Consider the following 57,671-nt stretch of genomic DNA (forward strand, 5'->3'; position numbering starts at 1 on the left):
GCCCCTGTTGAGGGCCTTGCCGCGATCGGTCTCGTCATATCCGTCGCTGTCCGGAAACGCGGCGCGGATACGCTGCAGGATGCCTTGTGCGTCGAACGGCCGCGCGATCGTGTCGGTGGCGCCGAGGGCCCAGGCCTGCATCGATCCGTGGTGCAGCGCGTCCGCCAGCACGAACAGCCGCGGCATCTCGCGATAGGCCTCGGCCCGCAGCTTGTTGCGCACCAGTTGCACGCTCTCGGCGGAACGCAGGTTGATGTCGACCACGATGCCCGCCAGATCCCGTTCCGGGCTGTCGGGAATGTCGGAAGTCGCGATGGTGTCGACCTGACCGACGGATCGCAAAATGCTGGCGAGTTCGCTGCTCTGATCGCTCCGATCCGAAGCGAGCAACAGCCGGCGCCTGGTCGAAGTCTTGTTGGTTGCGGATGTCATGAAACCCCAGACCCCTAGCGATGATGACTTGCAACCGAGGCTAGCGGATAAGGGGTTCCCCGGGGCTTAAGAGGCATCGTGAATATAGGCTACTGTGAACGCTAAAATTTTAGCGATCTCGTTCGCGATGCGCCACACCGCGACGTCATCATCCGCGAAAGCGGATGTGTTGCAGAGCATTGGCTTGCGATTGCCCACGCCGGCGCGCGTGAGCCGCGCCGTTGGGTCTGGAGATGGCGCGTGAAGCGACTATACCGGCAGCCCCATTTGCTTACGAAGGCTCTTGTCGAACATGCGCTCAGGAACAAAACGGCGCAGCACGCTCACCTGGCCAGCCATTTTACCGCACGTATATCGGTGACGAGGCGATGCTGTGGTTGCGGCCTCAACCACTCTCTTGGCGACCACTTCGGGCCTATCCGCCGTCTTCATCACTTCCTGCAGAACTGCGACGGCGCGTTTTCGTGCCGAGACATACGCATCCAATGCCTGGTCGGGAAGCGCCATGTTCTGTTCGAAGGAAGTGCTGGTATAGGCCGGCTCCAGCAAGCAAACGCGGATACCGAAGCTCCGCACCTCGTGGTCGAGCGATTCCGAATAGCCTTCGAGAGCATGCTTCGTGGAGGCGTAAAGCGCCGAGAACGGCGCCGGTATCAGGCCAAGTACCGAACTTATGTTGATGATCCTTCCACCTTTCCGAGCTCGCATGTGCGGCAGGGCCGCATTGCTCATGCGCATGACTCCGAAAAAGGTTTACATCGAACAGCGCCTGGGCTTGACCGATTGATGATTCCTCAGCCCCACCCATCAGGCCCGTCCCGGCGTTGTTGACCAGAACGTCGATCCTGCCCGCCGTATCGAGCACCTTGTCGACGGCAAGCTTCACCGAACCGTCATCGGTCACATCGCAGGCGACCATCGCAATGCCGTCGGGGCCACTTGCGGCCATCCGTCGGCTGGTGCCGAACACGCGAAATCCGGCCTCGCGCAACGCCTTTGCTGACGCCAGCCCAATGCCCGTGGAAGCCCCGGTCACCATCGCCACTTTACCGCCTTGCTGCATGAGAAGCTCCATGGACGCATTGAACAGTCGTTTATATTAAGGTATGAATATCACATGATGGTCATAATGCAATAGGTTTTTGGCCGGAGGATCCACCATGCGCTACGCCAAGGGACAAAAGGAGACCTCGCACGAGCAGATCGTGAAGGCTGCAGCGAAAAGGTTCAGACGGGACGGCATCGCCGCCGCCGGAATGACCGGGATCATGGCGGAGGCAGGACTGACGAACGGCGGGTTCTACTCGCACTTCCGCTCGAAGAGCGACCTGATCAAGGAAGGCCTTGAGCGAGCGCTCGCCGACCAACTGCAAAGCCTGTCCGAACCCGACCCCAAGCCGGGCGCATTGGCTCACCTGATCCGTTCTTACTTGTCTCAGCATCATCGTGACCGGCCCGGCACCGGTTGTGCCTCCGCGGCCCTACTGCCCGAAATTGCCCGCCAGCCTCTCTCCGTCCGGAAGGCTTACACGGCTCGGTTACGCACGCTCATCGAGCAGATGGCGCGACGGTTGCCGCAGGAGAACTCCATCCCCGAAGCGCAGGATACAGCGATCGCGATCTTTGCCGTCTTCATCGGGACGCTTCAGCTTTCGCGCGCCGTCAATGACCCAAAGTTGTCAGACGCCATGCTTGCTGCGGGCATTCGTGCGGCAACTGCGCTTGCCGGCTTGGCCGATGGTTCTGTCGAGCATGAAGGCGTAAGAGGATGAAGTATTAAAGCGGCCGAGATCGCGAGCCGATGCGCGTCGCTGTTTTGCTCATCGTTCGCTGGAGTAATTCGGGCTGTCGCCAACAAGCGGTCATGGCCTTGTCAATACGCTGATATGCCCCTCGCTTTCCGCATTTCCCAATCGCGATCAGATCGGGCTAGGATGAGGCCGACAGTTGCATGGGAACTCCCAGGGAGCCGCAATGCCGACGATCGATCGCGACGGGGTTCGCATCTATTACGAGGTTCACGGCTCCGGCCCACCGTTGTTCTTGACCCACGGCTATTCATCGACCAGTGGGATGTGGCAGGGCCAGATCGCGGCCTTGTCGAAGCATCACAAGCTCGTGTTGTGGGACATGCGCGGCCACGGCCAGTCCGATTATCCCAGTGATCCCGCAGCCTATAGCGAAGCGCTGACGGTTGCCGACATGGCGGCGCTGCTTGACGCCGTCGGCGCCGACAAGGCGATCGTCGGTGGGCTCTCGCTGGGCGGCTACATGTCGCTGGCGTTCTACCGCGCTCATCCAAACCGCGTCCGCGCGCTGCTGATCATCGATACCGGTCCGGGCTTCAAGAAGGACGAGGCCCGCGAGGCCTGGAACAAGCGCGCGTACGATACCGGCGAGCGCTTCGAGCGCGAGGGCCTGGAGGTTTTGAAATCGGCCAGCCGCGAACGTTCTAGCGTCACCCATCGCGATGCCTCGGGACTGGCGCGCGCCGCGCGCGGCATGCTGACCCAGCGCGATGCCCGCGTGATCGAATCCCTACCCGATATCAAGGTGCCGTCGCTGATCGTGGTCGGCGCCGACGATACCCCGTTCCTCGCCGCCTCCGACTACATGGCGGCCAAGATTCCGGGCGCGCAGAAGGTAGTGATCCCGGCCGCCGGCCACGCCGTCAACATCGACCAGCCGCAGGCCTTCATCGACGCGGTGCTGCCGTTCCTCGACAGCCTTGATGCCAAGGCACCACGGAAGGCCGCGTCATGAAGGCAGCGGCGGTGGCCCTCGCCCTTATCGCAAGCAGCTTCACGCAAGCTGCCGCGCAGCACTTGCCGCCGATCGGCGGCCCCTACCCGCCACCGTTCACCGAGACGCTGTCGAACAACATCCCGCTGGCGTTCGGCCTGGAGGCCGATGAAGCCGCACGCGCGCTCGGCGTCCCGCTCAACTACATCAGGGGCCGTCCGGGCGATGAAATCTTTCTCGCGTTCCGCAACGTCGGCGGCAGCGGGCTGTTTTACAAAAAGGACCGGCTCTATCTGCAATTTCGCAAGGGCAGGCTGGCCGGCTGGAAGGGCGACTGGGGTCACAACTGGATGTGGCAGTAGCCGCCCCCCAGAACATCGATCTCGTGCAACTCAAACGCAAATGGATGATCCGTGGGACAAGATATCGAACTGACGGCTTCGGACGGTTTCAAACTGGGCGGCTATCGCGCCGATCCCGCAGGTCGGCCGGAAGCGGCGATCGTGGTGATCCAGGAGATTTTTGGCGTCAACCACCACATCCGCTCGGTGTGCGACCGATTGGCGGGCGAAGGCTATGTCGCGATTGCGCCGTCGATTTTCGATCGCACGCAACCGAACTTCCAATGCGGCTATTCGCCTGACGAGATTGCAAACGCACGAAAGTTCATCGCCAATCCGGATTGGGCCGCGATGCTGCGCGACACCCAGGCCGCGATCGACGCCGTGAAGGATGTCGGCCCGGTCGGCATCATCGGCTTCTGCCTCGGCGGCAGCATCGCCTACGCGGCGGCGACCAAATTGTCGGGGTTGTCTGCCGCGGTCGGCTATTACGGCGGCGCCGTTGTCCGCTTTGCCGACGACAAGCCGCAAGTGCCGACGCAATTGCATTTCGGCGAAAAGGACGCGGGCATTCCGCTAACCGACGTCGAAACCATCAAGGCCAGGCGGCCGGAGGTCGAAGTCCATATCTATCCCGGCGCGCAGCACGGCTTTCACTGCGACGAACGCGCCAGCTACAACAAGGCCAGCGCCGATATCGCCTGGCCGCGCAGCCTGGCGTTTTTCGCCAAGCATTTTTAGAAATAGGCGCGCAATCTCTCCGCCGTCATTCCGGGATGGTCCGAAGGACCAGACCCGGAATCTCGAGATTCTCAGGTGCGCAATTGCGCACCATAGTTCGTGCTATCGCACGCCCCGGAATGACAAGGTGGCTAGCCCCGCCTCACTCGCCCTTGACGCCGGTAGCCTTCACGACATCGGCCCATTTCGCGTGGTCGCGGAGCAGGACTTTCTCGAACGTTTCCGCCGATCCGCCCACCGGCACGAGGCTGAGCGTCTCGATCCCGGCGACGCCCTCGGGCGAGGCGATGATGCGGGCGAGTTCGTCCGAAAGCTTCTTCACGATCTCCTTGGGCGTCGCGGCGGGCACGAACACGCCAAGCCAGCCTTCGATCTCAAAACCGGGGTAACCGAGTTCGGCCATCGTCGGCACGTCAGGCAACGCTTTCCTGCGCTTCTCGCCGCCAACCGCCAGCGCCCTGAGCTTGCCCGCCTTGATTTGCGAGCTCGCCGTGGTCAGGTCCTGGAACGCCGAGGTAACCGTGTTAGCGAGCAAGTCGTTCGTGAGAGGAGCCGAGCCGCGATAGGGGACATGGGTCATGTCGATATTGGCGGTCTTCTTGAGCAATTCGCCGTAGAGGTGGGACGTCGTGGCGTTGCCGAAGGTGCCGTAAGGCTTGCCGGGGTTCGCCTTGGCATAGTCGATCAGCTCCTTGACGGACTTGATCGGCTGCTGCTCGGGGACCACCAGAACGATGGTCGACAGCGCGATCTGGGTGACCGGCGCGAGATCCTTGAAGACATCGTAGGGCAGCTTCGTAACGAGGCTCGGCGCCTGAATGATCTGCGTGATGCCGATCAGCACGGTGTAGCCATCGGGCTGCGCCTTGGCCACATAGTCGTTGCCGACCACGCCGCCGCCGCCCGACTTGTTCTCCACGAGGACGGTCTGCTTCCACGACTCCGACAGCTTGTTGGCAAGCAGACGGGCGAGCACGTCGGTGGCGCCGCCCGCAGGATAGGGCACCACGAAGGTGATGCGGCGGCTCGGATAGGGATCCGCCGCCGATGCTTGATGCGAAGAAGCGCACAAGGCGGTCACGGCGATGGACGCGAGCAACGCTGCCGCAGTCACCGCGCGCACCACGCGGACCGGCAAATGATAGTTCATGGTCACACTCCGGATTGCAGGCACTCTACCGACAAACCGGCGCGCCTAGATTTGAACGACGGCTTTCTACATCGCTGCAGCGCAAGATGGAACATGGTTTCGAACGCATTCAGTGCATAGCGCCAATTCATCGCACCGACCCGGTCCGACGCTGCTGCAGGGCGCCAGGGCACGTGCGGAACCGCATGACTGCTACCGCAAGTTAGATCGCTCTGTCGGATTGATCCCGCAACATGATGCAGTGCGCAGCGTCCTGCGCTGGCGCGAAACGGATGGTGAATTTTCTTGGTCAAATGCAAGGCATTTGCCTGACACAAATGCTCAAGAAGAGAGCCGGCTCAAAATGACCGTGTGATGAAAGGGTGCTGCGCTTTAGAACCAGCGCTCGCTGACCATCACGGTGTCGCCGGGGCTGATCGGGCTGCCGGGCGGGACCGTGAAACGTGACGTGCCGGACGCATCGGTGTGGGTGACCGTGACGCTGTCGCGGCGGGCGCGCGGCGAGAAGCCGCCGGCGATCGCCACCGCGCTCTCGACCGTCATGTTGGGGACGTAGGGATATTGCCCGGGTGCGGCGACCTCGCCGAGGATGAAGAATGGCCGATAGGCTTCGATCTCAACGGCGACCGATGGTTCCCTGATAAAGCCGGCGCGCAGTTTCGCTGAAATCTCCGCCGCCAGTCCCGCCGTGGTGCGGCCGCGCGCCCGCACTGAGCCGATCAGCGGCATCGTGATGGCGCCGCCGGCGTCGATCGCGTAGGTGTTGGTCAGGCCCTCCTGGCCATAGACGACGACGCGCAGTTTGTCGCCGGCATCGAGATGATAGGCCGCGTCGTATCGCGCGGGCGCGGGTTCGGCATAGGCGGCAGGCGCGGCAACAACGGCGGGTGCCGGCGCCGTGCGTGGCGCCGCGGCAAAGGCGGCGCGAAGCGCGCCAATGGCGCCACCACCGGAATCGACCGCGACCGTCCGCGGCGGCGGACTGTTGAGCTGGCCATAGGCCATCTGGTCGAGATCGCCTTGCGGCGCGACCGCAACCGGGCCGGTCGTGCGCAGGCAGCCCGACAGCGCGAGCGCGGTGATGATCGCAGTGATCGGTATTCGAAACGCGCGCACAACCCGCACCTAGGCCATCCCTCAAAGCGAGACAGCTCTAGTCTTGTACCGGGTATGGTTAATAAACGGTTTTTGGAAGGTGGAGTAACCAAAGGAGGGGATGACTCCCTCTCCCCGTTCTTCACGGGGAGAGGGAGAAAGAAACAATCAAGCACTCACGCCGACGCCGATTGGGCAGGACACGCCGGTGCCGCCTAGCCCGCAATAGCCCGCCGGATTCTTGGCGAGATATTGCTGATGATAGTCCTCGGCGAAATAGAATTCGCCCGCCGGCGTGATCTCGGTGGTGATGGCGCCAAGGCCCTTCGCCGCCAGCGCCTTCTGGTACGTAGTCTTCGACGCGTCGGCGGCTTGGCGCTGTGCGTCTCCAAACGTGTAGATCGCCGAGCGATACTGGGTACCGACATCGTTGCCCTGGCGCATGCCCTGCGTCGGGTCGTGACTTTCCCAGAACGTCTTCAGGAGCTGCTCGTAGGTGATCTTCTTCGGATCGAACACGACCAGCACCACTTCGGTGTGGCCGGTGCGGCCCGAGCAAACCTCTTCATAGGTCGGGTTGGGCGTATGCCCGCCAGCATAACCGACGGCGGTCGCATAGATGCCGTCGCCGAGTTCCCAGAACTTGCGCTCTGCGCCCCAGAAGCAGCCCAATCCAAAAACTGCCTGTTCGAGGCCCGCAGGATAGGGTGGCTGAAGCTTGCGGCCGTTGACGAAATGCGTGGTCGCGGTCGGTATCGGGGTGGCACGGCCCGGCAGCGCTTCGGCTGCGCTCGGCAACGCGGTGGTCTTGCGCATGAACAACATGGAGCACCTCCAGGCGGGACATCGGCGGACGCGACGGCATCGGCCGGTCGGACTTCTATATATGTCTTTGCGCCTGTTACCGCAGCCCTGTTACCCGACCCGGGGCGGGCACCGGCCGGGTCAGTCCCGCGAATAGCCTATCAACGGCTTGCGCGGCCGGAACAGGATCATGAGCAGAATGCCGACCACGCCCAGCACGGCGAAAACCGGCTGGTCCAGCAGGACCTTTACGACACTGTTCCAGAGCCAGGGTGCGTTACCCTCGATCCAGGTCCGGAACGCAAGCTGGCTGGACTGATGGACGTCGTTCCAAAACTGGCCGAACCGGGTAAATCGCAGGGTCTGGTCGGCAACGAAACGGGCCCCATCATAGACCATGAAGATGAATCCGCCGGCCAGAAGAAGCAGGCCTATAAGCCGGAAAAAACCGCGGATCATGCGTCACCTTATATCTGTCGCCCCCAAAAGGCCGTCAGCCAATACCGGGAGCACCCCGGAAATTCAACCTCGTCAGCACCTTACGCGCCCCGTTCCGCCGCCTTTTCCGGCCCTTCGGGAGGCCGGAAAGCGTTGACGGTGCAGGATGCGCCCTCTATAAGACCCCCAATGGCGGCGGGCGCAATCCCGCCGCCGCTGTTCTTTGAGCAGCGCCGCTTGCGGGAGCATTTGGCTTCCGTCCATGGCATCCTCAAGAACGGCTTACGTTACGAACACCCTGGAAAATACAACCAGCGATCACGCAATTTGAACGGCCGGCGCGCTCAAGGGCCGACCACCCGAGCGATGACAGCCGAAGGATAGTTGAGAACATGGCCAATACGACTTCCGCCAAAAAGGCGACCCGCAAGATTGCCCGCCGCACCATTGTCAACAAGTCGCGGCGCACCCAGATGCGCGGCGCGGTCCGCACCGTCGAGGAAGCGATCAAGAGCGGCGACCGCAATGCGGCACTGGAAGCGATGAAGCGCGCGGAACCAGAACTGATGCAGGCGGCGCAGCGCAACATCATTCACAAGAACAATGCGAGCCGGAAGGTGTCGCGCCTGACGCATGCGATCGCCAAGCTCGCGAAGTGAACTGACAGAAATAGATATTCGTCAAAAGCCCGGCGTCGCCGGGCTTTTCTTTTTCTGCCATGCCGGCGCATGAGCACGAGCCGAAATTCATTTTCGTTACAGACGTGCATCCTGTTGGATTTCGGACACACACCAAAGGCCGCGCGTCGGATCGACCGTGACAATTCAATTGCGTCGTTGCTGAGCGCCGGCTTGCGTGTCATATTTCGGGCACCCGTAGTTTTACGAGGTGCAACTTGTGCACCGGCGTCGTCATGCGCATTTGCGAGAAGCGCGATCGCGGCGGCTGACCTGATCAGACAACACCCGCCTCCTCCGCCGGCGGAGCTCGCGCGAGTTACCCTGCAAAAGCAATTCCGAAAAGCTTCGTCTCGCTAATCACTTATCCACATAGCGAGGACAAGCGTTTTGAAAATTGGTCCCGGTAACCAAGATTGTAACGGTTTCTTAAAAAATTTTGCGCGTGCGGCGAAAATTGTCACGCTCGTTCGCGCCGCGGGATTCTCTGCGCTGATTCAAAAACTTGGTGTGGAGTGTCGCATTTGCAGTGTTGCAACACAGCCGAAGAGTCACGCGACATCGTCGAATCACGGATTGTCAGAAATCACGCTTGGTGTATTTGTTACTCGTTCGCGACGCTCAAGGCTCTCCTGACCAGCGCGGTTTGAGACCCAAGAGCGACGTGCAAATCGGCGGCGGTGTGCGCGTTAGCGACGCTTTCCAAGCGAAGCTGAGTTGGTAACTCATAGCAATATGAGGGCGGTTGTTCTGTGTCTAAATTTCCCGGCGTGGCGCTAACGTTTGAAGCGCGTTCCGGACAAGGGGAATAAGATGCTTGCCGACCATGCAGCGATTGGGAACGCGAAGCTCGTGAACGTGTTGAAGACGACAGACTGAGGTACGCGGGCGGACGCAGCGGTCGAACAAGCGGATGTTCGGTAGCGGCAGACTGGCTTTGAAACACTGGTGATCTGGTTACTCGTCGCGCGTTCTCGCGGCGAGAGGGGGAGGTACTATGCTTTACGGAATCAACGCGACATTCAGCACGCCTATTTCCATCGAGACCGCTTCAGAATTCCTGAACAACGTTTTTGGCCGTCCACCTACGCGAGCTCCACACCGAGCGTCGAGTACGCGCTGACCTCGCGGCAGCCCTCCACTCCATCCAGCCTTTGATCTGTGCAACGGCGATTCCGCCGAACGTTAGATCTGTGCCTGGTGGTTGAAGCGCCGCGCCGAGGTCACCTCTGGCAGGAAACCCGCAAGGGTACCGTCAGCCGATTTCACAAAACACCATTACTCATTCAGAAAAGTTCTCAGGCAATGACAAATACGGAACAGGATCGCTGGTCGCGCGTGAAGGGGCGGTTGCGGACGACTGTGGGCGAGGACGTCTACACGAGTTGGTTTGCGCGCATGGACCTCGAAGGCGTGCAGGACGAAAGCGTCCATCTGTCGGTGCCGACCCGCTTCCTCAAGAGCTGGATCCAGGCGCACTACGCCGACCGTGTCCTGACCTGCTGGCAGGCCGAGATGCCGGAAGTGCACCGGATCGACCTCACCGTGCGCACCGCGATGCGATCCGCCGCGCCCGTCAAGGAACCGACCGCGCCGGCCGACCAACGCCGCATCGAGCAGACCAATGGCCGGCCCGCGCCTGAATTGCGCGCGACCGCCACTGCGCCGGTGTCCGCCAGCCATGATGCGCTCGGCGGCTCGCCGCTCGACCCGCGCCTGACGTTTGCAAGTTTTGTCATCGGTCGCTCGAATACCCTCGCCCATGCGGCGGCGCGCCAGGTTGCAGAAGGCCGCCGCGGCGATCCCGTGATGTTCAACCCGCTCTACATTCACGCCGGCGTCGGCCTCGGCAAAACCCATTTGCTGCAGGCCGTGACATGGGCCGGCAATTCGGGGAACGAGCGCAAGGTGCTCTATCTCACCGCTGAAAAATTCATGTACGGCTTTGTCGCTGCGTTGAAGACGCAGACGGCGCTGGCGTTCAAGGAGGCGCTGCGCGGCATCGACGTGCTCGTGATCGACGACCTGCAGTTCCTGCAGGGCAAGTCGACCCAGGCCGAGTTCTGCCATACGCTGAACGCGCTGATCGATGCCGGACGACAGGTGGTGATCGCCGCCGACCGCCCGCCGTCCGATCTCGAAAGCCTCGACGACCGCGTGCGCTCGCGGCTGGCCGGCGGTCTCGTTGTCGAGATGGGCTCGCTCGGCGAGGAGCTGCGGCTCGGCATCCTGAAATCGCGCGTGGCGGCAGCGCGCGCGCATCATGCGAGCTTCGATGTGCCGGAGGCGGTGTTGGATTATCTGGCGCGCACCATCACCCACAACGGCCGCGACCTCGAAGGCGCCATCAACCGCCTGCTCGCCCATTCCAAGCTCAACGCGCAGCCGGTGACGTTGGAAATGGCAGAGCGCGAAGTGCGCGACCTGATCCGTCCGCAGGAACCGAAGCGGATCAAGATCGAGGACATCCAGCGGGTTGTCGCCCGGCAATACAATGTCAGCCGTTCGGATCTCTTGTCGTCGCGGCGGACCGCGAACGTGGTTCGCCCGCGCCAGGTGGCGATGTATCTGGCAAAGACGCTGACACTGCGCTCGCTGCCCGAGATCGGCCGGCGGTTCGGCGGACGCGACCACACCACGGTGCTGCACGCCGTGCGCAAGATCGAGGCACTGGTGGCCCGGGACATTGCGCTGTCCGAAGAGGTCGAGTCGCTGAAGCGGCAATTGCAGGAGTAGCGGCAGCGGGACCCGCCACTTTAGGGCCTAGCTCCTCCCCGCCTCTCCCGCCCCTGGTCTCAGGAGCGGGAGAATTTTTTCTGCCGCCATTTTTCGCCCCAAAAGTGGGGGAACGGCGGCCTGCTCCCTTGCACCGGCGCCCCATCCGCGCCACCTTGCGGTCCCCCCGGGGGTTTGATCAAATCCGGTCGTGATCCGGCTTTTCGGGTTTCCAATGCCGCGGCGCTGCCTTGACGGGCCGCCCGGCTTTTCCATCTCTGGCGGATATTGCAATGAAGGTCACCGTCGAACGCGCGCAACTGCTGAAATCGCTGGGTCACGTCCATCGCGTGGTCGAGCGCCGCAACACCATCCCGATCCTCGGCAACGTGCTGGTCCGCGCCGAAAACGCCAGGCTGTCGCTGAAGGCGACGGACCTCGATCTGGAGGTGACCGAAACGCTGGCGGCGGAGACCGGAACCGCCGGCTCCACCACCGTGCCGGCACATATGTTCTATGACATCGTCCGCAAACTGCCCGACGGCGCGCAGATCGTGCTGGAGGCCGACGGCGACCGCTCGGTAATGGCCATCCGCGCCGGCCGCTCGCGCTTCACCCTACAGACCCTGCCCGAAAGTGATTTCCCCGATCTCGCCGCCGGCGACATGACGCATTCGTTCTCGCTCACGGCTGCCGACGTCAAGCGCCTGATCGACCGTACGCAGTTTGCGATCTCGACCGAAGAGACCCGCTATTACCTCAACGGCATCTACCTGCACACGGCCGGCAGCGCCAAGGCCGCGACGCTGCGCGGGGTTGCGACCGACGGACATCGGCTGGCGCAGATCGATCTGGCGCTGCCCTCCGGCGCCACCGGCATGCCCGGCGTGATCGTGCCGCGCAAGACGGTGGGCGAAGTGCTGCGGCTGATCGAGGACAATGAAGCCGAAGTCAAAATCGAGCTGTCGCAGGGCAAGATCCGCTTCACCCTCGGCAATGTCGTGCTGACTTCAAAGCTGATCGATGGAACCTTCCCGGATTATGGCCGCGTCATTCCGCAGAACAACGACAAGGAATTGATCGTCGACAAGAAGGATTTCGAGGCGGCGGTAGATCGCGTCTCGACCATTTCGAGCGAGCGCGGCCGCGCCGTAAAGCTGGCGCTGTCCGCCGGCAAACTCGTGCTGTCGGTGACCAATCCGGATTCCGGCAGCGCTACTGAAGAGCTCGAAGTCGAATACGCCTCCGACGCGCTCGATATCGGCTTCAACTCGCGCTACCTGCTCGACATCGCCGCCCAGATCGAAGGCGAAGTCGCGGTCCTCCGCCTCGCCGACCCTGGCTCGCCGACCCTGGTACAGGACAAGGATAACAAGGGCGCACTCTACGTGCTGATGCCGATGCGGGTTTAAGGCGCTTTCTGTTCGCTCGCACAGTCACTAGATTGCGTCATGGCCGGGCTTGTCCCGGCCATCCACGTCTTGGGACCAGCAAGGACGTGGATGCCCGGGACAAGCCCGGGCATGACGAAGGATAATGATGACCCCCTCGCGCATCCACCGCCTGTCGCTCACGCACTTCCGCAATTATCGCGCGGCGAGTGTGCGGGTGCGCGGCGATATGGTGGTGCTGGTGGGCCCGAACGGCGCCGGCAAGACCAATTGCCTGGAGGCGATCTCGTTTCTGTCGCCGGGACGCGGCCTGCGGCGCGCGACGCTGGAGGATGTCGCCGACAATCAGGGCGACGGCTCCTGGGCAGTGGCGGCCGAGGTCGAGGGCGCGCTGGGCCTGGCTACGCTCGGCACTGGCATCGATGCGCCGGCTGCGGACGCCGCTTCCAGCCGGCGCTGCCGGATCGACCGCGAGCCGGTAGGTTCGGCGGCCGCGTTTGGCGATCATTTGCGCATGGTGTGGCTGACGCCGGCGATGGACGGCCTGTTCCTTGGCTCTGCTTCGGAGCGGCGGCGCTTCTTCGACCGCCTGGTGCTGGCGATCGACAGCGAGCATTCCAGCCGCGTTTCCGCGCTGGAGCGCTCGCTGCGTTCGCGCAACCGCCTGCTCGAAGTGCGCAATTATGACGACCATTGGTGTGACGCGATCGAGCGCGAAACTGCCGAGCTGGCGGTTGCGGTTGCCGCCACGCGCGGCCAGACCGTGACTAGACTGGCGGCGATGCTGCGTGAACGTGGCGCGGCTTCGGCCTTTCCGTCGGCGCAGATCATGCTCGACGGCTGGATGGAGAATGCGCTGGTCAATGAATCCGCAACCGCCGTGGAGGATCGCTACCGCGAGATCCTGCGCGCCAGCCGCGCCCGCGACGCCGCCGCCGGCCGCACGCTGGACGGGCCCCATCTCACGGACTTGCAGGTGATCTACGCGCCAAAAAACATGCCGGCGCGCGACGCCTCCACCGGCGAGCAGAAGGCGCTGCTGATCGGACTGGTGCTGGCCCATGCCACGCTGGTCGCCGAGATGACCGGGATCGTGCCGCTGCTGCTGCTCGACGAAGTCGTCGCGCATCTTGATCCCGTGAGGCGCAAGGCGCTGTTCGATGAACTCGCAAAGCTCGGCGCGCAGGTCTGGATGACCGGCGCCGATCCGGCGGCTTTCGTCGATATCGGCGCGGCCGGCGAGATTTTTGACGTCGAGTCTGGCCAAGTGAGCCGCCGCGCCTGAGGCCTGCGAACCGGCCTTGCTTGAACCAAATCCTGCATCGCAACGACTAGCGTTCGGAAGCGGCGTGACCACGGCGCAGCCCTCGTGGCCGCGCGGCCGAAAACGGCCAATCAGTACCGGAGATGAAAATGCCCAACACCAAGCGCCGGATCATCCCGGCCCGAAAACACCTGTTGCCGCTGATCTTCGCGATCGCCGCCGCGGTGCCGCTTACAGCCAGAGCCGACAGCGGCATCGTCGACGTCCGCACGCTGCCGCGCCTGGAAGGCGGCGTCGAAGATCCCTCTCGTACCCAGTCCCATAGCCTCAGCTACAGCGTTGGCACCGCCGTCGCGATCACGACCGAAGCCACCAAGAAACTGCTCACCGACGACGACTGGTTGCAATTTTTGCGGCCGCTGGACGAGAAGAGCACCATCCTCACTTTCAAGAAGGCCGGGCAAGGGCTGAGCGTACGTTTCACCCAGGGCCTCGGCCGTCCCGATCAATCCGTCGTGCACTACAACTCTGACCGGATCACCTCGAACGTACCATTCCCGCCCGAGGCCACCGACATCGTGTTTGACCAGCACCGGCCCTATCTCGGCTGCATCGCGCCTGCCGCCGTCGACGCCCCGCTCGATTTCTTCCGCAAGGAGATGGCTGCGATCGGCTGGAAACAGCTCACCGCCGCCGATACCGCGGCACGATGGCCAAACGCAGAGTTCAGCGAGACCATCGAGAACGGCATCCGCGCCTACTACACCCATGATGATGGCGACGGCTTCTATCGGCAACGTCCGATCATGCTGACGCTGCAGCGGCGAAGCGACGGCCGGACCGGGGTTGAGATCCGGGTTGCGCCGTTCGCACTACCCCAGACACTGGAAGCCGATTCCGAAATGGCGGGCCTGCCCAAGCCGAAGCCGACCAAGTCCGCGAAGAGCTTAGGCGGTTCCGATTCCGTCCGCCGCCAGCTCGAGGTCGCGGTCATCGCCGAGCTTCCCGCAACGCTTGCCTTCTATCGCCGCGAACTCGCAAACCGTAACTGGAGCGAAGAGGCGAAGGGCGCGGTCGTTACGCCTGACAACGTCACGCTGAATTTCTCCTCCGCCGAGCAGACTGCAATGCTGACGCTCGGGCGCAAGTACGACCTGACCGTCGTCAGTCTCGTCACGCAGATGACGGAAGCGGCGATAGCCGCACGTGCGAGGGCGAAGAAGGAAGCCGACGAGAAGTTCATGAAGGACACCGCTGCTATGGCGAAGCAGGTGATCGCCGCCGACGAGGCGCGGCGGGTTACGCAAGCCGCCAATCTGTCGGATGCGCCGCTGCGTGCGCTTGCCGACAGTTCGACACCGGTGCCCTTGCCGGAGAATGCGGAGAACGTGAAATTCGACGGCGGCGACGGCAGGCTCGAATTCAATTCCGCTTCCAGCGTGAAGGCCGTCGCAGCCTTTTATCGCAGCTCCCTGCAGGCGCAGGGCTGGAAGGAGAAGCCCTCGGTCATCAACCAACCCAATATGGCGCTGATGGAATTTTCCAAAGGCCGCAAGGCGCTGTCGCTGACCGTCATGCAGATGGGCCCCAAGGTCCGCGTCAGCGCCAACGGATCGGCGCTCGTGATGGCAAACGTCGCATCGGAAGGCGCGAAGACGCCGGGCGGCCCGTCCGGCAAGGCCGTGGCAGAAGCGCTCGATCCCGATCCTAATTCCGCCTTGCCGGTGCCGAAGCAGCGCACCATGACTTCGATGGGTACCGGCAAAATGCCCGGCAGCGATGCCCCGTTCCGCAGGGAGCTGGAGGCCAGTATCCCAGCCGAACTCAACACGGTGCTCGCCTTCTACCGTAGCGAACTCGGCAGGCGCGGCTGGCAAGAGACCGAAGGTGCCATTGTGAAGCCGGACCATGCGCAACTGGCGTTCACCCTCTCCCGATGGTCCGGCCACCCTGAAGCTTGGCCGCAGGAACGGCGAGATTACGGTCAATCTCGCACAAAAATATCCGGCGGCAGCCGCCAAGGCCGACGTCGTGCCGAAGCCGGGCCAATCAAAGCTGATATTCGGCAATATCGGCAAGCACGACGCCACGGTTTCGATCAACAAGCAGACGATCAAGATCGCCGCCGGCGCCGGCGGACCGCAATCGGCAAGGCCGCCAATGATCGATCTGCTGCCGGGCAAATACCAGTATGCGCTGAAAATCGCGGGCGGGCCGGCGCGCAATAACCAGATCGAGATCGGGGCCGGCGACACCTGGGGCGTGATGATCGGGCCCGGCGGCGACGTGCTGCCGCTGCAGATGTACTGAGCGCGCTATCGCGGCTTGCTCGCAGACGCTTCGCTGCCGAGCAAGTGGTCGATGATCGATCCGATCAGGAACACCGACGCCTTTTCGGTCAGGTGGACCTGATCGCTCGCGGTCAAATCGCCTGCCGCATCGCCAATGCGCGTCAGGCATCCCTGCGCATTGCAAAGGACGTCTGATGCCGAGATGAATTCCGCACCGAGCGGCTCGAGCCTGGCGCGCATGATGGCATCGTAGGCGGTGGGCGGGATGCCGTTGGGCGAACGCTGCGGGATCAGCGTGCGATGGAGCATGAAATATCGGAGCACTTCGGACGGAAGCCCGCGCCGCCACATCGGCACCCCGCCGAGAACAACGACGCGGGCATCTGTCTCCCTCTTCAGCGCGGCCACCGTCTCGGCCACGTTATCGAGATGTTTTTCCCAGGTTCCGTGCAGCAATACGACGTCGGGCTTGATCTGCCGAACCAGCGACAAGACCTTGTCATTCATCGCCCGGCAATTGGGCATGCTCGCGATGTCGGCGTTCAGCGCCGGAATGCAGGAGCTCGAGGTGAGCTGCGCAATGCCGAAGCCTCGCTCCTCCTGCGCTTTGCGCAGGCCCGGTAACAGCGCGCCGGCGGTCGAATCGCCCCATATCAGAACCAGCGGCCGCCGATCGCGCTCGACGCAGGTGTCGGCAAACGTCATTTCGCGGCTGAGATCGAGCAGGCATTCGCGAAACCGCCATTTGAAGCTCTCGGTCGTCACATTGGCCATCGTGCGGATTTCCGGCGGCAGCCGGAAGTCGAAGCCGCGCGCCCAGACGACCGCGCCACCTGCGACCGCGATCATCGCCATGCCCGCCCCAAGCCCGAACATTTTGCGCCGGCTTGGGACGCCGAACCGGATCGGCATCTCGACAAACCGGTAAGTCGCCCAGGCCAGCAGCGCGCTCGCAAGCAATATCAATTCGCGTTCCGGCAAGGTCAGCGGACCGAATTTGATAATCCCGCCGAACACCAATAGCGGCCAGTGCCAGAGGTAGAGCGGGTAGCTGATCAACCCGATCCACACCATTGGCGGGCTCGCAAGCAAGGCGCGGTTCACCCAGGCCGCAGGCGATGACAGCAGAAGCGCGGTACCTGCGACCGGCAGCACCGCCCACCAGCCCGGAAAGGCGCGATGGCTGTCGAGGATCACGGCCGCCGTCGCGATCAGCGCCACGCCGATCCAGGCGCGCCAATCGCTTGCTTTGACGCTGTGGCCGACCCTGTTCCAGCCGTACGCCAACGCCGCCCCGGTGAGCAGTTCGAAGGCCCGCGTAAACGGCAGATAGAAGGTCGCAACGGGATTCGAGCCGATCAGCGCGACGTTGAGCAGGAAAGACCCGATGCCGAGCACCACGGCCACCGCCATGATGCTCGTTCGCATCCGGGCTGCGAGCATCAGCAGCAGCGGCCAGAACAGATAAAACTGCTCCTCGATGCCGAGGGACCACAGGTGCAGCAGCGGCTTCCTGGCGGATTCGACGTCGAAATACCCGGACTGCAGCAACAGCGCGATATTGGCCAAAAACGCCGCGCTGGCGAAACTGTCGCTGCCGAGCTGCGCGAAGGCTGAGGGCAGCATCCAGAACCAGCCCAGTAGCAATGTCGCAGAGAGCACCACGATCAGTGCCGGGAAGATGCGCCGGATCCGCCGGTTGTAGAATTCGATCAGACTGAAGCGACCGAGTTCCAGTTCGCGCGCGATGATTCCCGTGATCAGAAAGCCCGAGATCACGAAGAACACGTCGACGCCGATGAAGCCGCCCGGCATGGCGTCCGGGAATGCATGGAAATTCAGGACCAGTATCACGGCGATGGCCCGGAGGCCGTCGACATCCGGCCGATATTTTGGGGAAGGCGAGGTCAATTGGAGGGCTAACCCGGGATCGCTGTGAACGGCGGGCAACGACTACAAGCTGCCGCACCGCCTTCTCTAGCAGCTCCGCAGCAGACTGCCATTTCCCATCGCGCGGTGTCCAAGAATCCGGCGATCGAGGGCGCAGAATCAGCCTTCGATTCGCGCTTTTCGGGGCCTCCAGAATCGGCCCTTGGAGACCTTGAAAAAGCGTAAAAAACCACCATTTATTCAACAACTTGCACACAGAGAGTTTGCGCTAGGCGCGGTGCCTGTTTCATGGCACAAATAGATCAATCAGCGCCTCATATTGCGCAGCTGATTCGGGACACCCTCGAAGGCCTCACATGACAGAACCTGCCCGGCGGACCCCTGCCGACACTGAGCATCCCATTCCCGTTGAATATGGTGCGGAATCGATCCGGGTGTTGAAGGGCCTCGATGCCGTTCGCAAGCGGCCGGGCATGTATATCGGCGACACCGATGACGGTTCCGGCCTGCACCACATGGTCTACGAGGTCGTCGACAACGCCATCGACGAGGCGCTCGCGGGCCACGCCACGCGCGTCGAAGTAATCCTCAACGCGGACAATTCCGTGACCGTGCGCGACGACGGCCGCGGCATTCCGGTCGACATCCACAAGGGCGAAGGCATCTCGGCCGCCGAGGTCATCATGACCCAGCTCCACGCCGGCGGTAAGTTCGACCAGAACTCCTACAAGGTTTCCGGCGGACTGCACGGCGTCGGCGTCTCCGTCGTCAACGCGCTGTCGAGTTCGCTGAAGCTCAGGGTCTGGCGCGACGACAAGGAGCATTTCGTCGAGTTCGCCCACGGCGACGCGCTGGCACCTTTGAAGGTGGTCGGCGAGGCCAAGGGCAAGCGCGGCACCGAGGTGACCTTTCTCGCCTCGAGCGAGACCTTCAAGAACATCGAGTATGATTTCGCGACGCTGGAGCACCGGCTGCGCGAGCTCGCCTTCCTCAATTCCGGCGTTCACATCATCCTCTCCGACATGCGTCACGCGGTCGAGAAGCGCGAGGAGATGCGCTACGACGGTGGCGTTGAGGAGTTCGTCAAATATCTCGACCGCAACAAGAAGGCGATCGTGCCTGTCCCGATCATGGTGCGGTCGGAATCCAATGGCATCGGCGTCGAGGCGGCGCTGTGGTGGAACGACAGCTACCATGAGAACGTGCTGTGCTTCACCAACAACATCCCGCAGCGTGACGGTGGCACCCATCTCGCCGGTTTCCGCGGCGCGCTGACACGCCAGGTCAACGGCTATGCCGACGCCAACGCGAAGAAGGAAAAGATCGCGCTGACCGGCGATGATTGCCGCGAAGGCCTCACCGCCGTGCTGTCGGTGAAGGTGCCGGACCCGAAGTTTTCGTCGCAGACCAAGGACAAGCTGGTGTCCTCGGAAGTGCGCCCGGTGGTCGAGAACGTCATCAACGAGGCGCTGGCGGCGTGGTTCGAGGAGCACCCGTCTGAGGCCAAGGTCATCGTCGGCAAGGTGATCCAGGCGGCGGCCGCGCGCGAAGCCGCCCGCAAGGCGCGCGAACTGACGCGCAAGAGCCCGCTCAGCGTTTCCTCGCTGCCCGGCAAGCTCGCCGACTGCCAGGAGAAGGATCCAGCCAAGTCCGAACTGTTCATCGTCGAGGGCGACTCGGCCGGCGGCAGCGCCAAGCAGGGCCGCAACCGCGAATTCCAGGCGGTGCTGCCGCTGCGCGGCAAGATCCTCAATGTCGAGCGCGTCCGCACTGACAAGATGCTGTCGTCAGAGCAGATCGGCACACTGATCACCGCGCTCGGCACCGGCATCAGCGACGACTTCTCCGCCGACAAGCTGCGCTATCACAAGATCATCGTGATGACGGACGCCGACGTCGACGGCGCCCACATCCGCACGCTGCTCTTGACATTCTTCTACCGGCAGATGCGCGAATTGATCGACCGCGGCCACCTCTATATCGCGCAGCCGCCGCTCTACAAGGTGACGCGCGGCAAATCCGAGCAGTACCTGAAGGACGAGCGCGCGCTGGAGGATTATCTGATCGCGACCGGCCTCGATGACTGCGTGTTCAAGCCGGCGTCGGGTTCGGAACGCGGCGGGCGCGACCTGCTGTCGCTGGTGGAGGACGCGCGCGTCATCCGCGGCATCCTGAACAATCTGCACAGCCGCTATAACCGCAAGGTGGTCGAGCAAGCCGCGATCGCGGGCGTGCTCAACCCGAGGATCACCGGCGATATCGCCACCGCCAATGCGGCCGCCGACTACATCGCCAGGCGTCTCGATGCGCTGGCCGACGAGGTCGAACGCGGTTGGATCGGGCGCTTCACCGAAGGCGAAGGCTTCTTCTTCGAGCGGACCATCCGTGGCGTCAAGGACGTTGCCATCATCGATGATGCCCTGCTCGGCTCGGCCGACGCGCGCAAGCTCGACGACTATGCCGTAAGACTTCAGGAGGCCTATCCGAACCCGACCGGGGTGTTGCGCCGTAAGGATTCGGAAACCGCCGTTTATGGACCGGTCAGCCTGTTCGAGGCAATAACCGACGCCGGTCGCAAGGGCGTCGCGTTGCAGCGCTACAAAGGCCTCGGCGAGATGAACCCCGATCAGCTCTGGCACACCACGCTCGATACCAACGGGCGTTCGCTGCTGCAGGTGAAGGTCAAGGAGGTCGACGAGGCCGACGACATCTTCACCAAGCTGATGGGTGACGTGGTCGAACCGCGCCGCGAATTCATCCAGGATAATTCGCTCAGCGCCAATGTCGACGTGTGAGGCAGGACGCGCCCATGCCGCCCATTCAGTACATCGTTGAAGGCGGCCACCGGCTGGCGGGAACAATCGAGCCCTCCGGCAACAAGAATTCTGCGCTGCCGATTATCGCGGCCGCCCTGCTCACCGAGCATCCGGTCACGCTGGAAAACGTGCCGCGCATCCGTGACACCGAAACGCTGGTCGAACTGATCCGCTCGGTCGGCGCTTCCGCCGAATGGCAGGCGCGCAATACGCTTGCGATCCACGCCAAGGAGGTCCGCGCCGCCGATCTCGATCCTGAACTTTGCGCGCGGATCCGTGCCTCGATCCTGCTGGCCGGGCCGCTATTGGCTCGCTGCGGCGAGGTGGCGCTGCCGCCGCCCGGCGGCGACGTCATCGGACGCCGTCGTCTCGATACGCATTTCCTCGCCTTCGAGCAGTTAGGTGCCACCGTCACCGCCACCCACCGGCTGGAATTCCGCGCCTCCCGCCTCGTGGGTGCCGACGTCTTTCTCGACGAGCCGAGCGTGACGGCCACCGAGAACGCGCTGGTCGCGGCGGTCGCCGCTCACGGCACCACATTCTTGCGCAACGCGGCCTCCGAGCCGCATGTACAAGACCTCGCACATTTCCTGGTCGCGCTCGGCGCCAAGATCGAGGGCATCGGCACCAACACCATCATCGTGCACGGCCCGGCGACGCTTGGCGGCGCAAGCTATTCGATCCAGCCCGACCATATCGAAGTCGGCTCGCTGATCGGACTTGCCGCGGTGACGCGCTCGCCGCTGCGCATCGCCAAGGCCGGCGTCGAGCATCTGCGCTCCATCCGGATGGGATTTGAACGGCTCGGCATCGTCTGCGGCGTCGAGGGCGACGATCTCGTGGTGCCCTCGGGCCAGACCATGAAGATCCATGACGATTTCGGCGGCCATGTGCCGAAGCTTGAGGACCAGCCGTGGCCGGCCTTCCCGGCCGACCTGATGTCGATTGCGATCGTGACCGCGACGCAATGCGACGGCGTCATCCTGATGTTCGAAAAAAATGTTCGAGTCGCGGATGTTCTTCGTCGACAAGCTGATCTCGATGGGCGCCCGTATCGTGCTGTGCGACCCGCATCGCGCGATCGTGGCCGGCCCGAGCCGGCTGCGCGGCGCGCCGATGACTTCGCCCGACATCCGCGCCGGCATGGCGATGCTGCTGGCGGCGGTCGCGGCCGAAGGCACATCAACGATCAACAACGCCGACCAGATCGAGCGCGGCTACGAGCGCATCGAGCAGCGGCTCAACGCGCTGGGCGCGCGAATCACCCGAGTTCCGGCACGCGACGGCCACTAGAGCCTTTCGGTTCTGATCGAATCAGAATCGGGCTCTAGATTCTTGTTTTGACGCGTTTTCTTGACGCGAACCGGTGTCCACCCCGGATCAAGTCCGGGGCAGGCTTTCGCTGGGCTGCGGACGCCGGCGTCACTTTTTCGACCTTCGCCGGTGTTAGTCTGTTGCAATGACCTCGCTCGAAAAAATCGAACGCGCAGCGATTGCGCCGCCCGTCTCTGCGGCCGTGCCCGGCCGTCACCTCGCGATCGAGCTTGCCGAGACGCTCAAACTCGCGGTGCCGATCGCGCTGACCCAACTCGGGCAGATCGCGATGATGACGACCGACATTGCCCTGATCGGCCGGCTCGGCAGCGAGGCCATGGCTGCGGCTGCGCTGGCGCATACCGTCTTCTTTGTCAGCTTCACCTTCGGCATGGGACTGGTGTCTGCCGTAGCGCCCTTGGCAGCGCAGGCGTTTGGCGCACGCAATCCGCATTTGATCCGGCGGTCGCTCCGCGTCGGCATGTGGGCTGCATTCCTGATGTCGCTGCCGATGATGGCGCTGTCGTTCTACGGCGAACCGATCCTGTTGGTGCTGGGCCAGGCGCCGACGGCTGCGCGCCTTGCGCAAGAATATCTACTCGGCCTGACCTGGAGCGTCTTGCCCGCGCTGTGGTTCATGGCGATTCGCGGCTTCATGAGCGCGGTCAACCGGCCCGAGCCGATCCTGTGGATCACGCTCGCCGCGATCCCGGCCAATGCGCTACTGGTCTATCTCTTGCTGTATGGCGCCTTCGGCCTGCCGCAGCTTGGCCTGTTCGGCGCGGGATTGGCGACCTCGATCGTCAATCTCGGCACATTCTTGGCGGGCCTGTGGTTTGCCGCACGGCGCCGCCCATTCCGAAAATTTCAGATACTCGGCCATTTCTGGCACGTCGACTGGAAGCTGATGCGGCAGCTCGTTGTGATCGGTGCGCCGATCTCGCTCTCCTTCCTGCTCGAATACGGCCTGTTCGGCGCCGCGGGTCTGCTGATGGGCATCATCAGCACCACCGCGCTGGCGGCGCATCAGATCGCGCTGCAGGTCGCGGCCATCCTGTTCATGGTGCCGTTCGGCATCGGCATGGCCGCCACCGTGCGGGTGGGACACGCCATCGGCCGCGGCGACGCCGGCGCGGTGCGGCGTGCCGGCTACGTCGCAACCTGGCTCGGCATCGTACTGGCGGCGATTCTGACGCTCGCGGTGGTGATCAGCCGCTTCGGCATTGCGGAGATTTTTCTCGGCGAGAACACCGACGCAACGGCCGAACTCTCGGCAACGCTGCTGCTGGTCGGATCGACCTTCTTCATCGCCGACGCCATCCAGACGATTGCCGCCGGCTCATTGCGCGGCATGAACGACACGCGCGTGCCGCTGTTGTTCGCGATCCTCAGTTACTGGTTGATCGGGTTCGCCTGCGCCTGCTGGCTCGGCTTCTGGACCTCGCTGGGCGCCGTCGGCGTGTGGAGCGGACTCTCGGTCGGGACCGCTATCTATGCCGTGCTTCTGGTGTTGCGCTTCCGGCTGCTGGCGAGCAAGCCGCGGCGATGGCGAGCCTGACCGCGAGCGCCAGTTGCGTCTTCCGCGCCCGGAGCGCACCAAGCATGCGTTTTGCGAAGGCCATCATGCGCCGCGCTCCGAATCTGCACATCGCGTCTGTGCTAGACGACGTCAAGCACGGCTGGCGCCTGCGACGGGAGGCGGCTTGAAAAGGTCAAGTCGGCCCGCCTACCCTGCCCGGCAGAACGAGGAAACACGATGGCCCACGAAACCGCAACGCTCGCAGCCTATGTCGCCGACCTGAAATTTGGAGATATTCCGCCCGAGGTGCTGGAGCGCGCCAAGGTCCTGACGCTGGATTTCCTCGGCAGCACGATCCGGGCGCGGCGCGATGCGGAATCCACGCCCTCGCTGCTGAAGATGCTGGAAGCACTGGCGCTGGACGGCAAGGGCGAGGCCACGGTGTTCGGCGATGCGAAGACCTGGACGCCCGCGGTCGCCGCGCTGCTTAACGGCGCGCTCGGCCATTCCCTCGATTTCGACGACACACATGCCGACTCCTCGCTGCACCCGAGCGCACCCGTGGTGCCGGCGGCGTTTGCGGTCGGCGAAATGGTCGGCGCATCCGGGCGCAACGTGCTGACAGCGATCGTGGCCGGCTATGAAGTGTGCTGCCGTCTCGGCAACGCACTCGATCCCACCTCGCATTATGCGCGCGGCTTTCATCCGACCGCGACGGCGGGAACCTATGGCGCGGCAGCCGCCGCGGGAAAGCTGTTCGGCCTCTCGAAGGACCAGATCATTTCGGCCTTCGGCGTGTCCGGCAGCCAGGCTGCGGGTTCGCTGCAGTTCCTAGTCAACGGCGCTTGGAACAAGCGCTATCAGGTCGGCGCCGCCGCGATGAACGGCGTCATTGCCGCCACGCTGGCACGCAACAATTTTGTCGGCTCGACCGAGTCGGTCGAGGGCAAGCATGGCCTCCTCGTCGGCTACAGCGACGACGCTCATCCCGACAAGGCTGTCGCCGGCCTCGGCAAGACCTATGAGACGCTGCGGATCGGCGTGAAGCCTTATCCGAGCTGCCGCTATACTCATGCGGCGCTCGATGCGCTGATCGCGATGCGCAGGGAGCACAATCTGACGCCGGATCAGATCAAGCGGGTCGAGATTGGCCTGCACCGCAACGGCATCACGCTGACTGGCGATGCCGCCACCAAGCGGCATCCGACCTCGATCGTCGGCGGGCAATTCTCGATGTTCTTCACCGGCGCGTTGGCGCTCGACCAGGGCCGTTTTGGCTGGGACGATTACGAGCGGCTCGGCGATGCCGCCGTCAATGCGCTCGCGGATAAATTCGACGTGGTGCAGGACGATCGCCTGGAAATCGGCCGCACCCATCCCTTCGGTGCGCGCGTCTCGATCACCACCGACGACGGCGTGCATGAGCGTCTCTACGCCGATCCCTCCGGCGAGCCGGATACGTTTCCCGACGCGCAGGCGATGCAGCAAAAATTCCTCACGCTCGCCCGCCCCGTGCTGAACGGCCGCGCCGACCAGCTCGCCGACGCGATCCTGTCGCTGGAAAGATTTGATCGCGTCGAGAAGGCCACGCAATTGGGACGGCAGTAACCAGGCTATCGCCACGTCGGCGGTGTTACCCTCCCCTTGAGGGGGAGGGTCGACGCTCATGAAATGAGCGGCGGGGAGGGTGACGGTCTCTCCACCTCTGACAGCGCCCGAGCGGAGAGATCACCCCACCCCGTCTCGCATTTCGCTGCGCTCCATGCGAGCCGACCCTCCCCCTCCAGGGGAGGGTGGCACCTCAATTCGCGCCCGCCAGCTTTCGCTTGCTACCGGTTGCCGCCACCACATCTCGCACGAGCTTGAACACGCCGTCGGCTTCCGGCGGCCAATTCGGCGAGCGCCCGAGCCGGACGATCACCAGCCGTTCGGAGGGCACGACGATCACGTATTGCCCGAGCGTGCCCTTCGCGTAGAACGCGTCGCGCGGCCAGCCGCGCTCGGTGCGGTAGGCTGCGCCAAAACTGTCGCCGAGATTGGTCCAGAAGCCGGCGCCCTGGCCGACCCAGGCGTTCGGTGTCGGCGTCGCCGTATATTTCACCCAGCCTTCGGGGAGGATGCGCTTTCCACCGGCAACGCCATCGTTGAGATAGAGCTGGCCGAAGCGCGCCCAGTCGCGCGCACTCGCCAGCAACTGGCTCGATCCTTCCGCATTGCCCGAGGCGTCGAATTCGAGCGTCACATTGCGCATGCCGAGCGGCTCGAACAATTCCTGCCGTGCGAAGCCGATCATAAGGGCCGCGCGGCCGCCGGTGGCCTGGCGGATCAGATGCGCGAGGATGACAGTGTTGCCGTCGTGGTAGTTCCACGCAGCGCCTGGCGTCGACTCCAGCGGCATGCTTCCCGCATAGGCGGCCATATCAGGCTCCATGAACTTCATGCGATTGACCGGCTCGAGCGCGGACGCCAGCGAGGCCTGCAGCGAACTGCCGAGCTTCAGCCCCGCGGTGTGCCGCAGCAGATGATCGAGCGTGATGGCGCGCCTTGGATCACCAGGCTGTTGCCACGCGGCGAGCGCCCCGGGCTCGTGCAGCTTCAGCACGCGCTTGCGCACGAGAATGCCGGCCAGCGCCGAGATGACCGATTTGGTGGCGGAGAAGCCAAGCAGCGGGGTGTCGATGCCGATGCCCTCGGCATAGCGTTCGGCCACGATGCGCCCGTCCTTCAGGACCACCACAGCGCGGGCGTTGCGCGGCGTCGACCTGTCCGGCTCGGCGAAGGCGCGGTCAAGTGCGAGAGCCAGTTGCGGCGTCTGCGGTTCGACAATGGCATCGCCAGCGATGTCAGGCAGCAGCGCCGGCTTGGTCTCCGACGGAGGCAACACAATCTCCGCCACGGCACCATCATGATCGAGATAACAGCCGAGCCCTTCGCCGCGGTAGACGGCGTGGCTCCCGCCCAGGCCGAACAGCGTCACGGTGACGTCCTTGCGCGCGCGGTCGAGGCGATAGTCGAGCGCCCAGGCGATCAGGCCGGCGCCCGGCATCGCGGACGTGGTCTCGGCGAATACCCGCGCCGGGTCGAGGCCGGAGACGAAGGTCTCGGTGCAGAGCACGCTGGCGACGAAGCCGGTCGCGACCTTCGGCACGTCGCGGGCGCGGGCGACTGAGAGCGCGAGCGCACTGAGCGCCGTGGTGGCGGCGAGGATGAGGATGAGATTTCGTCTGGTCACGGAGGCCTCCGGCATGACGCATCAGCGCGTGCCGGGGATGTTGATGAGGCCGCCGCCGGCCGCTCGCCAGATTTGGAACTCGCGCTGGCCGAATGCTCGACACGCCTCGCCGATTCTAAAATTATACAGCAATAACAATATGATGCGGACTAGGCCGGGCTCGTCTTCAGCCGGCGATATTCGGTCGGCGTGACGCCTGTGATGGCCTTGAAGGCGCATCCATCGCGATCGTAATCACAGGCACCTCGGCCTGGCTTGGATCAGCCAGCGCCGCCTTGGCTTCGGCGATCCGGTGCTCGTTGAGGAAGACATTGAAATTGCGGTAGCCGAGCCGCTGGTTGATCAGCCGCCGCAGCCGGTATTCGGGAATGGCGAGTTTGGTCGCGAGTGTGCCGATGGTGACGTTGTCGTGGCGATAGATGCGCTCGTCGGCCATCAGGCGCGTCAGTGCATCGATGAGTTTTCGATCGGCGGCGCTGCACTCGGCGACGATCGCTGCTTCGATTGGATCGGCCTTGCCGACCGCGGCTGCCGGGAACAAATCGGCCCATCGACGCGCATCATCGCAATCGCGATTGCCGCGACCACCGCGGCCAGCACCGCCGAATTCAGCGTGTTGGCAAAGTCCGCGGCGCCGCTGCCGGACAGCGATATCTGCAGCACCGCATTCAGCCCGCCGTACAGTGCCGCTGCGCTGACGATGAAGAGGCGGACGCGTCGCCGGCCCTCGACCAGATCGGCCGACCAGGACGCGATGGTCTGCACGACGGCCAGCACGATGAAGCCGAGCGCGAGAATGTTGACCGCGATGATGGAAAACTGCACGCCGGATGCGGGCGCCAGCCACATGCAGTTGACCAAGCTGAAAGCTGCGACCGCCGCCCAGACCAGCGCGTGCCACCAGCGCAGTTTGAACGTCTCCTCGAACAGCGCGCGCGTAAACAGCCAGAACACCACGGCATTGCCGGTCGACAGCGCGATCACGGGCGCGAGCGCCGGAGCGACCTTCGATGTCACACCGATCGAAGAGGTCACGGCATGCGCCGCCGCCCCCACTGCAAAGGCCACTGCGAGCCGTCCGGCCAGTACCGTTCCAAATCCGCGAAACAGCGACACCGCCAGCACCAGGAGCAGCGCCACGGTGGCGCCGCGCAGGGCGATGTCGAAGGTGGATAGCAGCATCGGACGGTCCGTTGGCGCGGGTTATCGCCGCGCGGTCAATCTAGTGTGAATCGTTCTGTGGTTCAATTTCCGCCGATCAGCCTTTCCAGGCGCGCGGTCTCGATGATGGGACCATCGACCTTCAGCAATTTTGCGCCGGGCTTGAGCGGAGGGATCATTGGTTCATTATCCTACGTCGTCCCTGCGAACGCAGGGACCCATAACCACCGTTGTCGATTGTTGGAGACGATATCTGCCATTGCTGCCAACGATAGGACGCGGGGTATGGGTCCCTGCGTTCGCAGGGACGACATGCTGAGGCATTTGAACGCAATCCCGCAATTCCTGCTATGATCGCCGCAAACCCGAAGGAGTCCCCATGAGCTGGCAACCGTCCAACGATCCCGTGCTCGGCGATCCCAAAAGCTGCGACGCGCTCGACCTCATCATCGTGCCGCGCACCCGCGATCTCGGTGACGGATTTGCGGTGCGGCGCGCGCTGCCGCATGGCAAGCGGCAGATGGTCGGGCCGTTCATCTTCTTCGACCATTTCGGTCCCGTGCAGTTCATGGCTGGCAAGGGCATGGACGTGCGGCCGCATCCGCATATCGGGCTTGCCACCGTCACCTACCTGTTTGACGGCTCGATCATGCACCGCGACAGCGAGGGCAACATTCAGGAGATCCAACCCGGCGCGATGAATCTGATGACGGCAGGCCGCGGTATCGCGCATTCCGAGCGCACGCCCGATGTGCAGCGCCGCGATGGCCAGAAGATGCTCGGCCTGCAAAGCTGGATCGCGCTGCCGGCAGGCTCCGAAGAAATCGCGCCGTCGTTTCAGCATTACGCGACCGAAGCGCTGCCGACCGTGAAGGAGAGCGGGTTCACCGCGCGCATTATCGCAGGCCACGGCTTTGGCGTGAAATCGCCGGTCAGCATGATCTCGCCCTGGTTCTATACCGAAGTGACCGCGCAGGCCGGCACCAGTGTGCCGCTCGACCCTGACCATGAGGAGCGCGCGATCTACCTCGTCGACGGCGAAGTCGAGATCGCGAACGAGCGCTACGAGGGGCCGCGGCTCCTGATCTTCCGCCCCGGCGACCGCATCACGGTAAAGGCGGTCACGCCGGTGCGGATGATGTTTCTCGGCGGCGACGCGCTGGAAGGCCCGCGGCACATCTGGTGGAATTTCGTTTCCTCCAGCAAGGAGCGGATCGAGCAGGCCAAACAGGATTGGAAAACCGGCCGGTTTGCAGCTGTTCCGCAAGAACATGAGTTCATTCCGCTGCCGGAGTGAGCTATTGCTCCGCTTTCTCATTTGCCGCCTCGCGCTTGCACGAGGCCGCCTGTTCGAAAGCCTGACCAGATGAACGCGATGCTCGCCAGCGACTTGCCCCTGCCCCGCATCGGCCGCGGCAAGGTGCGCGATATCTACGCCGTCGGCAGCGATTGCGTGCTGCTGCTCACCACCGACCGCATCAGCGCCTTTGACGTGGTGATGGCGGAAACCATCCCGATGAAGGGCGCGGTGCTGACGCAGATCAGCGCGTGGTGGTTCCGCCAGCTCGAAGGCGTGGTGCCGCATCACATGATCAGCGCCGACGCCGACGAGATCATCCGCAAGGTACCTGGCCTCAAGGACCACCGCGCCGACATTCTCGGGCGCGCGATGCTGTGCCGGCGCACCACCGTGTTTCCGGTCGAATGCGTGATCCGCGGCTATATCTCCGGCTCCGCCTGGAAGGAGTATGCAGCCTCCGGCACGCTTGCGGGCGAGGAGCTGGCGGAAGGCCTGCTCGAAAGCGGAAAGCTCGAGCCGCCGATCTTCAGCCCGGCGACCAAGGCCGAGACCGGCCATGACGAGAACATCACCATCGCGCGCATGCGCGAGATTGTCGGCAACGATGTCGCCGAGAAGCTCGAGAGCATGGCACGCACGGTCTATAATTTCGGCGAGCGGATCGCCCGCCACCAGGGCATTATCATCGCCGACACCAAGTTCGAATTCGGCCGCGCGGCGGACGGCCGCATCATCCTGATCGACGAGGTGATGACGCCGGATAGTTCGCGGTTCTGGGCGGCCGACGTCTACAGGCCCGGCCGGCCGCAGCCCTCCTTCGACAAGCAGCCGCTGCGCGACTATCTCGACGCCGAGCGCCATGCCGGCCGCTGGAACGGCGACGCGCCGCCGCCTCCGCTGCCCGACAGCGTGGTGGAGGCGACGAGCAAGCGCTATCTCGAAGCGTACCGGCGCGTGACGGGGGATGAGTTGAATATCTAGCCGCGTCATTGCAATGACGGCGTTGGGATTGCGTCACCCTCGCGTCTAATGCCAAGCTTCCAGGAAATAATATCCAGGGAGCGCCTCAATGACCGAAGTCGATTCTGTGCTCGTCGAGCGTGATGGTCCGGTGACCATCGTTTCCATCAACCGTCCGCATTGCCGCAACGCCGTCGATGGCGCGACCGCGCGGAAACTCTACGACGCGTTTCTTGCTTTCGATGCCGACGAGAGCGCGTCGGTTGCGGTGTTCACGGGCACCGGTGGCTATTTCTGTGCCGGCGCCGATCTGAAGGGGGTGGCGGCGGGCGATCCGAACAAGACGCGGGAGCTCGGCGGCCACGATTCGATTGCGCCGATGGGGCCGAGCCGGCTGCGACTGTCGAAACCGGTGATCGCGGCAGTGGAAGGCTTTGCGGTCGCCGGCGGGATGGAGCTGGCGCTATGGGCTGACATGCGCGTGGTTGCGGAAGACGCCACCTTCGGCATCTTCTGCCGCCGGTTCGGCGTGCCGTTGATTGATCTCGGCACCATTCGGCTACCGCGGCTGATCGGCCATTCGCAGGCGATCGATCTGATCCTCACCGGCCGGCCGGTCGGCGCGCAGGAGGCGCTGCGGATGGGGCTGGCCAATCGCGTCGTGCCGAAGGGCGAAGCCCGCGCACAGGCGATCGCGCTCGCCAGCGACATCGCAGCCTTCCCGCAAAAAATGCCTGCGCGCCGATCGGCTGTCGGCGCTGCGGCAATGGGATCTTTCCGAGGAGGAAGCGATCGCCAACGAAATGCGCGGCGGGCTGGAAGTGATCGCGTCGGGCGAAACGCTGTCGGGCGCGACGCGCTTCGCCTCCGGCGTGGGCCGGCATGGCGCGTTTGCGAGTGACGAGTGATTGACTGTCGTCCCTGCGAACGCAAGGACCCATAGCCACTGTGCTCGTTGCTACACTGAGCTGTGGCTTCAGCTTCTTTCGAAACTGAAGCCGGTGGTTATGGGTCCCCGCGTTCGCGGGGACGACGAGAGAGCTACACCCCGGCCATCATCACGTATTTGATCTCGACATATTCTTCCATGCCGTGATGCGAGCCTTCGCGCCCCAAGCCTGACTCCTTGACGCCGCCGAACGGCGCCACTTCAGTCGTGATCAGGCCGGTGTTGACGCCGACCATGCCGGCTTCCAACGCTTCGGCGACGCGCCAGACGCGACCGAGATCGCGCGCGTAGAAGTACGATGCCAGGCCGAACGGCGAGTTATTGCACATCGCGATCACGTCGGCCTCATCCTTGAAGCGGAACACCGGCGCCAAGGGGCCGAAGGTCTCTTCACGCGCGACCAGCGCGTCGGACTTCACATTCGACAGCACCGTCGGCTCGAAGAAGCTGCCGCCGAGCGCATGGCGCTTGCCGCCGGTGACGATCTTCGCGCCACCTTTGACGGCGTCATCGATATGCTTCTCAACCTTGAGCACCGCGTCCATGTTGATCAGCGGGCCCTGCACCACGCCCTGCTCCGTGCCGTCGCCGATCTTCATCGCCGCGACCTTCTTCGAGAGCTTTTCGACGAACTGATCGTAGATCTTGTCCTGGGCGTAGATGCGGTTGGCGCAGACGCAGGTTTGGCCCATGTTGCGGTACTTCGAGATGATCGCGCCCTCGACCGCAGCATCGATATCGGCATCATCGAACACCACGAACGGCGCGTTGCCGCCGAGTTCGAGGCCGAGCTTCTTCACACCCACGGAAGCCTGCTGATAGAGGACCTTTCCGACCTCCGTCGAGCCGGTGAAGCCGACGAACCGCACCGCCGGGTGCTCGCACAGCACCTTGCCGATCGCGGACGAATTGCCGGTGAGGATGTTGAACACGCCCTTGGGCACGCCGGCCTTTTCGGCGAGCGCGACCAGCGCCAGCGCGGTCAGCGGCGTTTCATTGGCGGGCTTGAGCACCACGGTGCAGCCGGCGGCGAGCGCCGGCGAGACTTTCCGCGTGATCATCGAGCAGGGGAAATTCCACGGCGTGATCGCGCCGCAGACGCCGATCGGCTGCTTGATGGCGAGCAAACGTGCATCCGGCCGCTGGGTGGGAATGGTCTCGCCATAGACGCGGCGGGCTTCCTCGGCAAAAAATTCGACATAGGCGCCGCCGATATCGACTTCGCCGAGCGCTTCCGCCAGCGGCTTGCCTTGTTCCGACGTGAGGATCAGCGCGAGATCCTCGCGGTTCGCCGCGATCAGCTCGAACCATTTTCGCAAAATGTTGGAGCGCTGTTTGGCGGTGAGCTTGGCCCAGGCGGGGAATGCGCGCTCGGCGGCTTCGACGGCTTGCGTCGCTTCGGCCGTGCTGAACGCCGGGACTTTAGCGAGTTCGACACCGTTGACCGGATTGGTGACCGGGCGCGACGGCGTGCCGACCCAGGCGCCATCGATGTAGCAGCGGTCGCGCAGCAGCGAGGGGTCTTTCAGGCGGTCATGCAGCGAGGGCGTGGAGGTTTTTGAAGCGCGTGCGGCGACGGGCGGGTTCATGGCGTACTCCTCGGATTTTATTGAAGGATTGGTCCGAGTATAGGCCCGAACCGGCCGCGATGCATCGGCCGCAAACGCGGGTCTGCTTCAAGCTATCTTGAGGGTGACGGGGTCGTGTTACGCCGCGCCGCTCATATAGGCTTCGCGGCGGCCGATCATACGCTGCGCGGCCGCCTTGGCGTCGGCTTTCGAGGAGGTTGCGCAGGTCCGGTATTCGAGATCGGGCAATTTGGCGGTGTCGCGGCGGCCGAACCAGGATTTGGAGCCGACCGCAAGCTGCGCCAGCGCCTGGGCAACGTTGTCGACCGCCTCAAACGAGTGCAACGCGCCGGTACCGGCGTAGCGAACTTCGTAGATTCCGGGCGAGATCGGCGCCTCGATATTTTCGCTACGCCCGGGACGGGGGTAGCGCTTCCATTCACTCCAGGTCGAAATCATTGCGCACCTTTGCACAAGCAGAAAAATGACAACCATTTTGGTTAATTTGACCCAGCCAACGCGGAACGTTTGTGCTGGAAACTGAACGCCTTACTGAAAAAGATCGGCGAAGGGAATCGCGGCGAAGTCACGTTATCGTGGATGGTTAAACCGGTCACCGCCATTGCCCTCCGTCCCCGCAGAAAGCGGCGATGTGTTGCCATTTTGTGTCGCCAGCCCGGCGCGCCTGCTGCCTCCCTCCTTGCTTATCACGAGATCGCGACATCGGCGGCTGCGTCCGCCGAGCGCTTGCGGGATCACGCGGCCGGGAGGAAGATCGTTCCACTTCCATAAAAATCAAAGCGGGAGGAGACCGATGCAAAGCAAGGCCGAGATCGATCAGATTCTGCGTGAGAAATGCGAGGCGAAGGAAATTCCCGGCGTGGTCGCGATGGCGGCTACCGGGAGTGAGGTGATCTACCAGGGCGCGTTCGGCCAGCGCGACCTTTCCAAGGACGATGACATGACCGCCGACAGCGTGTTCTGGATCGCCTCGATGACCAAGGCGATTACGACCGCGGCCGGCATGCAGCTCGTGGAGCAAGGCAAGCTCTCGCTCGACGAGCCGATCGGAAAAGTGCTGCCTGACCTCGCTTCCCCACAGGTGCTGGAAGGTTTCGACGCCAATGGCGAGCCGAAGCTGCGTCCCGCGACGAAGCCGATCACGCTGCGCCATCTGATGACCCACACCGCCGGCTTCGCCTACAACATGTGGAGCGAGGTGTGCGCGCAGTATCTCGACAAGACCGGAACCCCGGTCATCACCACCTGCCAGAACGCCGCGCTGAAGACGCCGATCATGAGCGAGCCCGGCACACGCTGGGAATACGGCACCAATATCGATTTCGTCGGCAAGGCGGTGGAAGCGGTGAGCGGCAAGCGGCTCGATGCTTATTTGCGCGACCACATGTTCACGCCGCTCGGCATGAACGACACCGCTTTCAAGATCACCGATTCGATGCGCCAGCGGCTGGTCGGCATGCATGCCCGCGGCCCGGACGGCTCGCTGGCGCCGATCCCGTTCGAGCTGGAACAGGAGCCGGAATTCCACATGGGCGGCGGCGGCCTCTACGGCACCGCGGCCGACTACATCAAGTTCACCCAGATGATCCTCAACAAGGGCCGTGGCAACGGCAACGAGGTGCTGAAGCCCGAGACGGTTGCGCTGATGAGCCAGAACCAGATCGGCGATCTCACGATGGGCAAGATGGTGACGGTGGCGCCGATCTACACCAACGACGTCGATCTCTATCCCGACATCGTCAAGAAGTGGGGGCTCTCGTTCCTCATCAACACCGCCCAGACGGCCGAGGGGCGCAGCGCCGGCAGCCTGGCCTGGGCCGGTCTCGCCAACACCTATTTCTGGATCGACCCGGCGCGCGACGTCGCCGGCGTCATCCTGATGCAGTTGCTGCCGTTCGCCGACGCAAAATGCCTGGAGACCTTTGCGGGGTTTGAGCGCGGGGTGTACGCCGGGCTCGATGCCGGCAGCGGCCAACGGGCGGCGTAATAGACAAGGAGGGCGGCGACGCTTCGTCGCGTGGTACGCCCTCGCCTCCCCCACGCGTGTCATGCCCCGCCACCGGGTCTCGCCTTCGGCGAGCCCGATGACAGGCTCCGGCGGGGCATCCAGTACGCCGCGGCTTCGCGTTTCAATCATCGCTGTCTCCCCAGCGTCATTGCGAGGAGCGCAAGCGACGAAGCAATCCATCGTGCCGCATATGCGGAAAGGTGGATTGCTTCGCTTCGCTCGCAATGACGGGGAGAGACTGGCGCACATTCGTAACTGACATGACTTCGCGATCTCGCGGCGCGTTCCGCCCGAGCTTTGCCCTTATCTTTCGCGCCCCAGAAGACAGAGGGCGCAGGGAAGACCGGGTGCGCGCTGCACCCGCGGTCTCGTGTGCTATTGCGCAAAACGAACGCGCACACGAGCATACAGGTCCAGCGGAGAGCATCCGGCCTTCCCTGCGCAATGGTTTTACGGCGTACTTCGTGATCTCCCCGGTGTGCGAATTCCTTTAGCCACCGTCATCCGCGGATTGACGGATGAAGCCTGGCCCGGTTGGGCCGACACATCCTCCCGCGGACTTGACACCAGCCACGGGTGCCAGGACCACACGACTTGGCCGTACGCGGCACGCCTTTCGCCAGAGGCCTCGACGGGCTTGGTACCCATCCGCCGAAGTCCGGCGAGAAGCGCCTTAGCATCGGTCGTCTGCGTGCCGTCCCTTCGCTCACGGGCTCAACGAGCCCACCCTGCGACGACGTCTGCGCGCCCGACGCTGCCGCGTCCACCGCACCCCGCCCCGCGTTTAGTGACGATCGCGAAACGCCCCTCTGTGGGGGACGGGATGGCGGAAGTTGTAGGACTGATTTGGGTCAATCGCGAAGCGAATTATTTTTGCGAAGGGGCGGTTTTTGATTTGCGTTGTCGGGCAAATCAGTGCTGGGCACTTGCCACACCTCGAAGGGACAACAACCGGTTTTCCAAGAGCTCATCAAAGAGCAGAGGAAGAACCGCAACAGACCTTGCAACTTACAGACGAACGCGCAAGGGTTGGCCATTTTAAGGTCGATTCCTTCATGACTATCGAACGCATCATTATTAAGAACTACCGCACCCTCCGGGCAGTCGACCTCAAACTTGGGGCTGGCACGAATATCATCGTGGGGGATAACGAACCGGCAAATCGACCCTACTTGAAGCCATCAACCTTGCACTCAAGTGCCAGTTAGCGCGGCGGCCCGCTGCTTACGAACTCCATCCCTTCTTATTTAACAGTGACAGTGTTGGCGAATTTGTCGCCGCTCATAAGGCGGGCAAACTACAGCCTCCACCAGAGATTTTGATCGAACTCTATTTTAGAGACGACAAGTCACTCGCTGATCTAAAGGGCACGATCAATAGCGAGATGATTGACCAACCGGGCATTAGCCTTGCCATTCGGCTAGATGAAAACTTCAAGGAAGAATACCGAGAGTATGTATCGCGGAAAGAACTCAACAGCGTCCCTGTAGAGTACTACGAGATTGTTTGGCAAAGCTTCGCAGGCCAGATACTCACGCCGCGAGCTGTCCCGCTTAAGTCGGTACTAATTGATCCGAGTTCAATTTCAAACGCTAGCGGAGCAAGCCGCTACGTTATGGAGATCGTCCGCGACTATCTTACCAAGACGCAGGCAGTCGATCTTGCGCTTTCCTATCGTCAAATGCGCGACGAATTCCTTAGTGACAGCCGGATCGCCGCACTTAACAGCGATCTCGCCTCAAAAACGGGCGTAGTGTCTGAGAAACGGCTCTCTGTAGCTATGGACGTTACATCGAAGGCGAGTTGGGAGGCGGGAATTCTACCGCACCTAAACGACATACCACTAACGCTGGTTGGCAAAGGAGAACAGAGTGCCATAAAGATCAAGTTGGCAATGGAGGCTCCCGATGTTTGCCACGTCTTACTCATGGAAGAACCGGAGAACCATCTTTCGCATACAAATCTCAACCGCCTGATAGGAGCGATTGTCTCCAAATCGAGAGGGAGGCAACTTATCATCACAACGCACAGCAGCTTCGTTCTGAACAAGCTAGGCGTCGAAAACACGCTTCTGTTCGACGGCAGAACGGCGATTCGACTCAACGACCTGCCCACTTCAACTGAAGCGTATTTTAAGAAGTTGCCGGGACACGACACGCTACGTATGATTCTGGCAAAGCGCACAATCCTTGTCGAAGGCCCTTCCGACGAACTCGTCGTTCAGAAGGCATTCCTTCAAACTTATGGGAAGATGCCGCTCGAAGCCGGAGTCGAGGTAATTTCGGTCAATTCGCTCGCTTTTAAACGCTTTCTTGATATCGCTAGGCTTCTCAAGATCGCGGTGTCTGTTGTCACAGATAATGACAGTAAAACTGCCGCTAAGAATGCCAACTATTCCGAATACGCCTCAGAAGAAAACATCAATATCTGCATTGGGGAAGACGACGCATACCCCACACTTGAGCCACAATTACTCAAGGCGAACGGGCTAGCAAAGCTCAATAAGATTCTCGGCACCGCGTTCTCCGACGATCTGCAATTGTTAGCGCACATGAAGGACAACAAAGCAGATACTGCACTCAGGATCTTCGACAGCGAGACGCCGTTCGATATTCCTAGTTATATTCAGCATGCAATACGGTAATCGCATTGTCTTAGCCTGCGCTGGCTCTGGCAAGACGACATCAATTGTCGATGAAGCCTGTAACAACACACACGCTAGATCGGCGCTCGTGACTTACACGATCAACGGCGCCGGCGAACTTTCAAAAACGGCGCATCAGCGCTATGGGCACGTTCCATCCTCAGTCATCATATCAACGTGGTTCTCGTTCTTACTTCGGCATTTCGTCCGACCTTATCAGAACTGCCTCTATGCACCTCGGATTTCGCGGATCAACTTCAACCAGGGACAATCGGCCAAGTACATTCCGGCTACCGACGTGAAGCGTCACTACTTTTCGCAGTCGGGCATCATCTACCGCGACAAGGTCTCTAAGTTTGCCTGTGAGGTAATCCAAAAAACCGGCGGGCTGCCAATTCGGCGCTTTGAACGCGTCTTCGACCGCCTTTATCTCGATGAAAGCCAAGACCTCGCAGGGTTCGACCTCCAACTAGTAGAACATCTCCTTAAATCGACAACGAATGTGATCATGGTAGGTGACCACCGTCAGGCGACCTACACTACAAACGACGCGAAGAAGAACAAGCAATATGCACGCGCTAAGATTGTAGACAAATTCGAGGAATGGCGTCGGGCAGGCTTCTGCACAATCGAATATCAAACTCAAAGCCAGCGTTGCGTTCAATCGATCTGTGACTTCGCGGATCGCCTATACCCAGGGCTTCCAAAGACGGCATCCCAAAACAACGCGGTGACGGAGCACGATGGTATTTTTGCCGTACGAGCAAGTGACGTCGAGGCATACCGCCTACGCTTCAACCCGCAGGCACTGCGCTACAACCGGACTTTCGAAATTGACGGCAATCCTATCAACTACGGTAATGCCAAAGGCATGACTTTCGAGCGTACGCTGATTTTTCCTCACGGTCCTCTACGCAAGTTTCTGGTTTCGGCTAAACTTGAAGACGCCGGCAAAGAAATACCTAAGCTCTACGTGGCCATCACTCGCGCGCGGCAGAGCGTCGCCTTCGTTGTAGATGACGATACGCTCATCTCAGGCATTCCCCTGTACCAGCCGTAGCGCACGATGCTCCATCGCTTGTTGAAAATTGTGGAGCTAAGACGAAGTAAATCTCTATTCGGCTTCCCTACACCCCCAACCCATTCTGCCCCGCCAGCTCCTTCAGCGACACCTGCGGCCGCGCGCCGATGTGCTGGATCACCTCGGCCGCTGCCAGCGCGCCGAGCCGGCCGCAGGTCTCATGGCTCGCGTTGCGCACCAGGCCGAACAGGAAGCCGGCGGCGAACAGGTCGCCGGCGCCTGTCGTGTCGACGAGCTTTTCGATCGGGAACGCCGGCGCCGCGACAACGCCATCGGACGACACCACGACGCAGCCCTTCTCGCTGCGGGTGACGACGGCGAGTTTTGTATCCGTGCGGAGCTGCTTCAGCGCGCCCTCGAAATCGGAGGTCTGATACAGCGAATGCAGTTCGGCCTCGTTGGCGAACACGAGATCGACGGTGCGCTTGCGCATCAGGTCGAGAAACTCGTCGCGATAGCGATCGACGCAAAACGAGTCCGAAAGCGTCAGCGCCACCTGTCGGCCGGCGCCATGGGCGATGCCCGCGGCCTTGACGAAGGCTTCCTTGGCGTTTTGGGGATCCCAGAGATAGCCTTCGAGATAGACGATGCGCGATGCCGCGATCTGCGCCTCGTCGATGTCGGATGGATTAAGGGCCTGCGCGGCGCCGAGATAGGTGTTCATGGTGCGCTCGCCATCCGGCGTCACCAGAATGTAGGAGCAGCCGGTGGCGGGGCCGGCTTCAGCCGCCCTGGTCTCGAAGGCGACGCCGGCGGCACGGATGTCGTGGGTGTAGAGGCCGCCGATCTGGTCGCTCTTGACCTTGCCGACATAGGCGGCACGAGCGCCGAAATTGGCGATGCCGACAATGGTGTTGGCGGCCGATCCGCCCGACACCTCCGTCGCCGGGCCCATGTCGCGGTAGATCGACGCCGCGCGGGCCTCGTCGATCAGCGCCATGCCGCCTTTGGTCATGCCGTGGTCGGCCAGGAATTTCTCATCGGTTTGCGCGAAGACGTCGAAAATCGCATTGCCGATAGCGAGAACGTCGTATTTTGCGTCAGTCATCCACCCGTCCTGTTTACGGCGTTGCGCGAAGAAGCCGAGCACGGCTAAGAAGGCTGCGGCCTACCAGATCGGCGTAGCGCCAGCAAGGGAAGCTGCTGCTATACAGCCCGCCATGATCCGCTCTTTCCTAACGGTATCCTCGGGAACGCTGGCCTCGCGGCTGCTCGGATTCGTGCGCGATTCCGCGCTCGCCGCGCTGCTTGGCGCGGGGTCGGTGGCGGATGCCTTCCTGGCGGCGTTTCAGCTCGTCAATGTGGTGCGACGGCTGCTGACCGAGGGCGGACTGAACGCCGCGCTGGTGCCTTCATGGCTGCGCGTCCGAGAAACCGGCGGCGTGGCGGCTGCGGCGGCATATGCGGGCCGCGTGCTCGGCACGATCACGGCTGTGTTGATCGTTACCACGGCATTGCTGGCGCTCGTCATGCCGCTCGTCATCACCGTGCTGGCGCCGGGATTTACGGGGCGCGAGAGCTTGCAGCTCGCCGTCGACAATGCGCGGCTGATGCTGCCCTACCTCGCCTTTGCCGGTCCGGTGACGGTGATGATGGCGCTCTTGAACGCACAGGGGCGATTTGCGCTGACCGCGTTTTCGCCGCTGCTGTTCAACATCGCGCTGATCGCGGTGATGGCAGCGCTGCTGGTCGTGCAGCCGAATGCGACCCGGGCCGCGCAGATCATCGCCGCAACCGTCGGCGTCGCCGGGCTGTTGCAACTCTCCGTGCTGGTGCTGCGCCGTGGCGAGAACGTCGCGACACCCGTCGCGAGCCCCTTGCGCGTCTCGTTCGACAAGGAGATCCGCGGCTTTCTCGGCAAGGCTGTGCCGGGCATGATGGCATCGAGCGCGCCGCAATTGCTTGTCGTGGCCGGCGCGATCATCGCGTCCTCGTCGCCGTCGGCGGTGTCGTGGCTCTATTTCGCCAACCGGCTGGTCGAACTGCCGCTCGGCATTGTCGGCGTCGCGATGGGCACGGTATTGATCCCGGAACTGACGCGCGCGGTACGGGCTGAGGACCGCGCTGCCGTTGCTCACGCCGAATCCCGCGGCCTCGAACTCGCGGTTGGCCTCGCACTGCCCGCAACGCTCGGCCTGATCGTGCTGAGCGAACCAATCGTTCGGCTGTTGTTCGAGCATGGCGCGTTCACCGCCGATGATACCAAAGCCACCGCCCGCGCGCTGATGTGGCTGACGCTGGCGTTGCCGGCGCATGTGCTGGTGAAGGCGCTGTCGCCGGCGTTCTTTGCACGCGAGGATACGATGACGCCGCTGACCGCCGCGCTGAAAGGCGTGGTGCTGGCGATCGCTTCTGCCTTCCTGCTCAGCCATTGGTACGGCGCAGACGGCATCGCGGCGGCCATTGCTGTTGGCGCCTGGAGCATGGCGTTCAGCCTGATCCGCCGCGGCGCGAAAACCTTCGGGTTTTCGATCGACACGGAAGCAAAACGGCGGCTGCCGCGCATCGCGCTGGCGGCGCTCGCCATGGGCGCGCTGCTGTGGCTTGCGACACGGTCGCTGCCTTCCCTCACCCCAAGCGCGCACGGCCTGATACAGGCCATCCTGCTGCTGGTCGTGATCTCGGCAGGAATTGCGATTTACGGCCTGCTCTTAAGGCTTTTCGGCGTCATCGGCTGGCGCGACGCGGTTAACGCCGTCAGGCAAGCAAAGGGGTAGCGGCTTGCGCTGATAGCCCCTGCGTGGCAAACGACGGCGCGAAACAGGCATCCGATACAGGATCCTTGGGGAAGCTGACAATGGCTTTTGTTGAACGGGTTTTTTCCGGCGTCCAGCCGACCGGTAATCTGCATCTCGGCAATTACCTCGGCGCGATCGTCAACTTCGTGAAGATGCAGGAAACTCATAACTGCATCTATTGCGTCGTCGACATGCACGCGATCACGATGGGCATGGACGTCTGGGGCGGCCCGGCAGAACTGGCCCGCAACACCCGCGAGGTCACGGCGGCCTTCATCGCTGCCGGCATCGATCCGAACAAGCATATCGTGTTCAACCAGAGCCAGGTCGCCGGCCACGCCGAGCTGACCTGGATCTTCAACTGCGTGGCGCGGATCGGCTGGCTCAGCCGCATGACGCAGTTCAAGGAGAAGGCCGGCAAGGACCGCGAGAACGCCTCCGTCGGGCTCTACGACTATCCGGTGCTGATGGCGGCGGACATTCTGCTGTACCGCGCCACCCATGTGCCGGTCGGCGAGGACCAGAAGCAGCATCTGGAGCTCTCGCGGGACATCGCGCAGAAATTCAACAATGATTTCGGCGATTCGATACGCGGCCACGGTTTCGACGACGGCCTGTTCTTCCCGCAGCCGGAGCCCCTTATCACCGGCCCGGCGACGCGAGTGATGTCGCTTCGCGACGGCACCAAGAAGATGTCGAAGTCGGACGCCTCTGATAATTCGCGCATCAACCTGACCGACGACGCCGACCTGATCGCGCAAAAGATCCGGAAAGCCAAGACCGATCCGGAACCGTTGCCGTCGGAGGAAAAGGGGCTGGAGAACCGGCCCGAGGCCGACAATCTCGTCGGCATCTATGCGGCGCTGGCCGAGCGCAGCAAATCCGATGTGCTGCGCGAATTCGGCGGCGGGCAGTTCTCCAGCTTCAAGAATGCGCTGGTGGAACTTTGCGTGGCAAAGCTCTCGCCGATCGCCTCCGAAATGAAGCGGCTGGTCGCCGACCCCGGCCATGTCGACAAGATCCTGGTCGACGGCGCCGACCGCGCGCGCGTCCTCGCCGACGAAACCATGCGGGCGACGCGGGACATCGTCGGTTTCATCCGAAAGAGCTAGAACGTATCCGGAGACGGGTGCTCACCCTCCCCTGGAGGGGGAGGGTCGACGCGAAGCGGCGGGGTGGGGTGACGGTCTCTCGTTTCGATCAGTGCCCGAGTTGAGAGACTGTCACCCCACCCCGTCTCGCAGTTCGCTGCGCTCATGCGAGCCGACCCTCCCCTCCAGGGGAGGGTAAGATTTCATCGCCGCGAGATTGAGGAACAGCGTCGCCGCTTGTCGAAGACGGCTGCGCCGTGGCAGCATGCGGCGGTTTGGCGCAGCACCGGGACATGCATGACCACCCAGCGACGAAGCTACGAGACGGGTCACAAACCGAAATGCCTCGTCATCGTTGACGACACCGCGGAATGGGACCGCGCGGTGTATTACGCCAGCCGCTGGGCCGTGCGCGTCGGCGGCGGCGTGGTGATGCTGCGAATCATCGCGATCGAAGACCAGAACCAGCAATGGCTTGGTGTCGCCGACCTGATGCGCGCCGAGGCCGAGGACGCCGCCAATGAAGCGCTCGACCGCGCCTCCGGCCGCGCCAACGGCATCGCCGCGATCACGCCCGAACGGGTGATTCGCGAGGGCGATCCCACCACCCAGATTCTCGACGTGATCGACCAGGACGTCGATATTTCGATGCTGGTGCTGGCGGCCAATCCGGGTCCCGAGGGGCCGGGACCGCTGATCAGCATGATGGCCCAGGCCGCCGGCTCGTTCCCGATTCCGTCGTCATCGTCCCCGGCGATCTCAGCGATGCCGAGATCGACGGACTGTCTTAGGGCTTGATCTGGTTAGAGAATTTCTGATTTCTCCCCTTGACCGTGCGCGCGCCGTCGCCATCTGCTATGGGACACCCCACGCGCCGGCCTTGAACCGGTGACGCCGGAGAAAACCAATGTTCATTCAGACCGAAGCCACGCCCAATCCCGCCACCCTGAAATTCATACCTGGTCGCACCGTGCTCGACACCGGCACGCTGGAATTCGCCAATCGCGAAGCCGCCGCCCGGTCTCCGCTCGCCGAGCGACTGTTCGCCGTGCCCGGCGTCTCCGGCGTGTTTTACGGCTACGATTTCGTCACCGTGACCAAGGCGGACGGCGACTGGCAACACCTCAAGCCCGCGATCCTCGGCGCCATCATGGAGCATTACATGTCCGGCGCGCCGCTGCTCGCCGACGGCACCGCCGGCAATGACGAGGCGGCGGACGAGGACGGCGAGTTCTTCAACGAGGCCGACGCCGACACGGTGGCGACCATCAAGGACCTGATCGAGACGCGGGTGCGGCCGGCAGTGGCCAATGACGGCGGCGACATCACCTTCCGCGGCTTCAAGGATGGCGTTGTCTATCTCAACATGAAGGGCTCCTGCGCCGGCTGCCCGTCCTCGACGGCGACGTTGCAGCACGGCATCCAGAATCTGTTGAGGCATTTCGTGCCCGACGTGGTCGAAGTCCGGCCGATGTAAGGGGACGCGAATGGCGAGTAGCGAGTGGCGAATAGAGACGGATATCGATAATCTATTCGTCACTCACCATTCGCTATTCGCCCCCTCATGCTGATCCTTTCCATCGATACCGCGCTCGATGCCTGCGCCGCGGCCGTGCTCGACACCGCGGGCGGCGTCATCGCACGGGAATCGCAGGCGATGAAGCGCGGTCATGCCGAGGCGCTGATGCCGCTGATCGCGCGCGTCATGAAGGCGTCCGGCGTTGCCTTTGCCGCGCTCGACCGCGTCGCCGCGACGACCGGTCCGGGCAGCTTTACCGGATTGCGTGTCGGCCTGTCCGCCGCCCGCGGCATTGCCCTCGCCGCCGGCAAACCCGTGGTGGGCGTAACGACACTGACCGTGTTTGCCGCCCCCATCGTCAGCGAGAGCAGCGAACATCCCGTCATCGCCGCGATCGATGCGCGGCATGATCACGTCTATTTCCAGGTGCTCGGCGGCGACGGCAGTTCGCTGGTCAAGCCGAAGGTGGCGCCGATCGCCGAAGCGCTCGACGCGGCGCGCTTCGGCGCGCCGCATCTGGTCGGCAATGCGGCGAAAATGATCGCCGAGCGTTGGCCGGCCGACGCGCCGCCGCCTTTCAAAATCAATCAGCAGCCCGCGCCCGACATCGCCTGGGTGGCGTGGCTGGGCGCCGCGGTCAATCCCGAGAACTCACCGGCACGACCCTATTATCTGCGCGCGCCTGACGCCAAGCCGCCGAAAAGTCCGGTACCCGACGCATCGCAGCCGCCGGCATCATGATGACATGGTTGACCGAATGGTGGGGCGGCGGCACTTCGGTGATCGAACCGGCCATTCCACGCGATGCGGCACGTTTGGCGCAACTGCACGGCGCATCGTTTCACCGCGGCTGGGGCGAAGGCGAATTCGAGGTGATGCTGACCGAGCGCAACACGCTCGTTCACCGTCTCAGGCTCGGGCGCAAGATCATCGGCTTTGCGGTGTCGCGCATGGCAGCCGATGAGGCGGAGCTATTGTCGATCGCCATCGACGCGACTGAGCGTGGCCGTGGCCTGTCACGCAACCTGTTGCTGACGCATCTCGGCCATCTCGCCGGCCGCGGCGTGCGCAAGGTGTTCCTCGAGGTTGAAGAAAATAATCAGCCGGCGCGGCGGCTGTACGAATGGGCCGGCTTCGAGGTCGTCGGCCGCCGGGAACGCTACTATCAGCAGCCCGGCGGGGAGCAATTGAATGCACTTCTGATGCGGCGTGACTTGTCGTAATATGCGCAGGGTGGCACAACAGTCCCGACGTGTTCTTCAAGGCCCCAAGGTCATGCCCGTACTGAAATCCCCGTCTGCGCAAAAAAATACCGGCATCGAGGCTCGCTGCGCCGCCACCGGCATGCGCATGACCGAACAGCGCCGGGTGATTGCGCGTGTGCTCGCGGAATCGGCCGACCATCCGGATGTCGAGGAGCTTTACCGCCGCTGTGTCGCGGTCGACGACAAGATCTCGATCTCGACGGTATATCGCACCGTCAAGCTGTTCGAGGATGCCGGCATTATCGAGCGGCACGATTTCCGCGAGGGCCGCGCGCGCTACGAGCAGATGCCTGACAGCCACCACGATCATCTGATCAATCTGCGCGACGGCAAAGTGATCGAGTTCACCTCCGAGGAGATCGAGAAATTGCAGGCCGAGATCGCCCGCAAGCTCGGCTACAAACTGGTCGATCACCGGCTGGAGCTTTATTGCGTGCCGCTCGACGACGACAAATCCTGATCGCGTGCCAACTTGAACCCTAACTTCGATCTGGTCATCTTCGACTGCGACGGCGTGCTGGTCGACAGCGAGGTCATTTCGTGCCGCGCGCATGCGGAAATTCTCAGCCGCCACGGCTATCCGATCACGTCGGAGCAGGTGTTTCACCGCTTCCTCGGCCGCTCGACGCGCCAGGCCAACCTCGAAGTCGAGGCCGAACTCGGCCGCGCCCTGCCCGACGATTTTCATCTGCAATTGCGGGACGAACTGCACCGGACGTTCGAAGCCGATCTGGAAGCGATACCGCACATTCACAGCGCGCTCGATGCCATCACCCAGCCGGTCTGCGTGGCATCGAGCGGCTCGCATCAACGCATGCAAATTAGCCTCGGCCGCACCAGGCTTTATGATCGGTTTGCGCCGAATATTTTTTCGGCCTCGCAGGTCTCTAACGGCAAGCCTGCACCGGACCTGTTTCTGTTCGCGGCCGGACAGATGAACGTCGCGCCGGAACGCTGCGTCGTGATCGAGGACAGCGTTCCCGGCGTCACCGCCGGCCGCGCCGCTGGCATGACCGTGTTCGGTTTTCACGGCGGCAGCCATTGCCAGCCGGGCTATGCCGAGATGCTGCGCGCAGCCGGGGCCATCGCGACGTTCGACGATATGCGGCAATTGCCCGGGCTTATTGAGAAGATCGGGGTTAAGGCAACACCGAATCGGGCTGTGTAATGAGAATTGGTCAATGTCTGCTTTGTTTCATAAAGCAGGATCTTCACCGATACCTTCGTTATGTGAGGAACCACTGAATATCGGCGGACGTTTTCCTGTATCCCTCATTTCGAGCGAGAGACAACCTCAAGCAGGAGGTTCAGATGTCTACACGCATAGTGACCGCAGCAGCATTCGCCCTTATCTTCGCGCCGCCAGCGTTTGCTGATTGTAACCAGGAACTGAAGGCGCTCGAACCGAATGTCGTTGCCGCGGGGACGGGCGCGAGCCCTAGCGAATCGGGAATGCCGGGGACCAAGCACCAAGAGGAGGTTCTGGCCGGTAAGCAAAAGAGCGCTGAGCCTGAAACCACTGGATCAGCGGCACCGGCCGTGCAGCCCACTTCACCGCATCAGGAGCAAGTCACTAGCAAGAGCAGCACCCAGAGCGCCGAACATGCCAACCAACTGATGGCCGAAGCCCGCAAGATGTCAGTGGCTGGCGACGAACAAGGGTGCATGAAGAAAGCGGCAGAACTGAAGGACGCCCTGGGAATCAAGTGAGCGTCAGTTTGCCTGGTGCGCAAAAACTGGCAATGACCTTGGATCATCGCCCTTGATTCGTTGGCTTTCGTAGCGGCGCGTAACGGGCAAGCGGACGGGCTGTTGAATATGCAGCGGGAGCGCTGTGCTCATGTCTTTATCGGGCATCGAACACGCAGGTTTCCCGCTAGTAGCGCTCGTGTTGTAATTGCCGGTACTAACTTTCTTCTGGTTGGCCGTGCTTTGCGATGGGGCAAACGCGCGCCTTTGCCCCGAAAATGACGCCTATAACGCTGGATTTCCGGCACTTTAGCCTATACTTAAGCCCCGCGCCCCGGATTGGCGCCCATAAGCCCAGCACCCCAAGGTTCCATGAAGCCGCCGCGCAAGCTGCACATCAAGTCCTATGGCTGCCAGATGAACGTCTACGATGCACAGCGCATGGTGGATACGCTGGCGGGCGAGGGCTTTGTCGAGACTGAAAGCGCTGACGATGCGGATCTGGTGATCCTCAACACCTGCCACATCAGGGAAAAGGCGTCCGAAAAGGTCTACTCCGAACTAGGCCGGCTGCGCGTCGCCAAGGACGAGGCGGCACGCAACGGGCGCGAGATGCGCATTGCGGTTGCTGGCTGCGTCGCGCAAGCCGAGGGCGAAGAGATAATCCGCCGCGCGCCGACGGTTGACGTCGTGGTCGGGCCGCAAAGCTATCACCACTTGCCGCAGCTACTGGCGCGCGCGAAGAGCGAAGGTCGCGCGCTGGAAACCGAATTTCCAGTCGAGGACAAATTCGGCTTTCTCCCTGCCCCAAAGCCGGATGCGATCCGCGCGCGCGGCATCTCCGCTTTCGTCACCGTGCAGGAAGGTTGCGACAAGTTCTGCACCTTCTGCGTGGTGCCCTATACGCGCGGCGCGGAAGTCTCGCGCCCGGTCGCAAAGATCGTCGACGACGTGAAGCGGCTGGCCGACAACGGGGTGCGCGAGATCACGCTGATCGGGCAGAACGTCAACGCCTATCACGGCGAGGGACCCGATGGCCGGACCTGGCCGCTCGGCAGACTGTTGCATCGCCTGGCGGAAGTCGAGGGCATCGTGCGGCTGCGCTATTCGACCAGCCACCCCCGCGACGTCGACGATCTGCTCATTGCAGCGCATCGCGATCTCGCAGGCCTGATGCCGTTCGTCCATCTTCCGGTGCAGTCCGGCTCCGACCGGGTTCTTGCCGCCATGAACCGCAGGCATACCGCCGATGACTACCGCCGCGTCATCGACCGTTTTCGCTCAGTGCGCCAAGATATTGCATTTTCATCGGATTTTATCGTCGGTTTTCCGGGCGAAACCGAGGGAGAATTTGCCGCGACCCTCGCGCTTGTCACGCAAATCGGGTACGCTGCGGCTTATTCGTTTAAATATTCGCCGCGGCCCGGCACGCCGGCGGCGGACATGCGGGAGACGGTGTCAGCGGCTGAAATGGACGAGCGATTGGTGCGGCTCCAGGAATTGATCGACAGTCAGCAATCGGCCTTCAACAGGGCCATGATTGGCAACACGGTCGATGTGCTGTTCGAACGCGCGGCCCGCAATCCCGGCCAGATCGTCGGCCGCACTGCCTATCTTCAGCCCGCGCATGTGTTTGCCTCGCCCGACATCATCGGACAGGTGCTGCCGGTAAGGATCGAGAGCCTGGAGCGTTACAGCCTGCTCGGCGAACTCGCTGGCCACTCAACGCGGGCCGGATCCTCAGTGCTTTCATACATGACCAGATCTTCTCAAGAAACTCGGGGAGCCTGAACCCTTGCCAAAAAGCGCATCGGATTCATCTTCGCTCGCTCCCAGCCGCAAATTTGATCGCGACATGCAAATTCCGCCCGAGACCCAGGTCGTCATCGATTTCGACGACAACCGCGCCGCTTCCGCCCTCGTCGGCCCTTACGGCCAGAACCTGGCGCTGGTCGAACGGCGGCTCGGCGTTGTGGTCGATTCCGCGGCAACCACATCACCATCGCCGGCTCGCGTGACGGCTGCGACGCCGCGCGGCGCGTGCTGGAGACGCTCTATTCGCAGGCCGTTCAAGGCCATGATCTCTCGCAGGGCGAAGTCGAAGGCGCGATCCGCGCCGTCCTCGCGCAGGGCTCGCTGTTCGAGTTCGACGCCAAGACCGCAAAGCCCTCGTTCGAGACCATCAACCTGCGCAAGCGTCCGGTGCGCGCCCGCACCGCGGCGCAGGATTCCTACATCCGCGCGCTGAAACGCCACGAGCTGGTGTTCGGCATCGGCCCGGCCGGCACCGGCAAGACCTGGCTTGCGGTGGCGCATGCCGCGCAATTGTTCGAACGCAAGGAAGTCGATCGCATCATCCTGTCGCGCCCCGCGGTCGAGGCCGGCGAGCGGCTCGGCTTCCTGCCGGGAGACTTGCGCGAAAAAGTCGATCCTTACTTGAGGCCGATCTACGACGCGCTGTACGACCTGATGGACGCGCGGGTGGTGGAGCGTGCATTGCAGGGCGGAGAAATCGAGATCGCGCCGCTGGCCTTCATGCGCGGCCGCACCCTGACCAATGCCGTGATCATCCTTGACGAAGCGCAGAACACCACGTCGATGCAGATGAAGATGTTCTTGACCCGGCTCGGCGAGAACAGCCGGATGATCGTCACCGGCGATCCATCGCAAGTCGACCTGCCGAACGGACAGGCTTCGGGGCTTGCCGAAGCCTGCAAGCTGCTCGACAACGTCGAAGGCATTTCGCAGGTGAAATTCACCGCGGAAGACGTCATCCGCCATGAACTGGTGGCGCGGATCGTCGCCGCCTATGAGGGATTGCCGCAGAAACCGGCAACCGGAAAATCTTGACCGCAAACTCTTCGCGCCCGGACCTGCCGCCGGCAGGCCGGGACCGCAACCCCAACATTGCAATGCAAACCGCTGGAACGCTCGTGTCCTCCGTCCTTCCCCTCACCGAAGTTCTCGTCGTCGCCGATTGCTGGCAGACCGAGCCGGAGGCCGAGGCGGTGATCCATCGCGCCATCAATGCGGCGGCCGAAATCGCCGATGCCGACGTCGGCGATACGGAACTTGCGGTCATGCTGACCGACGATGCCGGAATCCGCACGCTGAACAGCAACTGGCGCGGCATCGACAAGCCCACCAACGTGCTGTCGTTTCCGGCGCTGCAGCCGGCCGCGGGCGCGCCTGCGGACGCGCCGCGTATGCTCGGCGATATCGCCATCGCCTATGAGACCACCCGGAAAGAGGCCGATGAGGAAGAAAAGCCGTTCGATCATCACCTCAGCCATCTTGCGGTTCACGGGTTCCTGCATTTGATCGGGTACGACCACGAGAAGGACGACGACGCCGAGGCCATGGAGGATCTCGAACGGGGGATACTCGCGCAGCTCGGCATTCCCGATCCGTATGCGGACCGGGAGCGGATGGACTGAAATGCCGGACTCCGACCCGATACAGGACAACCCGCGCAACACGCCCAACCTGCCGGTGGTGGTGCAGGAAGGCGAGGTGCTGCGTCCGACCGCCGAGAGCTGGCTGATACGGGCGATCCGCACGCTGTTCGGCTGGAGGGGAGGATCGGTGCGCGCCGATCTTCAGGTCGTGCTCGATACGTCCACCCCCGACGATGCCGGCTTCTCCGCCATCGAGCGCACCATGCTGCGCAACATCCTCGATCTCAACGAGCGGCGCATCGCCGACGTGATGGTGCATCGCGCCGACATCGTCGCGGTCAAGCGAGATATTCCGCTGGGCGAATTAATGAGCCTGTTCGAGAGCGCGGCGCATTCGCGGCTCGTGGTTTACAACGAAACCCTCGACGACCCCGAGGGCATCGTTCACATCCGTGACCTGCTGGCATTCATGACCGCGAAGGCGCGCGTCGGCGATACCACCAAGCCCAAGCGCAAAAAGCCGTTCCCGGCGGGGCTCGACCTGCGCGCGGTCGACCTCGCAATGCCTCTGGCCGAGGCCAACATCATCCGCAAGCTCCTGTACGTGCCGCCGTCGATGCGGGCGATCGATCTGCTGGCGCAGATGCAGGCCTCGCGCATCCACCTGGCGCTGGTGGTGGACGAATATGGCGGCACCGACGGGCTGGTCTCGATCGAGGACATCGTCGAGCAGATCGTCGGCGAAATCGACGACGAGCACGACAGCGATGAGCCGCCATCGATCATCCGCCAGGGAGATAACGCCTTCATCGCGGATGCCCGCGCCAGCCTCGAGGATGCGCGCAAGATGATCGGCGAGGAATTCGTCACCGGCGAGGCCGGCGAGGAAGTCGAGACGCTTGGCGGCTATCTGGTGGCGCAGGTCGGCCGCCTGCCGGTGCGCGGCGAAGTCATTGCGGGCCCCGGCAATTTCGAGATTGAAGTGCTCGATGCCGATCCGCGACGGGTCAAGCGGCTGCGGATCGGGATCCGGAAAGAGCGCCCGGTGCCGCGCGCGACGCGCGAGCGAAGCCGCCGCGAGGCCACGCCCGACACCAGCGCGCCGCCGACCAATGACAATACGCCGCCGGCTTCCGGCGATGGAGCCGGCTCGCAGTGATTTCAACCAGCAAATTCCGCGCCGCGGGACTTTCGATCATCCTGGCCTGGGGCTGGAAGCGCGCGGCGCTCGCGCTCGTCGCCGGTGCCATGTCGGCTCTTTCGATGGCGCCGTTCAACGCCTGGCCGGTGCTGTTTGTGACGTTTCCGGTCGTGGTCTGGCTGATCGACGGCGCGGCGGCGGGAAAATGGCGCGGGTGCCAGCGGCGGCGATGGCGGGCTTCTGGTTCGGGCTCGGCTATTTCGTCCCCGGGCTCTACTGGATCGGCAACGCCTTCCTGGTCGACGCGCCGACCTTTGCCTGGCTGATGCCGTTCGCAGTGCTCGGCCTGCCGGCCTATCTCGCCTTGTTTCCGGCGCTCGGATTCGCGCTGGCGCGGCTGATCTGGACGCGGGACGCGTCGCGGGTTCTGGCGCTCGCGATCGGGCTCACGGTCAGCGAATGGCTACGCGGCTATGTGCTATCGGGATTTCCCTGGAATGCCTTCGGCTACGCGCTGTCGGAGCCCTTGGCGCTGGCGCAGGCGGCGTCGCTGATCGGGCTGTGGGGCATGACCTTCCTCAGTGTTGCGATCTTTGCCAGCCCGGCGGCGCTGATCGACGGTTCATCGCGCGGCCGCAAGCCCTGGATCGCGCCGGTGGCGGCGCTCTTGCTGCTCGCGGCGATGGGAATTTACGGCGCCGTGCGGCTGTCGCTGCAGCCGACGGCTCTGACCAAGGTCAAGCTACGTATCATGCAGCCGAACCTGCAGCAGGACGTCAAATTCAACTATGGCGCCAAAGCGGAGGTGATGCAGAAATACCTTGCTCTGTCCGACCGCGCTTCAGGCCCGCAGTCCACCGGCGTGCGCGACGTGCAAATCCTTATTTGGCCGGAATCGGCTTTCCCATTTTTCCTGACGCGCGAAGCCGACGCGATGGCACAGATCGCCGAGCTCCTGCCCAAGGGCACGGTGCTGATGACCGGCTCGGTGCGCGCTCCGGACACCCCGCCCGGCGTGCGCGTCTCCCGTGCCTATAACTCGATCTATGTGATCGACCATGACGGTGGCGTGCTGTCGGTCTACGACAAACTGCATCTGGTGCCGTTCGGCGAGTATCTGCCGTTTCAGGAATGGATGGAGAAGCTCGGCTTCGTGCAGCTTACAAAAGTCCACGGCGGCTTCATTCCGGGCACGCGGCGCCGCGCGATGGAGATACCGAATGCGCCGCGCGCGCTACCGTTGATCTGTTATGAGGCGATTTTTCCCGGAAATGTTGCAGCGCGTGACGACCGCCCCGGCTGGATCGTCAACCTGACCAATGACGGCTGGTTTGGAAATTCAACAGGCCCCTACCAACACCTGCAGCAGGCGCGGCTGCGTGCGATCGAGGAAGGTCTGCCGATGGTGCGCGCCGCCAACACCGGCATCTCGGCGGTGATCGATCCCTCGGGACGAATTGTGGCGCAGCTCAGCCTCGGCATCGAAGGCGTGCTGGATGCCAGCCTGCCGTTCGCGCTGTCGCCGACGGTTTATGCTCGCCTTGGAGATATCCCGGCGGCCGTGATTGTGGCCGCAGCCTTGTTGGTCGTCGTCAGACGCCGCGTTGCGAAGCACGCTGCCTGAGATTTGCACATGACCGAGTTGTCACTGGTTTACTAAAAACGCTGCGTGCGCGGTTCCACCAGTTGACAGACAGCCTGTGATTCGCTTTCTGCGCTTGCAAGCCAAAAACGACAACCAGTCACTTCCGTTGCTCAGATCGTCCGCAATTCTACCCGATCCTCCGAGCAGGATATGACGGTACCGGCGCGCCTGAGGCATAGAATTTCCACTGCGAATTTCCACTGCCTCGTTCCCGGCGCGCAATCCTAGGAGTGATGCAGATGTCCACCAAAGCGCCCAATCCGGTCGACAAATATGTCGGCAGCCGCGTCCGGATGCGCCGCATCATGCTGGGCATGAGTCAGGAAAAGCTGGGCGAAGCGCTCGGCCTCACGTTCCAGCAGGTTCAGAAGTACGAAAAAGGCACCAACCGGGTCGGCGCCAGCCGCTTGCAGCAGATTTCCGAGATTTTGCAGGTGCCGGTGTCGTTTCTGTTCGATGGCGGGCCGAGCGGCATAGCGAATGCGGACGGGTTTGGCGACGGCGCCTCTCCGGCCTACGTGTCCGATTTTCTCGCGACGTCAGAGGGCCTGGCGCTGACGCGCGCGTTCACGCGCATCACCGATTCCAAAATGCGCCGCTCCATCGTCGACTTGGTCGAGCAGATCGCGTCGCGCGACGGCCCGGACCCGCGCTGACTTTCATCCCGCACCAGTTTGATAATTTCGTATTCCGGAATATGCCGTCATTTCGCGCCTGCATTGGCGCGGGCCTGCGATGTGCAATTGCGCATCGGGGCATGACACCGTATCGGATACGTCATGACGACAAACAATCCCTTCGACCCCGCGCCGATCCTCGAGGGCATTCGCCACTGGGTCGAAATCGAGAGCCCAACCGAAGCGCCCGAGCAGGTCAACAAGCTCGCCGACCTTGTCGCTGAAGGCTATCGCGGCCTGCCGGCGACGGTAGAGCGGATCGCCGGGCATTTCGGCTGCGGCGATCATCTGGTGGCGCGCTCGTCATGGGGACAGGACGCACCGGGCATCCTGGTGCTGAGCCATCTCGATACGGTGCATCCGCTTGGATTCATCGAGCGGCTGCCATTCCGGATCGAAGGCGACAGCGCATTCGGCCCGGGCATCTACGACATGAAGGGCGGCGCCTATCTCGCCTATCACGCGTTTCGGCAAGTCTGCGCCGACAGTGCACGGCCGCCGCTCGGTATCACGCAGCTCTATGTCTCCGATGAAGAGATCGGCAGTCCGACCTCGCGCGCGCTGATCGAGGCCGAAGGACGCAAGGCGAAATATGTGCTGGTCACCGAACCGGCGCGCGACGGCGGCAAGATCGTCACCGGACGCAAGGGCGTCGGGCGCTTCGAGGTTTTCATCAAGGGCGTGCCCTCGCATGCCGGTACCCGGCCGGAGGACGGCCGCAGCGCCATCCGCGAACTCGGCAATGTCATCCAGACGCTCGAGGCGATGAACGATCTTGCGCGCGGCATCACCGTCAATGTCGGCGTTGTCCGCGGCGGCACCAGGCCGAACGTGATCGCAGAAGAAGCCTACGCCGAGGTCGATTTGCGCGTGCCGACGATGTCGGATGCCGACGAGCTCGCGTCAAGAATCCTCAATCTGAAATCGCGCACCGAGGGCGTCAGCGTCAGAGTGATCGGCGAGTTGAATCGACCGCCATACGAAAAGAGCAATGCTGGCGCCGCGCTCTACGAGCACGCCAGGACGATTGCGGCGGAGATCGGCTTCGATCTGGTCGACACCTCGACCGGCGGCGGCTCCGACGGCAATTTCACCGCGCCGCATACCGCGACCCTCGACGGCCTCGGCGTCGACGGCCAGGGCGCGCATACCCATTACGAGCAGATGTACATCTCCTCGATCGAGCCGAGGGCGCGGCTGTTGTACCGTCTCTATCAGACGCTGCGATGATATCCGCCCCGAACGATACGGAAGATCGCGGCACCCCGCCCGATGACGGCGCGACTACGCATGCGCGCGGCTCATTCTTCGGCCGCCGCAAGGGCCACAAGCTCCGCATCCACCAGGCCGACCTGATCGACAAACTGCTGCCGCATCTCGCGCTCGACATCGCAACGCCTGCGCCGGAGCGGCTTGCCGATCTGTTCGATGGCCAACCTGCGGATGTCAGGCTCGAGATCGGATTCGGCGGCGGCGAACATCTGATCGCGGAAGCGCAGGCCTATCCGAACATCGGGTTCATCGGCTGCGAGCCTTATGTGAACGGCATGGCCAAGATCCTGACGCAGATCGAGGCACACAACATCGGCAATATCAGGCTCTATGCCGGCGACGCTGCGGAATTGGTGGCCTGGCTGCCGCCGCGGTCGCTGACGCGGGTCGACCTGATACATCCCGATCCCTGGCCGAAGCGGCGGCACTGGAAGCGGCGCTTCGTGCAGGACGCGACGGTGAAGGCGATGGCGCGTATTCTCAAGGACGGCGGCGAGTTTCGTTTCGTCAGCGACATTGACGATTACTGCGCCTGGACATTGGCGCATCTGATGCGTTCGCCGGATTTTGTCTGGACCGCCGAGCGCGCCGCCGACTGGCAAAAGCCCTGGGACGGCTACACCATGACGCGCTACGGCCGCAAAGCCGAACGCGAGGGGCGGGTCGCGGCATATCTGCGGTTTCGGCGGGTCGGCTAGCGGGGAACCTTTTCGAGCCTGGATGCTTGAGTCCACCCCTTGCGGGGCGACGAATTGAGAGGCGGTAATGCTCCTGACGGGACTTGGCGCGCTCCTCGTGCTCGGCGGAATCCTGTATATGACGCGCACCGCTATTTGGCGGGGGCCGCTTAGCGGCCGGGATTCCTCCAGACCGGCCCGCCAAACTTTGGAGCCGCCACAGCGTAGCGTGCGATTCTTGGGGCTCGGCGAGAATTGGCCGGGCATCCTCCTGATGGCACTGGGAGGAGCTCTGTTGGTGTCGGGGGCCAATTTTTAGCCCCCGATAACCAGAGCCGTAGGTCAGCAACGAACGGCGCCAAGGCGGCGACGCGGGTCAAACCGATTGGCCCGTGGACACGAACTCGGCAGCTCCGATCCCCCGGGTCCTACTTCACCGTTACGCGCTGGAGCCTTTCGGTTCTGATTGAATCAGAACCGGGCTCCAGATTTTGTTTTGACGCGTTTTCTTGACGCGAACCGGTGTCCGCCCCGGATCAAGTCCGGGGCAGGCTTTCGCTGGAAAACGCTCTATCGCTCGCGGCTCCACGGGAAGAGATTGGCCGGGAAGTCCGCGGCGTAGCGGTGTCCTTTCCGCAGATGGGGCTCTTCCTGTGGAGGGTTGGGATTCGGCTCCACCACTTTCCGGTATAGATGCCAGGTGGCATGGCCGAGCACCGGCAGAACGACGGCCAGGCCGACGAAGAGCGGTAGCGAACCGATCACCAGCAGCGCCGCGACGATCAGCCCCCACCCGGCCATGGCAACCGGATTCATCATGACAGCCCGCAGCGACGTCCGGATGGCGTCGATCGCAGTCGCATGCCGGTCGAGCATCAACGGAAACGACACGACACTGACGCAGAGCGCCACAACGGCGAACAGAAAACCAACGCCGCAACCGACGATGATGAGCGACCATCCGTCCGGCGTCGTCAGCACGCGCGTTGCAAAATCGGGGATGCTGGCAGCCGGTGCGTGGCCGAAGATTGAGACGTAGATAGCGTTCGCTACGCCGATCCAGGCTCCGAACAGAACGAGCAGAAGCACGCCGAGTTCGATCATTGCGCCGAAAGCCGGAGCGCGCAGCACGGAAAGCGCATCCCATGCGCCGACTTCCTCGCCGCGCTCGCGCCGGCGGCTGAGCTCGTAGAGACCAATCGCGGCAAAGGGGCCAATCAAGGCAAACCCGGCGGCGAGCGGAAACAGCAGCGGCAGTACCGAATAGCCAAGGACCATCCTGAACACGGCAATTCCGAGAACGGGATAAATCACGCACAGCACAACCGCGTGACTTGGCATTGCACTGAAGTCTTCCCAGCCGAGGCGCAGCGCCTCGCGCAGGTCGGACAGCTTGATTTTGCGAACGGGATATGTGGCGGCGTCGCCGAACACGTGCCGTGCAGCTCTTGAGATGTTGTCGGAATACACAGTGGCCATGGACGCACCCTCCCGTGCTTAAAGCCGCGGCGGTCGAAACGACGCGCCGCAACATGCGCGTCTCCGCCCTGATGTGCGAGAGTCGCGGTCGAGCCGGGTACGGCAAACCCAAGTGCATCGAAAGGAGCTTAGCCGGACGAAACTTGTCGCGACCTCCTCGACAACTTAGCGCTATGGGATCCCGACAGCGCTCACGGTTCGGTGAACTGTGCACGTTCATGGTCATTTGGTGCATTGCGTCATGTCAAACGATTGTGCTGGCTGCATACGCGCAGCGCCCCGACGCTGAAGTGATCTGCTGAAGTGATCTATTGACGCCAGCCCCGACGCGTACCATCCTCATTTCTGACGCCCCAGACTTGATGGTAAGCGGTCGTAACGTGTGCTCGGTGCCACGTTTGGATGTCGCGACCGGTCAAAGTGGGCGAGGCAAGACACACTGCGATGGCGCACGTGAAGTCAGCCATCCAGACGGTGTGAGCTCCGCCCTCCAATTCGTCTCCATTGCCTTAGGTGGCAAGGAGGAATGAGGGATG

General features: G+C 63.0%; 45 protein-coding genes and 7 pseudogenes (2 of these 52 running past the window's edge). 39 read left to right on the plus strand and 13 right to left on the minus strand.

The window, feature by feature from the left end; translation table 11 throughout:
- Window positions 1-432 carry the start of an HD-GYP domain-containing protein gene (locus ACFXS9_RS33290; RefSeq protein ID WP_392696541.1) on the minus strand. It extends 666 nt beyond the left edge of the window, so 432 of the gene's 1,098 nt are visible here — the first part of the coding sequence; its start codon is at window positions 430-432; its stop codon lies off the left edge, out of view.
- Window positions 433-681: 249 nt separating this feature from the next.
- A pseudogene (locus tag ACFXS9_RS33295) lies at window positions 682-1,495 on the minus strand (oxidoreductase).
- A gap of 97 nt (window positions 1,496-1,592) precedes the next feature.
- On the opposite strand from ACFXS9_RS33295, the gene ACFXS9_RS33300 reads away from it, so the two are divergent.
- The 4 genes from ACFXS9_RS33300 to ACFXS9_RS33315 all read left to right on the plus strand — a co-directional run bounded on the left by ACFXS9_RS33300 (window position 1,593) and on the right by ACFXS9_RS33315 (window position 4,256).
- Window positions 1,593-2,204: a TetR/AcrR family transcriptional regulator gene (locus tag ACFXS9_RS33300; protein ID WP_392696544.1), complete on the plus strand. Its 612-nt coding sequence runs from the start codon at window positions 1,593-1,595 to the stop codon at window positions 2,202-2,204.
- A gap of 202 nt (window positions 2,205-2,406) precedes the next feature.
- Window positions 2,407-3,195, plus strand: coding sequence for an alpha/beta fold hydrolase (locus tag ACFXS9_RS33305; RefSeq protein ID WP_392696547.1), 789 nt, complete (start codon window positions 2,407-2,409; stop codon window positions 3,193-3,195).
- Window positions 3,192-3,536: a hypothetical protein gene (locus tag ACFXS9_RS33310; protein ID WP_392696550.1), complete on the plus strand. Its 345-nt coding sequence runs from the start codon at window positions 3,192-3,194 to the stop codon at window positions 3,534-3,536. The genes ACFXS9_RS33305 and ACFXS9_RS33310 overlap by 4 nt, the downstream gene beginning before the upstream one ends.
- Window positions 3,537-3,587: 51 nt before the next feature.
- Window positions 3,588-4,256 carry a dienelactone hydrolase family protein gene (locus ACFXS9_RS33315; protein ID WP_392696552.1) on the plus strand — a complete coding sequence of 223 codons (669 nt, stop codon included), beginning with the start codon at window positions 3,588-3,590 and terminating at the stop codon, window positions 4,254-4,256.
- Between the two features lie 142 nt (window positions 4,257-4,398).
- Here the strand turns inward: ACFXS9_RS33315 and ACFXS9_RS33320 are convergent, their stop codons facing one another.
- The 4 genes from ACFXS9_RS33320 to ACFXS9_RS33335 all read right to left on the minus strand — a co-directional run bounded on the left by ACFXS9_RS33320 (window position 4,399) and on the right by ACFXS9_RS33335 (window position 7,764).
- A complete protein-coding gene (locus ACFXS9_RS33320) occupies window positions 4,399-5,406 on the minus strand; it encodes a Bug family tripartite tricarboxylate transporter substrate binding protein (RefSeq protein ID WP_392696555.1) in 1,008 nt (335 codons plus the stop codon).
- Window positions 5,407-5,778: 372 nt separating this feature from the next.
- Window positions 5,779-6,522 carry a polysaccharide biosynthesis/export family protein gene (locus ACFXS9_RS33325; RefSeq protein WP_392700154.1) on the minus strand — a complete coding sequence of 248 codons (744 nt, stop codon included), beginning with the start codon at window positions 6,520-6,522 and terminating at the stop codon, window positions 5,779-5,781.
- Between the two features lie 147 nt (window positions 6,523-6,669).
- Window positions 6,670-7,326: a peptide-methionine (S)-S-oxide reductase MsrA gene (gene msrA / locus ACFXS9_RS33330; protein WP_392696558.1), complete on the minus strand. Its 657-nt coding sequence runs from the start codon at window positions 7,324-7,326 to the stop codon at window positions 6,670-6,672.
- A 120-nt stretch (window positions 7,327-7,446) separates the two neighbouring features.
- Complete coding sequence (locus ACFXS9_RS33335; protein ID WP_392696561.1) at window positions 7,447-7,764, minus strand: hypothetical protein; 318 nt, start codon at window positions 7,762-7,764, stop codon at window positions 7,447-7,449.
- A 168-nt stretch (window positions 7,765-7,932) separates the two neighbouring features.
- Between ACFXS9_RS33335 and ACFXS9_RS33340 the strand changes: the two genes are divergently transcribed.
- The 7 genes from ACFXS9_RS33340 to ACFXS9_RS33370 all read left to right on the plus strand — a co-directional run bounded on the left by ACFXS9_RS33340 (window position 7,933) and on the right by ACFXS9_RS33370 (window position 16,100).
- Window positions 7,933-8,127: a hypothetical protein gene (locus ACFXS9_RS33340; protein ID WP_392696564.1), complete on the plus strand. Its 195-nt coding sequence runs from the start codon at window positions 7,933-7,935 to the stop codon at window positions 8,125-8,127.
- Between the two features lie 8 nt (window positions 8,128-8,135).
- Window positions 8,136-8,402, plus strand: coding sequence for a 30S ribosomal protein S20 (rpsT, locus tag ACFXS9_RS33345; protein ID WP_028347803.1), 267 nt, complete (start codon window positions 8,136-8,138; stop codon window positions 8,400-8,402).
- Between the two features lie 1,323 nt (window positions 8,403-9,725).
- A complete protein-coding gene (gene dnaA / locus ACFXS9_RS33350) occupies window positions 9,726-11,156 on the plus strand; it encodes a chromosomal replication initiator protein DnaA (RefSeq protein WP_392696567.1) in 1,431 nt (476 codons plus the stop codon).
- A gap of 272 nt (window positions 11,157-11,428) precedes the next feature.
- The gene (gene dnaN, locus ACFXS9_RS33355) at window positions 11,429-12,547 is read left to right on the plus strand and encodes a DNA polymerase III subunit beta (protein WP_065746476.1); all 1,119 of its coding nucleotides are present in this window, start codon (window positions 11,429-11,431) and stop codon (window positions 12,545-12,547) included.
- 127 nt (window positions 12,548-12,674) lie between these two features.
- Entirely contained in the window at window positions 12,675-13,811 is a 1,137-nt protein-coding gene (gene recF / locus ACFXS9_RS33360; RefSeq protein WP_392700156.1) for a DNA replication/repair protein RecF, read from the plus strand.
- Between the two features lie 128 nt (window positions 13,812-13,939).
- Window positions 13,940-16,018, plus strand: a complete 2,079-nt coding sequence (locus ACFXS9_RS33365) for a hypothetical protein (RefSeq protein ID WP_392696571.1) — start codon at window positions 13,940-13,942, stop codon at window positions 16,016-16,018.
- Window positions 15,951-16,100, plus strand: coding sequence for a hypothetical protein (locus tag ACFXS9_RS33370; protein ID WP_392696573.1), 150 nt, complete (start codon window positions 15,951-15,953; stop codon window positions 16,098-16,100). Before ACFXS9_RS33365 ends, ACFXS9_RS33370 begins: the two co-directional genes overlap by 68 nt.
- Before the next feature lie 5 nt (window positions 16,101-16,105).
- On the opposite strand, the gene ACFXS9_RS33375 is transcribed toward ACFXS9_RS33370, so the two are convergent.
- Window positions 16,106-18,031 carry an acyltransferase family protein gene (locus tag ACFXS9_RS33375; protein ID WP_392696576.1) on the minus strand — a complete coding sequence of 642 codons (1,926 nt, stop codon included), beginning with the start codon at window positions 18,029-18,031 and terminating at the stop codon, window positions 16,106-16,108.
- Between the two features lie 296 nt (window positions 18,032-18,327).
- Between ACFXS9_RS33375 and gyrB the strand changes: the two genes are divergently transcribed.
- From gyrB to ACFXS9_RS33395, 4 genes and pseudogenes are all read left to right on the plus strand, one after another.
- The gene (gyrB, locus tag ACFXS9_RS33380) at window positions 18,328-20,766 is read left to right on the plus strand and encodes a DNA topoisomerase (ATP-hydrolyzing) subunit B (RefSeq protein WP_392696579.1); all 2,439 of its coding nucleotides are present in this window, start codon (window positions 18,328-18,330) and stop codon (window positions 20,764-20,766) included.
- Between the two features lie 14 nt (window positions 20,767-20,780).
- A pseudogene (murA, locus tag ACFXS9_RS33385) lies at window positions 20,781-22,080 on the plus strand (UDP-N-acetylglucosamine 1-carboxyvinyltransferase).
- Between the two features lie 166 nt (window positions 22,081-22,246).
- On the plus strand, window positions 22,247-23,659 hold the full coding sequence (locus ACFXS9_RS33390) for an MATE family efflux transporter (protein ID WP_392696582.1): 1,413 nt from the start codon (window positions 22,247-22,249) through the stop codon (window positions 23,657-23,659).
- A 198-nt stretch (window positions 23,660-23,857) separates the two neighbouring features.
- Window positions 23,858-25,228, plus strand: a complete 1,371-nt coding sequence (locus ACFXS9_RS33395; RefSeq protein ID WP_392696585.1) for an MmgE/PrpD family protein — start codon at window positions 23,858-23,860, stop codon at window positions 25,226-25,228.
- A 193-nt stretch (window positions 25,229-25,421) separates the two neighbouring features.
- Here the strand turns inward: ACFXS9_RS33395 and ACFXS9_RS33400 are convergent, their stop codons facing one another.
- Entirely contained in the window at window positions 25,422-26,852 is a 1,431-nt protein-coding gene (locus ACFXS9_RS33400; protein WP_392696588.1) for a serine hydrolase domain-containing protein, read from the minus strand.
- Window positions 26,853-27,001: 149 nt separating this feature from the next.
- Window positions 27,002-28,034, minus strand: a pseudogene (locus tag ACFXS9_RS33405) (helix-turn-helix domain-containing protein).
- Between the two features lie 358 nt (window positions 28,035-28,392).
- On the opposite strand from ACFXS9_RS33405, the gene ACFXS9_RS33410 reads away from it, so the two are divergent.
- From ACFXS9_RS33410 to ACFXS9_RS33420, 3 genes and pseudogenes are all read left to right on the plus strand, one after another.
- Window positions 28,393-29,310: a pirin family protein gene (locus tag ACFXS9_RS33410; RefSeq protein ID WP_392696591.1), complete on the plus strand. Its 918-nt coding sequence runs from the start codon at window positions 28,393-28,395 to the stop codon at window positions 29,308-29,310.
- 69 nt (window positions 29,311-29,379) lie between these two features.
- A complete protein-coding gene (locus ACFXS9_RS33415; RefSeq protein WP_392696594.1) occupies window positions 29,380-30,294 on the plus strand; it encodes a phosphoribosylaminoimidazolesuccinocarboxamide synthase in 915 nt (304 codons plus the stop codon).
- A gap of 88 nt (window positions 30,295-30,382) precedes the next feature.
- Window positions 30,383-31,181, plus strand: a pseudogene (locus ACFXS9_RS33420) (crotonase/enoyl-CoA hydratase family protein).
- Between the two features lie 133 nt (window positions 31,182-31,314).
- Here ACFXS9_RS33420 and ACFXS9_RS33425 read toward each other — a convergent pair.
- Together ACFXS9_RS33425 and ACFXS9_RS33430 are read right to left on the minus strand one after the other, a co-directional pair.
- The gene (locus tag ACFXS9_RS33425) at window positions 31,315-32,811 is read right to left on the minus strand and encodes an NAD-dependent succinate-semialdehyde dehydrogenase (RefSeq protein WP_392696597.1); all 1,497 of its coding nucleotides are present in this window, start codon (window positions 32,809-32,811) and stop codon (window positions 31,315-31,317) included.
- A gap of 117 nt (window positions 32,812-32,928) precedes the next feature.
- The gene (locus ACFXS9_RS33430; RefSeq protein WP_392696600.1) at window positions 32,929-33,249 is read right to left on the minus strand and encodes a hypothetical protein; all 321 of its coding nucleotides are present in this window, start codon (window positions 33,247-33,249) and stop codon (window positions 32,929-32,931) included.
- A gap of 355 nt (window positions 33,250-33,604) precedes the next feature.
- On the opposite strand from ACFXS9_RS33430, the gene ACFXS9_RS33435 reads away from it, so the two are divergent.
- The 3 genes from ACFXS9_RS33435 to ACFXS9_RS33445 all read left to right on the plus strand — a co-directional run bounded on the left by ACFXS9_RS33435 (window position 33,605) and on the right by ACFXS9_RS33445 (window position 38,523).
- Complete coding sequence (locus ACFXS9_RS33435) at window positions 33,605-34,798, plus strand: serine hydrolase domain-containing protein (protein ID WP_392696602.1); 1,194 nt, start codon at window positions 33,605-33,607, stop codon at window positions 34,796-34,798.
- Between the two features lie 1,339 nt (window positions 34,799-36,137).
- Window positions 36,138-37,463 (plus strand): ATP-dependent endonuclease, encoded by a 1,326-nt coding sequence (locus ACFXS9_RS33440; RefSeq protein WP_392696605.1) that lies wholly within the window; start codon window positions 36,138-36,140, stop codon window positions 37,461-37,463.
- Window positions 37,450-38,523, plus strand: a complete 1,074-nt coding sequence (locus tag ACFXS9_RS33445; protein WP_392696607.1) for a UvrD-helicase domain-containing protein — start codon at window positions 37,450-37,452, stop codon at window positions 38,521-38,523. Before ACFXS9_RS33440 ends, ACFXS9_RS33445 begins: the two co-directional genes overlap by 14 nt.
- A 67-nt stretch (window positions 38,524-38,590) precedes the next feature.
- Here the strand turns inward: ACFXS9_RS33445 and ACFXS9_RS33450 are convergent, their stop codons facing one another.
- Window positions 38,591-39,592 carry an adenosine kinase gene (locus ACFXS9_RS33450; RefSeq protein WP_392696610.1) on the minus strand — a complete coding sequence of 334 codons (1,002 nt, stop codon included), beginning with the start codon at window positions 39,590-39,592 and terminating at the stop codon, window positions 38,591-38,593.
- Window positions 39,593-39,704: 112 nt separating this feature from the next.
- Here ACFXS9_RS33450 and murJ point away from each other — a divergent pair, with 112 nt between their 5' ends.
- The 17 genes and pseudogenes from murJ (at window position 39,705) to trmB (ending at window position 55,677) form a co-directional block, all read left to right on the plus strand.
- A complete protein-coding gene (murJ, locus tag ACFXS9_RS33455; protein ID WP_392696613.1) occupies window positions 39,705-41,261 on the plus strand; it encodes a murein biosynthesis integral membrane protein MurJ in 1,557 nt (518 codons plus the stop codon).
- A gap of 80 nt (window positions 41,262-41,341) precedes the next feature.
- Complete coding sequence (gene trpS, locus ACFXS9_RS33460) at window positions 41,342-42,394, plus strand: tryptophan--tRNA ligase (protein WP_392696616.1); 1,053 nt, start codon at window positions 41,342-41,344, stop codon at window positions 42,392-42,394.
- A gap of 276 nt (window positions 42,395-42,670) precedes the next feature.
- Window positions 42,671-43,164 (plus strand): annotated as a pseudogene (locus ACFXS9_RS33465) (universal stress protein).
- 116 nt (window positions 43,165-43,280) lie between these two features.
- Complete coding sequence (locus ACFXS9_RS33470; protein ID WP_392696619.1) at window positions 43,281-43,850, plus strand: NifU family protein; 570 nt, start codon at window positions 43,281-43,283, stop codon at window positions 43,848-43,850.
- A gap of 87 nt (window positions 43,851-43,937) precedes the next feature.
- On the plus strand, window positions 43,938-44,633 hold the full coding sequence (tsaB, locus tag ACFXS9_RS33475) for a tRNA (adenosine(37)-N6)-threonylcarbamoyltransferase complex dimerization subunit type 1 TsaB (RefSeq protein ID WP_392696622.1): 696 nt from the start codon (window positions 43,938-43,940) through the stop codon (window positions 44,631-44,633).
- Window positions 44,630-45,115 carry a ribosomal protein S18-alanine N-acetyltransferase gene (gene rimI / locus ACFXS9_RS33480; protein WP_057844713.1) on the plus strand — a complete coding sequence of 162 codons (486 nt, stop codon included), beginning with the start codon at window positions 44,630-44,632 and terminating at the stop codon, window positions 45,113-45,115. The genes tsaB and rimI overlap by 4 nt, the downstream gene beginning before the upstream one ends.
- Window positions 45,116-45,167: 52 nt before the next feature.
- Window positions 45,168-45,617: a Fur family transcriptional regulator gene (locus tag ACFXS9_RS33485; protein WP_028347833.1), complete on the plus strand. Its 450-nt coding sequence runs from the start codon at window positions 45,168-45,170 to the stop codon at window positions 45,615-45,617.
- A 12-nt stretch (window positions 45,618-45,629) separates the two neighbouring features.
- On the plus strand, window positions 45,630-46,325 hold the full coding sequence (locus ACFXS9_RS33490; protein ID WP_392696627.1) for an HAD family hydrolase: 696 nt from the start codon (window positions 45,630-45,632) through the stop codon (window positions 46,323-46,325).
- A gap of 143 nt (window positions 46,326-46,468) precedes the next feature.
- A complete protein-coding gene (locus ACFXS9_RS33495) occupies window positions 46,469-46,867 on the plus strand; it encodes a hypothetical protein (RefSeq protein WP_392696630.1) in 399 nt (132 codons plus the stop codon).
- A 351-nt stretch (window positions 46,868-47,218) separates the two neighbouring features.
- Window positions 47,219-48,637: a tRNA (N6-isopentenyl adenosine(37)-C2)-methylthiotransferase MiaB gene (gene miaB, locus ACFXS9_RS33500; protein WP_392696632.1), complete on the plus strand. Its 1,419-nt coding sequence runs from the start codon at window positions 47,219-47,221 to the stop codon at window positions 48,635-48,637.
- 64 nt (window positions 48,638-48,701) lie between these two features.
- Window positions 48,702-49,696, plus strand: a pseudogene (locus ACFXS9_RS33505) (PhoH family protein).
- Window positions 49,697-49,779: 83 nt separating this feature from the next.
- Window positions 49,780-50,283, plus strand: coding sequence for an rRNA maturation RNase YbeY (ybeY, locus tag ACFXS9_RS33510; RefSeq protein ID WP_392696635.1), 504 nt, complete (start codon window positions 49,780-49,782; stop codon window positions 50,281-50,283).
- A 1-nt stretch (window position 50,284) separates the two neighbouring features.
- A complete protein-coding gene (locus ACFXS9_RS33515; protein ID WP_392696638.1) occupies window positions 50,285-51,403 on the plus strand; it encodes a hemolysin family protein in 1,119 nt (372 codons plus the stop codon).
- Window positions 51,400-53,009 (plus strand): annotated as a pseudogene (gene lnt / locus ACFXS9_RS33520) (apolipoprotein N-acyltransferase). Before ACFXS9_RS33515 ends, lnt begins: the two are co-directional and overlap by 4 nt.
- Window positions 53,010-53,269: 260 nt before the next feature.
- Window positions 53,270-53,686 carry a helix-turn-helix domain-containing protein gene (locus tag ACFXS9_RS33525; RefSeq protein WP_392696640.1) on the plus strand — a complete coding sequence of 139 codons (417 nt, stop codon included), beginning with the start codon at window positions 53,270-53,272 and terminating at the stop codon, window positions 53,684-53,686.
- A 123-nt stretch (window positions 53,687-53,809) separates the two neighbouring features.
- On the plus strand, window positions 53,810-54,937 hold the full coding sequence (locus tag ACFXS9_RS33530) for a M20 family metallopeptidase (protein WP_392696643.1): 1,128 nt from the start codon (window positions 53,810-53,812) through the stop codon (window positions 54,935-54,937).
- The gene (gene trmB, locus ACFXS9_RS33535) at window positions 54,934-55,677 is read left to right on the plus strand and encodes a tRNA (guanosine(46)-N7)-methyltransferase TrmB (protein ID WP_392696646.1); all 744 of its coding nucleotides are present in this window, start codon (window positions 54,934-54,936) and stop codon (window positions 55,675-55,677) included. Before ACFXS9_RS33530 ends, trmB begins: the two co-directional genes overlap by 4 nt.
- 549 nt (window positions 55,678-56,226) lie before the next feature.
- On the opposite strand, the gene ACFXS9_RS33540 is transcribed toward trmB, so the two are convergent.
- Complete coding sequence (locus ACFXS9_RS33540; protein ID WP_392696649.1) at window positions 56,227-57,135, minus strand: DUF2189 domain-containing protein; 909 nt, start codon at window positions 57,133-57,135, stop codon at window positions 56,227-56,229.
- 533 nt (window positions 57,136-57,668) lie between these two features.
- Here ACFXS9_RS33540 and ACFXS9_RS33545 point away from each other — a divergent pair.
- Window positions 57,669-57,671 carry the beginning of a cytochrome c oxidase subunit II gene (locus ACFXS9_RS33545; RefSeq protein WP_392696652.1) on the plus strand. 831 nt of this gene lie beyond the right edge of the window, so 3 of the gene's 834 nt are visible here — the first part of the coding sequence; its start codon is at window positions 57,669-57,671; the stop codon falls past the right edge of the window.

This window comes from Bradyrhizobium sp. RDI18 (genome assembly GCF_043203335.1).
In the GTDB taxonomy this organism is placed as follows: Bacteria; Pseudomonadota; Alphaproteobacteria; order Rhizobiales; family Xanthobacteraceae; genus Bradyrhizobium; species Bradyrhizobium retamae.

Excerpts from the sequence above, each read along its gene's own strand:
- tsaB (WP_392696622.1), top strand. The coding sequence starts at position 43,938 with ATGCTGATCCTTTCCATCGATACCGCGCTCGATGCCTGCGCCGCGGCC.
- ACFXS9_RS33425 (WP_392696597.1), bottom strand. The coding sequence starts at position 32,811 with ATGAACCCGCCCGTCGCCGCACGCGCTTCAAAAACCTCCACGCCCTCG.
- ACFXS9_RS33525 (WP_392696640.1), top strand. The coding sequence starts at position 53,270 with ATGTCCACCAAAGCGCCCAATCCGGTCGACAAATATGTCGGCAGCCGC.
- ACFXS9_RS33310 (WP_392696550.1), top strand. The coding sequence starts at position 3,192 with ATGAAGGCAGCGGCGGTGGCCCTCGCCCTTATCGCAAGCAGCTTCACG.
- ACFXS9_RS33300 (WP_392696544.1), top strand. The coding sequence starts at position 1,593 with ATGCGCTACGCCAAGGGACAAAAGGAGACCTCGCACGAGCAGATCGTG.
- gyrB (WP_392696579.1), top strand. The coding sequence starts at position 18,328 with ATGACAGAACCTGCCCGGCGGACCCCTGCCGACACTGAGCATCCCATT.
- ACFXS9_RS33340 (WP_392696564.1), top strand. The coding sequence starts at position 7,933 with ATGGCGGCGGGCGCAATCCCGCCGCCGCTGTTCTTTGAGCAGCGCCGC.
- rpsT (WP_028347803.1), top strand. The coding sequence starts at position 8,136 with ATGGCCAATACGACTTCCGCCAAAAAGGCGACCCGCAAGATTGCCCGC.
- msrA (WP_392696558.1), bottom strand. The coding sequence starts at position 7,326 with ATGTTGTTCATGCGCAAGACCACCGCGTTGCCGAGCGCAGCCGAAGCG.
- ACFXS9_RS33530 (WP_392696643.1), top strand. The coding sequence starts at position 53,810 with ATGACGACAAACAATCCCTTCGACCCCGCGCCGATCCTCGAGGGCATT.
- ACFXS9_RS33445 (WP_392696607.1), top strand. The coding sequence starts at position 37,450 with ATGCAATACGGTAATCGCATTGTCTTAGCCTGCGCTGGCTCTGGCAAG.
- ACFXS9_RS33470 (WP_392696619.1), top strand. The coding sequence starts at position 43,281 with ATGTTCATTCAGACCGAAGCCACGCCCAATCCCGCCACCCTGAAATTC.
- rimI (WP_057844713.1), top strand. The coding sequence starts at position 44,630 with ATGATGACATGGTTGACCGAATGGTGGGGCGGCGGCACTTCGGTGATC.
- trpS (WP_392696616.1), top strand. The coding sequence starts at position 41,342 with ATGGCTTTTGTTGAACGGGTTTTTTCCGGCGTCCAGCCGACCGGTAAT.
- ACFXS9_RS33450 (WP_392696610.1), bottom strand. The coding sequence starts at position 39,592 with ATGACTGACGCAAAATACGACGTTCTCGCTATCGGCAATGCGATTTTC.
- ACFXS9_RS33485 (WP_028347833.1), top strand. The coding sequence starts at position 45,168 with ATGCCCGTACTGAAATCCCCGTCTGCGCAAAAAAATACCGGCATCGAG.
- ACFXS9_RS33320 (WP_392696555.1), bottom strand. The coding sequence starts at position 5,406 with ATGAACTATCATTTGCCGGTCCGCGTGGTGCGCGCGGTGACTGCGGCA.
- dnaN (WP_065746476.1), top strand. The coding sequence starts at position 11,429 with ATGAAGGTCACCGTCGAACGCGCGCAACTGCTGAAATCGCTGGGTCAC.
- dnaA (WP_392696567.1), top strand. The coding sequence starts at position 9,726 with ATGACAAATACGGAACAGGATCGCTGGTCGCGCGTGAAGGGGCGGTTG.
- ACFXS9_RS33395 (WP_392696585.1), top strand. The coding sequence starts at position 23,858 with ATGGCCCACGAAACCGCAACGCTCGCAGCCTATGTCGCCGACCTGAAA.
- ACFXS9_RS33415 (WP_392696594.1), top strand. The coding sequence starts at position 29,380 with ATGAACGCGATGCTCGCCAGCGACTTGCCCCTGCCCCGCATCGGCCGC.
- ACFXS9_RS33435 (WP_392696602.1), top strand. The coding sequence starts at position 33,605 with ATGCAAAGCAAGGCCGAGATCGATCAGATTCTGCGTGAGAAATGCGAG.
- ACFXS9_RS33390 (WP_392696582.1), top strand. The coding sequence starts at position 22,247 with ATGACCTCGCTCGAAAAAATCGAACGCGCAGCGATTGCGCCGCCCGTC.
- ACFXS9_RS33305 (WP_392696547.1), top strand. The coding sequence starts at position 2,407 with ATGCCGACGATCGATCGCGACGGGGTTCGCATCTATTACGAGGTTCAC.
- ACFXS9_RS33365 (WP_392696571.1), top strand. The coding sequence starts at position 13,940 with ATGCCCAACACCAAGCGCCGGATCATCCCGGCCCGAAAACACCTGTTG.
- ACFXS9_RS33495 (WP_392696630.1), top strand. The coding sequence starts at position 46,469 with ATGTCTACACGCATAGTGACCGCAGCAGCATTCGCCCTTATCTTCGCG.
- murJ (WP_392696613.1), top strand. The coding sequence starts at position 39,705 with ATGATCCGCTCTTTCCTAACGGTATCCTCGGGAACGCTGGCCTCGCGG.
- ACFXS9_RS33430 (WP_392696600.1), bottom strand. The coding sequence starts at position 33,249 with ATGATTTCGACCTGGAGTGAATGGAAGCGCTACCCCCGTCCCGGGCGT.
- miaB (WP_392696632.1), top strand. The coding sequence starts at position 47,219 with ATGAAGCCGCCGCGCAAGCTGCACATCAAGTCCTATGGCTGCCAGATG.
- ACFXS9_RS33410 (WP_392696591.1), top strand. The coding sequence starts at position 28,393 with ATGAGCTGGCAACCGTCCAACGATCCCGTGCTCGGCGATCCCAAAAGC.
- ACFXS9_RS33335 (WP_392696561.1), bottom strand. The coding sequence starts at position 7,764 with ATGATCCGCGGTTTTTTCCGGCTTATAGGCCTGCTTCTTCTGGCCGGC.
- ACFXS9_RS33540 (WP_392696649.1), bottom strand. The coding sequence starts at position 57,135 with ATGGCCACTGTGTATTCCGACAACATCTCAAGAGCTGCACGGCACGTG.
- recF (WP_392700156.1), top strand. The coding sequence starts at position 12,675 with ATGACCCCCTCGCGCATCCACCGCCTGTCGCTCACGCACTTCCGCAAT.
- trmB (WP_392696646.1), top strand. The coding sequence starts at position 54,934 with ATGATATCCGCCCCGAACGATACGGAAGATCGCGGCACCCCGCCCGAT.
- ACFXS9_RS33370 (WP_392696573.1), top strand. The coding sequence starts at position 15,951 with ATGATCGATCTGCTGCCGGGCAAATACCAGTATGCGCTGAAAATCGCG.
- ACFXS9_RS33515 (WP_392696638.1), top strand. The coding sequence starts at position 50,285 with ATGCCGGACTCCGACCCGATACAGGACAACCCGCGCAACACGCCCAAC.